A 55,465-nucleotide genomic window follows, 5' to 3' on the forward strand; every position below is an offset into this window, starting at 1 on the left:
AGCGCGGTATTGTCTATATCGATGAAATCGACAAGATTTCCCGTAAATCCGACAATCCTTCCATCACCCGTGATGTGTCAGGCGAAGGTGTGCAGCAAGCACTGCTCAAACTGATCGAAGGTACGGTTGCTTCTGTTCCTCCACAAGGCGGTCGCAAGCATCCCAATCAGGAATTTGTGCAGCTGGATACCACTAACATCCTGTTCATTTGCGGTGGTGCGTTTGATGGTCTGGACAAGATCATTCGCCGTCGCTCTGAAAAGGGCGGTATCGGCTTCGGCGCTGAAGTGAAGAGCAAGGATGATCTGCGCGAAGTCGGCGAAGTATTGCGTGAAGTTGAGCCGGAAGATCTGATCAAGTTTGGTCTGATTCCTGAATTCGTTGGTCGCTTGCCCGCCATTGCCACCTTGGAATCGCTGGATGAGGATGCTTTGATGAAGATTCTGGTTGAGCCCAAGAATGCATTGACCAAGCAGTATGCCAAGCTGTTCAAGATGGAGGGCGTAGAACTTGAGTTCCGCGAGTCTGCTTTGCGGCTGATCTCCAAGAAAGCATTGGAGCGCAAAACAGGTGCACGTGGCCTACGTTCCATCATGGAGCACGCCTTGCTTGAGATCATGTTTGACCTGCCTTCGATTTCCAACCTCAGCAAAGTGGTTGTCGATGAAGGTGTCGTTCGAGGCAATAACCCTCCCATCATGATTTACTCCGAGGAAGCTCGGACTGCAGAATCCGCCAGCTAACTGGCCGGTATGGTAGCGGGAATCCGAAACTTCGGACTCCCGCACCTCATGTTCTTTCGCATCATGCTTTTTTCGTACTGGCTCTTGAAGCGCCGGTGTTCGCCCCCAATTGACTAACATACGCGCACGGTATGTTGCTGTGCGCGGCCAACACTGAAGGTTTCCTCAATGACTGATCAAGAATTGCCAGTTTTCTCCGCTGATTCCGGTTTGATGCCGCTTCTGCCGCTGCGCGATGTGGTGGTCTATCCTCATCTGGTTATCCCCCTGTTTGTCGGTCGGGCCAAGTCTGTCAGAGCGCTCGAACTCGCCTCCGAAAACAACAAAGAAATTTTGCTGGTTGCCCAGAAATCTCCCAATAAAGATGAGCCTGATGCGGCTGATCTTTATGAGGTCGGAACCATTGCCACTGTTCTGCAGATGCTGAAGCTGCCTGACGGCACTGTAAAGGTGCTGGTTGAAGGGGTGGATCGTGCTCGCGTTACCGAGTTTGTTGAAACGCAGGATTGCTTTGCGGCAAAGGCTGTGCGCATCGAAAATGATGCCGAAGATGACAGCGAAACCCAGGCCTTGATGCGGACTGTATTTACTCAGTTTGATCAGTACGTAAAACTGAACAAGAAGATTCCTCCCGAAATTCTGACTTCACTGGCAACCATTGATGATGCTGGTCGTTTGGCAGATACCATTACTGCCCATCTCACGCTCAAGCTTGAAGAGAAGCAGCGCATTCTCGAAATGTTCAGCGTATCTGCACGTCTGGAACATTTGCTGAGTCTGCTCGAATCTGAAATTGATATTCTTCAGGTTGAGAAGCGTATCCGTGGCCGCGTGAAACGCCAGATGGAAAAAAGCCAGCGTGAGTATTATCTGAATGAGCAGGTAAAAGCGATTCAGAAAGAGCTGGGCGAGCAAGATGAGAGCGTTGAGCTGGATGAGCTCGAGGTCCGTATCAAAGCAGCCAAAATGACCAAGGAAGCTACCGCTAAAGCCAATGCTGAGCTGAAGAAGCTCAAAATGATGTCGCCCATGTCGGCAGAGGCTACTGTGGTTCGTAACTACATCGAAACCTTGGTGAATCTGCCATGGAAGAAAAAGACCAAGATCAGCCAAAACCTCGGTACAGCTGAAGATATTCTGGATGCTGATCATTATGGACTGGACAAGGTCAAAGAGCGCATCGTCGAGTATCTCGCCGTGCAGCAGCGCGTGGATAAGCTCAAGGCGCCTATTCTCTGCCTAGTAGGGCCTCCTGGTGTAGGTAAGACTTCGCTGGGCCAAAGCATCGCCAAGGCAGTAAATCGCAAGTTTGTGCGCATGGCCTTGGGCGGTGTGCGTGATGAATCTGAGATTCGTGGTCATCGTCGTACTTATATCGGTTCTATGCCAGGCAAGGTTTTGCAGAGCATGGCGAAGGTTGGCGTCAAGAACCCTTTATTCCTGCTGGATGAAGTGGACAAGATGGGCCAGGATTTCCGCGGAGACCCATCCTCAGCCTTGCTTGAGGTGCTTGACCCTGAGCAGAACCATACGTTTGTGGATCACTATGTCGAGGTCGAATATGACCTGTCGGATGTGATGTTTGTCGCCACGGCCAATTCGCTCAATATTCCTGCACCGTTGCTGGACCGCATGGAAGTCATTCGTCTGGCTGGCTATACCGAAGATGAAAAAGTAAATATCGCCATGCGTTATTTGCTGCCAAAGCAGATCAAGACGCACGGTTTGCAAGACAGCGAGATCAGTGTTCCTGAAGCGGTGATCCGCGATGTTGTGCGTTATTACACGCGTGAAGCTGGCGTTCGTAGTCTGGATAGAGAAATCTCCAAAATCTGCCGCAAGGTAGTGAAGGAGTTACTGACAGCCAAGTCGCGTAAGCTCAAAACGCCTCGCAAGATTGTGGTCAGCACCAAAAACCTCGACAAATATCTTGGGGTTCAGCGCTATGACTATGGTGTTGCTGCCAAGGATAACCAGGTGGGGCAGGTAACAGGTCTGGCCTGGACGGAAGTTGGTGGCGAGTTGCTGACGATTGAGTCTGTATTACTGCCAGGCAAGGGCAAGGTGACCACCACCGGCAAACTGGGTGAGGTCATGCAAGAGTCTATTCAGGCCGCCATGAGTGTTGTTCGTAGTCGAGCTAAACAACTGGGAGTATCGGAAGATTTCTACGAGAAGAATGATATCCATATTCACTTGCCTGAAGGTGCAACCCCCAAGGATGGCCCAAGCGCGGGGATTGCCATTACCACGGCGCTGGTTTCTATCCTGGCTGGCATTCCAGTGCGCGCTGATGTGGCCATGACAGGTGAAATCACGCTGCGAGGCGAGGTGTTGCCCATTGGTGGTCTCAAAGAGAAATTGCTGGCGGCACATCGTGGTGGCATCAAGACGGTGCTTATACCAGATCAGAATGTAAAAGATCTGGTGGAAATACCTGAAAACATCAAGAGTTGCCTCGAAATTCATCCGGTAAAATGGATTGAGCAAGTGCTTGAGCTTGCGCTTGAGCGTGTGCCTCACCCAAAGCAGGAAGCTGAGGCCTTGCCTGATACCAAGGGGGAGTTGCCTGCCAAGGATGTTTCTGCTATCACCACCCACTAAAGCAATTGCCGTAAAAGCTTGACACAAGCTTTTACGGCTTGCTATAAAGCATTTCACAGGGGGATTCGGTCCTGTATTCAATAATCGTCGAAAGGGGTTATACGTGAACAAGTCTGAACTGATTGATGAAATCGCCAAGGCTGCAGGCATCTCCAAAGCTGCGGCAGGTCGCTCGCTGGATGCAACTACTGCCGCTGTTACCAAGGCCTTGAAAAAAGGGGACATCGTGACCCTGATCGGCTTCGGTAGTTTCTATGTAGGTAAACGCGCGGCGCGCAATGGCCGCAACCCTCGTACTGGTACCACCATCAAGATCAAGGCCGCCAATTCCCCCAAATTTAGAGCTGGCAAAGCCCTCAAGGATGCTGTAAACTAGCGTTCTTTGCTGATGAGCAAAATGGGTGCTTAGCTCAGTTGGTAGAGCGTCGCCCTTACAAGGCGAATGTCGGCGGTTCGACCCCGTCAGCACCCACCATATAATCATCAGCGATCGCGATAGCAAGCTCACAGGCATGCTCCTGCGCAAGTTTTAGGAGTGGTAGTTCAGTTGGTTAGAATACCGGCCTGTCACGCCGGGGGTCGCGGGTTCGAGCCCCGTCCACTCCGCCAGAGAATCCAAAGCCCGCGTTTTTAAAAACGCGGGCTTCTCTGTTTATGCGCCCTGCATTTCTTATTTATTCTTCCTTCTAATCTACTGTTTCTATGCTGGCAACTGCCGCCATTGCTATGCCGAGTATGGTATATTCTCCGATTAAGCTATTGGCTGACGGACCTAGGTCTTGCAGCTGTTTAAGGTCATTGAAGAATAAGGCGTATCGTTATGTTGGAAGCAATTCGTGAGCGTTCTAAAAGTTGGCTAGCAAAACTTATCCTGGCTGCAGTTACTATCCCATTTGCCATTGTCGGTATTGATACGTATCTGAGAGATGCCGGTTCCAGTGTGTCGATTGCCAAGGTGGATGGCGAGTCGATTTCCGTTCAGGAATATAATAACTCCATGCAGCGTCTGCGCAATCAGTTGCAGGCCGAGGGAAAAACCGATCCATCCGTTCTGGAACAGCCTGACGTCAAGCAATCTATTCTTGATCGCCTGATTATCAACCGTCTCCTGAATACGGCAGTGACCAAGAGTCATTTTGCTATTGGTGATACTGCGTTGAGCGATCACATTATTACGCTTCCCGAGTTTCAGGAAAACGGCAAGTTTTCACAGGAAACTTATGACCGCTTGCTGACCAGCAACCGCCTGACACCATCTCAATTCGAATCCACCATGCGTACCGATCTGCTTGTTCAGCAAGCTAGAGAGGGCTTGGCCGCACTGGCTTACCTGCCAGAGCCGATCAGCAAGCAAACGCTGGCAACTGAGCACCAGCAACGTGAAGTCACCGTTGCTGAAATAAAGACTGCCGACTTTATTGATCAGGTGAAAGTTGATGAGGCCCAGATCAAAGCTTACTACGATAAGCATAAAGACAAATTCAAGGTGCCTGAGCAAGTCAAGCTGGAATTTGTCCTGTTTTCATCCAATGCATTGATCCCCAAGGTGCAAATATCGGATGAGGAAGTCAAAAAATACTATGATGAAAACGCTGCCAAATTCCAAGGTGACGAACAGCGTCGTGCCAGCCACATTCTGATCAGCTTCGGTGTGAGTGCAACCGCTGAAGCCAAGCAACAGGCGAAAAAGCAAGCGGAAGAGGTGTTGGCACAAGTACGTCAACATCCTGACCAGTTTGCCGAGCTTGCTACGAAATATTCCAAGGATCCAGGTTCAGCACAAAAGGGCGGAGATTTGGGAAGCTTTGGGCGTGGAATGATGGTAAAGCCATTTGAGGATGCCGTATTTTCGATGAAGCCCGGCGAGATCAGCAATCTGGTGGAATCTGAGTTCGGTTATCACATCATCAAGCTGACCGAAATTACAGGTCAATCGCAAGGGTTTGATGCTGCCAAGCCGCAAATCAAAGCTGAATTGCTTTATCAGAAAGCAATCGCGCTGTTTGCTGAACAAGCGGAAAGCTTCAATAACACGGTATATGAACAGTCGACCAGCCTGAAACCAGTGGCTGACTCGTTTGGTTTGCAAGTGCAACATACCGACTGGATCAGCCATGAAGAGGGTGCCAAGTATTTCAAGAGCGACAAACTGATGAATATGGTATTCAGTGAAGAAGTCTTGAAGGACAAGCGCAATACCGAGGCGGTTGAAGTATCTCCCAACAACCTGATTTCGGCCCGTGTGGTGGATTACAAGCCAGCCGCTCCCCGGACCTATGAAGAGGTGAAATCGGGTATTGAGGGCGTGCTGAAAGCAGAGCAGGCGGCGAAGCTGGCGATCAAAAAGGGCGAAGCCGCTCTGGCAGATCTGCGTCAGGGTAAATCGCCGCAGCTGGACTGGATTCCTCCTGTGACGATTGACCGTAGCAATGCGCAAGGCCTGACGGATGTGGCCATGAACAATGCCTTCAAGATTGATGTGAGCAAGCTGCCGGCCTATGCCGGTGTGGCGGATAACAACAAGGGCTACCTGCTGATCAAAGTAAATGGCGTGAACACTCCTAAGGCTAATGACGATGCAGATAAGGCATCAGCACGTGAGTTGCAAGCTGCTCTGGCCGCAGAGTATGTTGCCGCTTACGTGAAGTCATTGAAAGAGAAGAGCAAGATTACGGTGAATAGCCGTTTGCTGCTGAGTAGCGGAGCTGGTGACCAGTAATCATGGTCTTGTAGTAGGCATAAAAAAGGCGGTGTAAAAACCGCCTTTTTTATTGGCTGCATGTTGTTGAGCCCAGAATATCTCAGTTGATAGACGATAAAAAACGCTCGGCTTGCCGGGCGTTTTCTTAGCACTATGGTCTTTGCGCTTTGTAGCTAGCGCAAGGATTTAGTCCATTGTGCCTGCTGCCGTAATATTCATACCACCATCGACGTAGGTGATTTCGCCAGTGATGCCAGAAGCGAGATCGCTGCAAAGGAACGCGGATGCGTTGCCGACTTCTTCAATAGTGACATTGCGGCGCAGTGGAGCGTGCTTCTCGTTAAAGCCCATCATTTTGTCAAAACCGGCAATACCCGAGGCTGCCAGCGTTTTGATCGGGCCGGCAGAAACGGCATTAACGCGTATGCCTTTAGGCCCCAGGCTCTGTGCCATGTAGCGTACATTGGCTTCAAGGCTGGCTTTTGCTACGCCCATGACGTTGTAATTAGGCAGGGTGCGTTCAGCGCCGAGGTAGCTGATTGTCAGCAGGCTGGCATTGCGACCTTCCATCATGGGCATGGCAGCCTTGGCAAGTGCTGCAAAGCTGTATGAGCTGATATCGTGTGCAATACGGAAGTATTCGCGGGTTACCGAGTCCAGATAGTCGCCATCCAGCGCGACTTTGGGTACGAACGCTACAGAGTGCACAATGATATCCACACCATCCCAGTGTTTTGCCAGCGCAGGGAATAAAGCATCAATTTGAGCGTCATCCGCCACATCACAGGGCAGCACGATTTTCGAGTCAAAGTCTGCGGCCAATTTGCCAACGCGCTCTTCAAATTTTTCGGTCTGGTAAGTGAAGGCGAGTTCAGCGCCTTCCCGTTTCATTGCTTCAGCAATGCCATAGGCAATGGAGCGATTGCTGAGTAAGCCAACGATCAAGGCACGTTTTCCGGCTAGAAATCCCATGTGTCATCCTTAGAAATAAACTGAATTGACTGATCGCGGCAGGCATCATGCCAAACGGTGTCGGGTATCTCGGGGATAAGCCGTCACCATGCGGATCAGATTTTTTTATCGAGTGTTGTTTGCGCGAGGGTCCAGCACGTCGCGCAGGCCTTCGCCGAGCAGATTATACCCTAACACGGTGAGCAGGATGGCAACCCCGGGAAACAGCGAGAGCCACCATGCGAACTGAATATATTCCTTGCCGTCAGTCAGGATATTGCCCCATGAGGCTTGCGGTGCCTGAACACCCAGTCCCAGAAAACTGAGCCCGGACTCAACCAGGACTGCACTGGCAACGCCTAGTACAAAGCTCACCATGATAGGTGTCAGGCTGTTGGGAAGCATATGGATGAAAATCATGCGAAAGTCACGTGCCCCCAGGGTTTCCGAAGCCATGACAAATTCACGCCCACGCAAGCTAAGAAACTCTGCGCGCACCAGACGGGTAACACCCATCCAGGAGGTGAGACCGATGACGATCATGATGTTCCAGATGGATGGGGTCAAAAACGCGATGACGGCCAGAATGAGGAAAAACGTGGGAATGGACAGCATCACATCGACCAGGCGCATGATCACTACGTCGACCCAGCCACGGTAATATCCCGAGATAGCCCCCAGGAAAATACCGATGCTGGTCGCAATGCCAACAGCCACGATACCCACCAGCAGGGAAATGCGTGCGCCGAATAGCATGCGTGAAAACACATCGCGCCCGAGGCCGTCGGTCCCCATGGGGTGTTGCAGCGAGGGGGGGAGGAGGATCGCCTTGACGTCGATGGCATTGGCGTCATATGGCGCGATGAAGGGCGCCAGTATTGCCAGCAGTAGAATGCCGAAAATGATGATGAAGCCACTTAAAGCCAATGGGTTGCGCAAGGCTTGGCGCCATTTGTTAGGCATGGTTACATGACTCCACGTCGTACGCGAGGATCTGCCCAGGCATAGGCGATATCCGCGATCAGATTACCCAAGAGGGTCAATGCCGAACCGATGGTCAGGATGCCCATGATTACCGGAAAGTCACGCATGAGAACGGCATCGTAAAACAACTTGCCCATCCCGGGGATAGCGAAAATGGATTCGGCAATGACGGATCCGCCTATCAGCCCCGGAATCGCCAGTCCCAGAATGGTAATGAGCGGCAGCATGGCGTTGCGTAGTGCATGGCGATACACCACTGTGTTTTCAGAAAGGCCCTTGGCGCGCGCCGTGGTGATGTAATCCTGATGCAGCACATCCAGCATGCCATTGCGGATAAACAGGGAAATACCTGCCAGCCCGCTCAGGCCTGAAATAAATACGGGAAGCGCCAAGTGGGTGAGCGTATCCCATAATTGGCCCCAAGCACTCATCTTGTCGTGATTGAGGCTATGTATGCCGGAGATAGGCAGCCAGTCATGCACCACGCCAGTCCAATACATCAACATCAACGCCAGCCAGAAACCTGGGATAGCAAAGCCAATAAACACAAACAGGGTAATGGCACGATCCGGCGGCCGGTTCTGGGTAATGGCCGAAACCACTCCTAAAGGCACGGCGGCAAAAATAATCAGCCCCAGGCTCAAAACATTGATCAACAAGGTGATCGGCAGTGCTTCCTGAATCATTCCCTTGATCACATTGCCTTCGGCATCCTTGGTTTGCCAGAACACCGGTTTCTGGTGCGAGGCGAACGAAGTGCCGAAATCCAGTTTGACCATGCGCTTTAGCCAAAGCCCGTATTGCACGATGATGGGTTTGTCCAGATTGTAGAGTTCCCGCAGCTTCTGCCGCGACTCTTCACTGGCCTTGGGGTTGAAGCTGGCCTCCGAATTGGTGATATCGCCTGGCGCCAGATGCATGATCAGAAAGGAAATCAGGCTGATACCTACCAGCAGCGGCACCATCCAGAACAAGCGTTTCAAGAGATAGCGGATCATGCATTCACCTTATTGGCTGATTTCATTGCGCCGCAGCGGAGGAGGGATATACCAGTCATAGGAGTTATAACCAATCCCGGCAGGCGGGGCCGGGTTGTCTATGCCTTTGACACGCTTGTGGATGGCGGGCAATCCATAGCCGGCATACAAATACACGATAGGACTATCGGCGAGCAGGATGCTGGCAAACTCATGGTAGATTTTCATCCGCTTGTCCGGATTAAGCTCCAGCCTGCCTTGCTCCAGTAATTTATCCACACGTGGGTTGTTATAACCGATGAAATTGAATTGTCCAGGTGCCTGCTGGGATGAATGCCAGATGCTGTATTGGTCAGGGTCCAGGGAAAGGCCCCAGCCCAGCAAGACCACATCAAAATCGCCAGTCTTGATAAACCGGCCAATAAAACTTGCCCACTCCATGACGCGGATATTGGCGTCTATGCCGATTTCCTTCAATCGTCGTTGTACAAGCACCGCGCTCATTTCACGCTGTTTATTCTGGTTGGTGAGAATATCAAAGCTCAGGCGTTTGCCATTGCGCAGCAGGTAGCCTTCTTTGTCGCGCCCGGTGTAGCCTGCCTCTTTCATGAGCGCAATCGCCTTGTTGGGGTCGTAAGGGTAGGGCGATAGGTCAGGGTTGGTCCAGCGCGTACCAGGTTTGTAAGGCGAAGACACCGGTTCACCCAGCCCCAGCAGTACGCCATCAATCAGCTCCTGCTTATCGATGGCGTAATTGATGGCCTGCCTGACGCGAATATCATCAAAAGGCTTGTGCTTGAGGTTAAATCCTAGGTAGGTGTAGTTATTCCCCAGCTCTTTGTAGAGGGCGAGCTTTTTCTGCAAATCCTCACGCGAAGGCACGATGCGTGAGTACTGAATCGGGTTGAGGGTCATCGAGTCGATATTGTCGGCCAGCAATTCCAGAAACTGAGCGGCAGGATCCGGAATAAAGCGCGATACCAGGCGATCAATGCGAGGAGGCCCCTGGGTGGAGTTGGGGTTGCGGACCAGTGAGATGCGCTCACCAGGCTTCCATTCTTCCAGCTTGTAGTAATGGCTACCTACTGGCTTGAAGCGAAACGAGGTCGTATTGATATCCTGCCCCTTGAGCAGATGTTCTGGCAATATTTGCAGGCCAGCCCAGGAATCCAGCGCAGGCGCATAAGGGTTGGCATAGCTCACTCTGAAAGTCGCTACGTCCGGGGTTTCGGCGCGTATTACCAACTTGTAATCAGAGCCATAAGGCGTACGCGTATTGTCATCAGTCACCAGTTTCCAGGTGAACAGGACATCTGCACTGGTCAGCGGCTTGCCATCGGCCCATTTGAGTCCTGGCTTGAGCTTGAAGGTAATGGTTTTTTGATCAGGCGATACGCTCCAGCTTTGCGCCAGCTCGCCCTGCAACTCGAGGTTCTTATCGTATTTAAGCAGGCTGTTAAAGATGTTGCTGGCTACCGCGGAAGCTGCGGCTTCACCTGCAATCATCGGAATAAGTCCACTGGGTTCTCCAGCTGTCGCATCAATCAGGGTACCGCCGGAAGATGGGGGGTAAGATTGGTCAAAGTCGGCAGCATTGCCGCCGGGTTCTTTACTGCATGCGGTCAGCAGGAGGCCAAGCGATAAAAGTGTGCCCATGCGCAAGGACAGGTATTTAAGCAAAAGCGGCCTTTCCATTAACGAGGGGCTTGCAAAGAGATCAGGCTTGATCCGGCTTGGCAATAGTAAGTATTGCACCCGGCACAATACGCGAGCCGCTTATCTTGTTCCAGCGTTGCAACTCATCACGGGCGACATCGAATTTTCTGGCGATGCTTTCAAGGGTGTCGCCACGTTGTACGATGTAGCGCTGCTTCTTTTTGCTCGACACAAGCTTGGTCTTGCTAATCTCTGCCTTGCGGTTTGCCGAGCTGGCAACAACGGTTTTGTTGATAGACGCGGGGCCAGAAGCTACGTTCAGTATCTGGCCGGGTTTCAGTTTAGAGGACTTTAACTGATTTTGCGCCATCAGCTGCTGTGTGGATAATTTGTAGCGTTTTGCAATGCTTAGCAGGGTGTCATTGCCGCTTACCTTGTGGCGAATAATCTGCGTGGGTTCAGCTTTTGCAATGGCGGGTTCTGCGACATCCACATGTTCCGCCAGCACAATGTTGGCATCGGCTTTGCCGCCGTTATCCATTGGCACCAGCAACGGTCTTGCCATGATCAGGTTGTCGCGCGAAGGCAGATCATTCACATTGCGCAACTCAGCCAGAGGGATACCGAATTTGCGGGCGATATTGGCCATGCGTTCGCCACGCTTGGCATGATAGGTCTGCCAGCTGACCAGCGGCTTGTCGTATGCCTCAAGATTGGTCTTGAACGTTTCTGCAGCACCTATGGGCAACAGGATTTCGTGCGCGCTTCCGCTAGCGGTCAATACCGGGCGGTTGTATTCGGGGTTCAGGGAAGAAAACTCTTCAAATGAGATTTCTGCCAGTTTGGCCGCTAAGTGAGCATCAATTTGCTGGGGTGCGGTGACCTTGGTGAAATAAGGCCGGTTAGGGATGCTCTGGATATTCAAGCCGTAGAGTTCGGGATTGGTCATGATATTTTTGACCGCTTGCAGCTTGGGAACGTAATTTCGGGTTTCGGGAGGAAGGGGCAAACTATTGTAATCGGTCGGCAGGCCTTGCTGTCGGTTACGGGCAATCGCTCGACTGACGGTTCCTTCGCCGGCGTTGTAGGCGGCCAAGGCCAAATCCCACGTACCAAACATCAGGTGCAGCTTTTGCAGGTAAGTCAGCGCGGCATCGGTAGCTGCTGTCACATCCCGACGACTATCCACCCACCAGTCCTGCTTCAGGCCAAAATTCTTGCCCGTAGACGGAATGAATTGCCAGATACCGGAGGCATGGCTCTTGGAATATGCCTGAGGGTTGAACGCGCTCTCTACCATTGGCAGCAGGGCAATCTCGGTAGGCATGCCACGTTTTTCCACCTCAACCACCACGTGGTAAAGATAGCGCTGGCTGCGCTCCACCATGCGTCTTACATAATCAGGGCGGGCTGCGTACCAGGCTTCGTGCGTTGCGGTATAAGGCGAATCAACTTCCGGCATGGCATAGCCATTGCGGATACGTTGCCACAGATTATCGGTGGAGACTTGCGCCAGCTCGGCGGCTGAGTGCCCAGGCTGACCGCTTGCCAGCTCAGGCACGTAATTCAGTACCGGATCATTCTGCAGGCGTGAGGAAAATTGTAATGAGGTATCAATGCTGCTGTCGCGGATGGGTTCACTGAGAACAATGATTTCATCACCAGCAAGGTTGCGATCTGCGTATACGGGGAAGGAAAACGGAAATGCCAGGATAACCAGCTTCAGTATGCGTTGCATAGTCATGAGGCGATGTCTTAAATAGCTGAAATTCATGCAATAGTAGCCAATGGGCACCTCTCAAGTCAAGGCAAAGTTCAGCTTTAACATGTTCGATTATGTTAATGATTAAAAATGATTTCTCATTTCCCGGATAGCCGTAAAAACTGCTAGAGGATTTGCTTCATGTATGCCAGCGGCATGTTGTATGGCCGGGCTTCCGCAGCGCAGGAAAGGATTGCTGTCACGCTCGATGGCCAATGTGCTGGGAAGGCTGGGCAAGCCTTTCTGCCGCAACTTGGCTACTTGAGCCTGTCTAGCCAGCAGGGCGGTGTTGGTCGGGTCCAGCCGTCTGGCAAATTTCAAATTGTGTTCGGTGTATTCATGCGTGCAATAGACCGAGGTTTCTGCCGGCAGATGTGCCAGCTTATTCAGCGAATCCAGCATCTGTGCGGGTGTACCCTCAAACAGGCGCCCGCAGCCAGCGCTAAAGAGGGTATCGCCACAGAATAGAAGCTTTGCGCCATAATAGGCCACATGTCCGAGCGTATGGCCAGGGACCTCAAGCACTGTCAGCTTCAAGGGTAAGAAGTCGAGCTCTATCTGATCGCCCTCATGCACCGGCTGATGTGTAAAGGCATAGTTCTCGCGTGCCGGGGCATATACCCGAGCCCCGGTTTCATATTGAAGTCGTTCTACGCCGCCAATATGGTCGTTATGATGGTGGGTGATGAGAATAGTGTGCAGCTGGAGCCCGGATGTGGCTAATTGCCGCAGCACTGGTTCGGCATCGCCCGGATCAACCACCGCTGCCTGACCGTGGGCATGGAGCAACCAGATGTAATTATCTGAAAAAGCCGGAATAGGGATGATGTCATGCATAGTGCGATACTTCGATGTTGAGGAATAAATGTCAATAGACGATCAGGAGTCATGGCTGGCAAAGCCTATTGGCGCGTATCTGCTGGAACGAGAGCAATGCCTGTTCGACCAGGCGGTGGCGGATGTGTTCGGCTTTAATGCCTTGCAACTGGGGTTGCCCCAGGCCAATTTGCTGCAGCAATGCCGTATGCCTTTTATGTTCCATACCGACCATGAGCACGGCGAAGTGCTCAGCGACTCCACCCAACTGCCTTTTTCTGCCAATACCATCGATCTGTTGCTTATGCCGCACACCCTCGATTTCAGCGAGGACCCACATCAGACCTTGCGCGAAGCCGAGCGGGTGCTGGTTGCCGAAGGGCATCTCATGATCAGTGGCTTTAATCCACTCAGCAGTTGGGGGATAAAGCGCATGCTGGGCAAGCGCCAAGGATATCCCTGGCATGGCAACTTTTTACCTTTGCTGCGCATTAAGGATTGGCTAGCCTTGCTGGGTTTTGAGATAATCAGCACCGGCATGACCTGTTATGCGCCACCTTGGGTCAGCGCGCGCTGGCTGGAACGCAGCCGTTTTCTGGACAGGGCCGGTGGGCGCTGGTGGCCAATGCGAGGTGGCGTCTATTTCGTGGTCGCCCGCAAACGCGTGCTGGGCATGCGAGTGATCCGTCCCAACTGGAATGCTGCCAGACTCAAACCCCGGCTGGTGGCATCGCCCAGCCAGAAAATCAAACGAAATCGAGACAAGTGAATATGGCAGTTGAAGAAGGTAGCGTCATCATTTACGCCGATGGCGCATGTAAAGGTAATCCTGGCCCCGGCGGCTGGGGAGCATGGCTGGCGATGGGCGGCCATGAAAAGGAAATGTGTGGCGGAGAGTTGCTCACTACAAACAATCGCATGGAGCTGACTGCCGTTATTCGTGCATTGCAGGCATTGAAACGTCCTTGCCAGGTCAAAATCTACACCGATTCAGTTTACGTTCAAAAAGGCATCACTGAGTGGATGAAAGGCTGGAAGGCCCGCAACTGGCGCACCAGCGATAAAAAACCCGTCAAGAACGAAGATCTCTGGCGTGAGCTGGATCAAACCGTACAGCCACATGATATTGAGTGGCTGTGGGTGAAGGGACACGCGGGCAATGTGGGCAATGAGCGCGCCGATGCATTGGCCAATCAGGGCGTATTACTGGCACTGGAGGCTAAGGAGCAAGCATGAGACAGATATTTCTGGATACGGAAACCACCGGCCTTTATCCCGCGCAGGGCCATCGCATCATTGAAATTGCCGCGGTGGAGGTGATCAATCGTCGTATTACCAGCCAGCATTACCATGTCTACCTCAATCCCGATCGCGAGATTGATGCTGGAGCACAGGAAGTCCACGGTATTACCCTGGAGTTTCTGCAGGATAAACCGCGCTTTGCCGATGTCGTCGGCGAGTTTCTGGACTTTGTGCAGAATTCTGAGCTGATTATTCATAATGCCCCGTTCGATGTGGGCTTCCTGAATGCCGAGTTGGGTCGCATCGAGAAACCCGGTATTGAATCCGTCGCCAGTGGCATTATCGATACCCTGAAAATGGCCAAGGAAATGCGACCCGGGCAGCGCAATAATCTGGACGCACTGTGCCGCCATTTTGGCATTGATAACTCCAAGCGTACCTTGCACGGCGCCTTGCTGGATGCCGAGCTGCTGGCGGATGTGTATCTGGCGATGACTCGCGGCCAGGAGAGTTTGATCATCGATATGCTGGATAGTCCCGTGCATAACGATGATAATGACACCCTTCATATACAAACCATCTCGAAAAAAGTGCTGCTGGCGGATGAGACGGAAGCGGCGGCCCATCAGCAATATCTGCAAGGCCTTGCCAAGGGTGGTACTTGCATCTGGCAAGAGCTGCAACAAGCTGAATAATCGAAAGATAACACCTTGAATAACACGATTATAGTGACCGGAGGCGCTGGATTTATCGGCGCCAATTTTGTACTGGACTGGCTGGCAGCCGATCTGGGGCGTGTGGTAAATCTGGACAAACTCACCTATGCGGGCAACCTGCAGAATCTGGAGGCCGTGCAGCAGCATCCAGACCATATTTTTGTCCATGGTGATATTGGCGACCGGGCATTGGTGGCAAAGTTGCTGGTCGAGCACAAACCCCGTGCCATTCTCAATTTCGCCGCTGAAAGCCATGTTGATCGCTCCATCCATGGGCCGGAAGACTTTATCCAGACCAATGTCGTCGGCACTTTTCACCTGCTGGAGGAAACCCGCCAGTACTGGAGCAGTCTGGATACTGCGGAGCAGGCTGCATTCCGCTTTCTGCATGTATCGACAGATGAGGTTTATGGCACTCTGGCGGCGCATGATCCGGCCTTTACCGAGACTACGCCTTATGCGCCGAATAGCCCTTACTCGGCATCCAAGGCCGCTTCTGACCATCTGGTACGCGCATATCAGCATACTTACGGCCTGCCTACCTTAACTACCAACTGTTCCAACAATTACGGCCCGTATCATTTTCCTGAAAAACTCATTCCGCTTTGCCTGCTGAATGCCCTGGCGGGCAAGCCATTGCCTATCTATGGCGACGGTCAGCAGATTCGCGACTGGCTTTATGTGAAAGACCATTGCAGTGCCATTCGCCGTGTGCTGGAAGCCGGGCGGGTAGGTGAAACCTATAACGTCGGTGGCTGGAATGAAAAGGCCAATCTGGACGTGGTGCAGTTGCTGTGTGAGATGTTGGACAGGCTGCAGCCACGTGAGGATGGTCGCAGTTACCGCGATCAGATTACCTTTGTTAAAGACAGGCCAGGGCATGACCGTCGTTATGCCATTGACGCCAGCAAGCTATACAGCGAGCTGGGCTGGAAGCCACAGGAAAGTTTTGAAACCGGTATCCGTAAAACGGTGGCCTGGTATCTGGAGCATCAGGATTGGGTCAATAACGTCAACTCTGGTGAATATCGTCGCTGGCTGGATCAGCATTATGCGGAGACCGCAGCATGAGAAAAGGCATTATCCTCGCCGGAGGCTCCGGCACGCGGCTCTACCCTGTGACGCAGGCAGTATCCAAACAGCTGTTGCCGGTCTACGACAAGCCCATGGTGTACTACCCGCTATCGACGCTCATGCTGTCGGGTATCCGCGATATCCTGCTGATTTCCACTCCGCAGGACACGCCGCGTTTCCAGCAGCTGCTGGGCGATGGCAGCCAGTGGGGCATTCATATTCAGTATGCCGTCCAGGCATCGCCAGACGGGCTGGCCCAAGCGTTTCTGATTGGTCGTGAATTTTTGGGCAATGCACCCAGCACGCTGGTCCTGGGGGACAATATTTTCTATGGGCATGATCTGGGCAGCGACCTGCATGCCGCAGCGCATCGCACCAGTGGTGCCACGGTATTTGCTTATCCGGTGAATGATCCTGAACGCTACGGCGTGGTGGAATTCAATGACCAAGGCCAGGCGGTCAGCCTGGAAGAAAAGCCAGTGAAGCCTAAATCCCGTTACGCGGTCACCGGGCTTTATTTCTACGATAACCAGGTAAGCGATATCGCAGCGTCGCTCAAGCCATCGCCACGTGGTGAGCTTGAAATCACCGACATCAACAGCCATTACCTGACTGCGGGCCAGCTAAAAGTGGAAGTGATGGGGCGTGGTCATGCCTGGCTCGATACCGGCACGCACGAGTCCTTGCTGGAAGCTTCCCTGTTTATTGAAACCATTGAAAAACGGCAAGGCCTGAAAGTGGCTTGCCCGGAAGAAATTGCCTATCGCATGGGCTATATCGATGCCGCCAAGGTGGAAGAGATTGCCGCTTTGTATAGCAAGAATGGCTACGGCCAATATCTGACGCGCATGCTGAAAGAAAGGGTGTTTTGATGCAAGTCGTTGCAACTGATTTACCAGATGTACTGATTTTTGAACCCAAGGTGTTTGGCGATGCACGTGGGTTCTTTTTTGAGAGCTACAACCAGAATACATTTGAAGCCTTGACGGGCCTGAAACGCAATTTTGTGCAGGATAATCATTCTGCTTCGGCCAAGGGCGTTTTGCGTGGACTGCATTATCAGATTCGCCAGCCACAGGGCAAGCTGGTGCGGGTGGTGGCGGGTGAAGTGCTGGATGTGGCTGTGGATATGCGTAAAAACTCCCCCAGCTTTGGACGCTGGACCAGTGCCATCCTCTCGGCAGAAAATCGCCGGCAGATGTGGGTGCCAGAAGGCTTTGCACATGGATTTGTCGTGTTATCCGAGTTTGCCGAGTTTCTGTACAAAACCACCGATTTTTACGCCCCCGAGCATGAGTGCTGCATACGCTGGGATGATCCTACGCTGAATGTGGACTGGCAGTTGACCGCGCCGCCTGCGCTTTCTGCCAAAGACAGCCGCGGACTGAATTTTCTGTCAGCGCCTTGTTTTGATTAGTTTTTCCGTGAATATCCTCCATTGAGTCCTCCTCGTATCTTTCTTACCGGCATTCATGGTCAGGTTGGCCATGCATTGCAGCCCATACTATCTACCTGGGGCACAGTAACTGCCCTGGATCGCGCGGCGCTGGACTTGTCTGATGAGGCCGCCATCCGTAAAACTGTACGGGCGTTGCGGCCGGAGGTGATTGTGAATCCGGCGGCCTATACCGCGGTGGACAAGGCCGAATCCGAGCCCGACCTGGCATATGCCATTAATGCCGAAGCGCCGCGCATCCTGGCGGAAGAGGCTGCAGCGCTGGGCGCGCGCATGGTGCATTACTCAACCGATTATGTATTTGATGGCCGGGCCAATAAGCCTTATCGCGAAACGGACATGACCAATCCTCTTGGCGTCTATGGCGCGAGCAAGCTGGCGGGAGAAAAGGCCGTGCAACAGGCCGGTGCGCAACATCTGATCCTGCGTACCAGCTGGGTATATGGCGCCTATGGCAAGAATTTCTTGCATACCATCATACGGCTCGCCCGCGAGCGCGATAGCCTGGGCATCGTCTCCGATCAAATCGGCGCGCCAACTAGCAGTCATGATATCGCTACCACAACGCTCACCCTGCTGAAAACCTGGCAACAGCAGCGCAGTGGCATTTATCACCTTACCAACAGCGGATACACCAGCTGGCATGGTTTTGCCGTTGCCATCCTGCAAGCATACGAAGTCTTGCAGACCGAGCGCGGCTGGCAACCATTGCGCGTGTCTTCCGAGGCGGTGAGGGCGATTGCGACGGCTGAATATCCCACCCCGGCTGCCAGGCCTACCAATTCAAGGCTGGATGGCGATTTGCTGGAGCAGGATTGGGGTCTTAGGTTGCCAGATTGGCGACAGGCACTGATGCAGGTGATGGAAACACCCGCACTGTTAGGCTAAAGCTTGGTGGGCAAGATAGCTTGATTACAAGCCAGTGCTAAGCTTGCCTATGAAAATTGCCTGAGGGATGTGGGTTTTTAAAGCTCAGGAGAAGGCATCGGCCCAGCTGTTAGGCGTTTCATACAAACGTACGCGCTCCAGCTTGAGGTGATTGCCATACACATCCTGATAGCGGCTATTGAGGATACGAAACGCTTCAGCCGCCATATTCTCAGCGGTCGGCACGCTATCCATCACCACAGTCTTGTGATTGAGCAGACTGTTGAGGAAGTTCAGCACATCCGTATCGCCTTTGTAGACCAGAAACGCATGATCCCATACGTCCACCACACTGTCGCGGGCAATCGCTTTTACGTCGGAGAAGTCCATCACCATGCCATTGTCGGAGCTGCCATCCTGCTGGATGATATCGCCTGACAGGGTAATTTCCATGGCATAACGATGGCCGTGCAGATTGCGGCATTGGCTTTTGTGGCAGGGGATGCGGTGACCGGCATCAAATTCAAGGCGGGTAGTGATTTGCATGCCGCGATTATAGCAGGTGTCGCCTCGTGGCTGTCTCCACCCCGGCGCGAATTTCTATGAAAAACAGAGCGCTTGTCAGGATATCTTGCCCATGTTCAGAGCAGGCCTTGCACATGCGCGACGGCACTTTCTGCCAAAGCGGGCAGGGCATAACCCCCTTCCAGCACCGAGACGATGCGTCCTTGCGCATGCTGATCGGCTATCTTTCTGGCAAAGGCCGTTACCCAGCTGTAATCTTCGATTTCCAATTTCAATCCAGCTAGCGGGTCATCCCGATGCGCATCAAACCCGGCGGAGATCATGATCAATTGTGGTTTGAAGCGAGCAAGCGCCGGGGCGATTTCGCTTTCCAGTGCTTCCCGGAATGCTTGTCCAGTCGTACCCGCAGGCAGCGGAACATTAATCATGGTGGCGCTGCGCGTATCGGCCCCGCGGTGCGGATAAAAGGGATGCTGAAACGTGGAGCACAGCATGACATGGGGGTTGGCGCGAAAAATCTCCTCGGTACCATCGCCATGGTGGACATCGAAATCCAGAATAGCCACACGGTCCAGTTTGTGCTGACTCAAGGCATGCGCTGTGGCGACCGCCACATGATTGAAGATGCAGAAGCCCGCAGCGTGGCCACGCCCAGCATGATGCCCAGGCGGCCGTGTGCAGCAGAAGGCGCGCTGCGCCTTGCCTGACATTACCAAGTCTACTCCAAGGATGGCAGCACCACTGGCATGCAGGCAAGCTGACAGCGTCATCGGCCCCATGGCCGTATCCGCATCCAGCTGCACCAGCCCCGCTGGAGGCGAAAGCTGGCGTATGCGGGTAACGTAATCCGGGCTGTGTACGCGTGTCAGTTGCGTATCAGTGGCGGCAGGGGCCTCATACAAGCTCAGTTGCTTGATAAGGCCGCTGGCCGCGAGGGCTTCATGGATCGCCGTGATGCGGGCGGGGGATTCCGGGTGTTTGCCATCCATCACATGCAACAGGCTGTCCGGATGGCTGATCATGGCAGTGGTCATGGGGACGACTCCAGTCTGAATGATGAAGAGGTGTCATCGACTGGGACAGTTCAACTGAATTGGCTGTTCCCGTCCAATCCTCAGCTTTCCATATATTGCCTGTCCATCTCAATGGCCTATCAGAAAAACCTGAGGCAGCTAGCGCAACAGCTCTTGTGCCATGGATTGGTAATATTGCAGGCGGTCGGGGTGAATTTCATGCCGCTCCGCCGCCTCTCTTAGCGCGCAATCTGGCTCCTGCAGGTGGCGGCAATTATTGAACCGGCATTTGCCGAGGTAAGGACGGAATTCGATGAACGCGCGCTCCAGGGCTTCAATGTCGAGATGATGCAGGCCAAATTCCTGCAGGCCGGGGGAGTCGATCAAATGGCTATCGACATCCAAGTGATAGAGGTGGGCGGCAGTGGTGGTGTGTTTGCCGCTATCCAGCACTTGCGAGACTTCCTGCGTGCGTACCTGCTGGCCTGGCAGCAGGGCGTTGACGATCGTCGATTTCCCCATGCCGGATTGGCCTACCAGTACGCTGGTGTGTCCCTGCAATAAAGGCCGCAATGGACTGATGTCCTCATGCGCTGACATATGCAGCACACGGTACCCCAAAGCTTCATAACGCTGCAGCTTGGCCATGGCCTCCTGCTTGTCACCCAGGTCGCATTTGTTGAGCACAATCACGACTTCGATGCCCGCTGCTTCCGCCGCCAGCAGGCAACGGTTAAGCAACTCTTCGTAAAAGCTGGGCGTGGTAGCCAGCACGATAATGATCTGGGTAACATTGGCGGCCAGCAGTTTGCTGCGGAAGGCATTGCTGCGATAGAGCAGGCTGGTGCGAGGATCATTGCTCTCAATCACGCCCTCGGCGGTGTCGGTGAGCTTGATATTGACGCAATCACCGCAGGCCAGATCGGTTTTCTTGCCGCGTGTGACGCAGCTGATTTCGCGACCATCATTTAACTCTACGCCATAGCGCTTGCCATAAGCGGCGACGACTAGGCCATGTTGCAATTCTTGATTTTTCAAAGGGGCATTTCAGTCAGTGGCGATAGGGCATGATACCCGGCTGAGGGTTATTGATCGAATTTGTAGTAGGTCTGGTTGAGGTAGCGGGCCACATGCAGCTCTTCATCCTCAAACCATTTCATGCCGAGCATGGTGTTGCAATTGCGGATCTGCGCCAATAAACCACGGGAAGTTTTTACCAGACGATGTTCGCGCGTGTAGATGGCGGAACCATCACCCCCGTATTTGCTGGCATGGCACTGTATGCAGTTTTTCTCCACCATGGTTTTGCCGATGGCAGCATCGCCTTCGGCAAAAGGCTCGGCATGCGCGCTCATTGTCAGGCTGAGCAGCAAAAGCAGGAACGATGTGCGCATGACGAGCTCTCCGATCTTATTTGACCGCCAGCTTGGCAATACGGATGCTAGCCGGTGGGTGTGAGTCATAAAACGCCGAGTGCAATGGATCAGGCGTCAGGGTGGAAGCATTATCGCGGTACAGCTTGACCAGTGCCTCAATCAGATGGCGCGCATTGGCGTGCTTGGCCGCGTAGTTATCGGCTTCAAACTCGTTTTTACGCGAGTAGCTTGCCATCAGCGGACGTAGCAGGAAGAGGAACACCGGGCTTACCAGCAAGAATAGCAGCAACGCCATGTAATCGCTGGTCTCGCTTACCCCCAGGCCGGTATAAAACCACGCCTGTTGCTTGAGCCAGCCCAGCAGGGCAAGGCCGACAAAGGTGACAAAGAACATGAGCAGAATGCGTTTGATCACATGGTGATGCTTGAAGTGGCCAAGCTCATGTGCCAGCACCGCTTCAATCTCGTCCTCATCCAGCCGGTCGAGCAGGGTATCAAAAAACACCACGCGTTTGCTGGAGCCAAAGCCTGTGAAATACGCATTCCCATGGCTACTGCGTGTAGAGCCATCCATCACGAACAAGCCTTGCGACTTGAAGCCGCATTTGGTGAGCAGGGTTTCAATGCGTGACTTCAGTGAAACATCGGCCAGCGGAGTAAACTTGTTGAACAGTGGGGCAATAAAGGTCGGGTACACCGCCAACATCAGCAGGTTGAATACACTCCAGACCACCCAGAGATAAAGCCACCAGTAATCCCCCGCGCCCTGCATCAGCCAGAGCGCTGCAAACAGCAGCGGAGCGCCGAGCAGCAAGCCTACTACCGCATGCTTGACCATGTCGGTGAAAAACATGGCAGGCGTCATTTTGTTGAAGCCAAAGCGTTGATCGACAACAAAGGCCTTGTAGTAGTCAAACGGCAACTCCACCAGACTGCTGACGATCATGGCAGACAAAATGACGGCAGCACCGCGCAAAATCTCATGATTGGCCAATGCATTGCGCCACAGGCTGTCAATCAGCTCCAGGCCGCCGCCCAAGGTTAACGCTGCAAGCAAGATGGCTTGCGCCACACTTTCACTGAGCATCAGCCGGGTTTTGGCCGCTGAATAGTCGGCGGCCTTCTGGTGCGCTTCAATACTGATGGTTTGGCTGAAGGCAGCAGGTACGGCAATACGGTGCGCAATGATGTGGCGTATATGTCGACGGCCCAGCCAGAGCTTGATAGCGGTGGTCAGGATCAACAGGGCGGAGAAGATGAGGGTAAGAGTCGAGGCCATAGTGTCGTGGTTTTTCAGTTAAACTTATAGGGTACTGCCGTATGAAACATCGTCCCGGCGAAGGTTCAGCGAATTCGCTGCATTAGCCTATTTTAATGGAAATCATTATGTCACAAGATCAAAATAACCTCATCTGGCTGGATATGGAAATGAGCGGCCTGCTGCCTGATAGCGACCGCATTCTCGAGCTGGCTGCCGTCGTCACTGACGCCGATTTGAATATATTGGGGGAGTCACCCGTGCTGGTGGTGCACCAGTCCGATGCCGTGCTGGATGGCATGGATGCCTGGAACAAGGGAACTCATGGGAAATCGGGGCTGATTGACAAGGTCAAGGCATCGACGCTGGATGAAGTATCTGCTTCGCAACAGATGATTGAATTTTTGAAACAGTATGTCCCTGCAGGCAAGTCGCCTATGTGTGGCAATTCCATCTGTCAGGATAGACGGTTCATGGCGCGTTACATGCCGGAACTGGAATCGTATTTCCATTACCGCAATCTGGATGTGAGCGTGTTCAAGGAATTGGCACGTCGCTGGAAACCCAGTATTCACGGCGGTTTCAAGAAGGCCAGCAAGCATGAAGCGCTGGCGGATATCTATGAGTCTATTGATGAGCTTAAGTACTATCGCGAGCATTTCTTGAAGCTGGATTGATAGCTGACCTATACAGCCTCAAAAAAATAGGGTGCCCGCAAGCACCCTTTAAGTGAGGAGAAGTCAAGCTTTGGAAGAAGCTCACTCACCACCAAGCATGTTGTATGCCATGGATTTCCATTCGTGAGTGAGCTTGTGAAACTGAAGCTCGGCGTCACTATAGGTGGTCAATATGACAGCCAAATGAAAAAGCCTGATGGCTCCCATCAGGCTTTTTCATTTTAATGTAATAAATTATTAATATCAGGCAATGCTTTGATATACATTAATATATGCCTTCGCACTTTGCTTCCATCCCAAATCTCGGCGCATGCCGTTTTGCTGTATTTTTCTCCAGTTTTCTTGGTCATGAAAGTAGTTGATTGCGCGTCGCAGCGTGTTGTACAGCTCGGTGGTGTCGGCAGCATCCATGATGAATCCTGTGGCGGTTTGTGCTTGCAGGCTGGCTGGAGTGGTGTCGATGATGGAGTCAGCCAGGCCGCCGGTACGATTCACCACTGGCGGTGTGCCATAGCGCATGCCGTACATCTGATTGAGCCCACATGGCTCAAAGCGTGACGGCATGACGAAAATATCGGCGCCTGCCATGATGTGATGCGAGAGGGCTTCGTTGTAACCAATGCTCACGCTGACCGAGCCAGGATGACGCTGCGCAAGCGCACGAAAACCTTGCTCCAATGCAGCTTCTCCGCCGCCCAGCAGCACCAGCTGGCATTGCTGCTCGGTAATCAGCGCATCGGCAATCGGCAACAGCATGTCGAGCCCCTTTTGGTGTGTCAGGCGGCTGACAACACCCAGCAATGGTCGCTGTGCTGCTGGTTCCAGGCCTTGCTGCTGTTGCAATGCCAGTTTCACAGCCTGCTTCTTTGGCAGCGTGCTTTGATCATAGGCTTGCGCCAGATGCACGTCGGCGGCGGGGTTCCATTCGTCCACATCGATGCCATTCAGAATCCCGCGTATCTCGGTGCCCCGTTCCGCCAGCAAACCCTGCATGCCGAAACCGAATTCCGGCGTCTGGATTTCCCGCGCGTAAGTCGGGCTCACTGTCACCAGCGCATCGGCGTAAAACACACCGGCTTTGAGGAAGGACATTTGCCCGTAATATTCCAGCCCCTGCATCTGGTAGCTGTCCGCTGGCAAGCCCAGACGGGCTACCCATTCCTGACCAAAGCAACCTTGAAATGCCAGGTTGTGGATGCCGAATACGCAGCGCGCCCGGCGCACGCTGGGCTGGGCGCGGATATGAAATTGCATGTAAGCCGGGGTAAGGCCGGTTTGCCAGTCGTTGCATTGCACAATATCGGGAATCCAGTCCTGAAGGGGGCTGTCGCTACAGCCCAGCCTCGCTGCAATCATGGACAGTACGCCGAAGCGCACCGGATTATCTTCCCAGTCGCGGCCCGTGGTATCCAGATAGGGGTTGCCTGCACGCTGGTAGAGGCTGGGGCAGTCAATGGCAAGCACCTCGACGCCGGTATCCGGCATTTTCCCCAGCACCAGACTGGCACGGCCAACATAAGGCAGGTCTTGCAGTTCCAGTACCTTGGTCTGGTCTTGCAGTTTTTTCATGACAGAGGGGTAGCCAGGGATCAGTAACCTGACATCTTCGCCTTGATCCCGCAATGCTGCAGGAAGCGAGCCACTGACATCGGCCAGGCCGCCAGTTTTAATGAGGGGGTGGGCTTCTGAGCTAACAAAAAGAATACGCAATCGAGCGACTTTCATCGTAATAAATACAGAAATGCCAAGATCGAATTTCCTGACGAGCAGGGGAGTGGCAAATCATCATACTGACCCGTCCCTTGCACGGCAAGTTGGACTTAAGCAGCCAAAAAACGCACCGATCATGGCGGGTTTGCACTCGTTTAGAGCATGAAAAAACACACAATCGCCACCAGCGTCGGCGGCAAGGCGCCGAGCAACAGTTGCCCTGCGCCTATGGAGGCATCCTGAAAGCCATTTTTCAGCAAGGCGACCCCGGCTGGGTTGGGTGCGTTGGCAATCACGGTGAGGCCGCCACCTGCCACAGCACCAGCGACCAGCATGTATTTCGATTCGTCTGAAATGCCCATGATCAGCGATCCCAGATAAGTGAGGGCGGCGTTATCTGTGACGGCAGTCAATGCAACGGCGCCAAAGAATAGCGCGACAGGTTCAAGGCTCGCCACGATGGGTTGCAGCCACCATTGCTGCATGCCGCCCAGCACGACCAGACCGGCCAGAAAGAAGCCGACCAGCAGGCCTTCCTTCAGGATCAATGGGTTCTGGTAACGTTCGTAAGCCTGGGTGAAGCCCAGGAACAGCAGGAACAAGCCCATGAAAATGACCGGGTGATGGGCAAACATGACCACGCCCGCCAGAAACAGGAAATGGATGCCGGATACCAGCACCGGCGTTTTTTGGCCTGGGCTGGCTGCCCCGGCAGGTGCCTGGCCAAGATGCTTGCGCAGCATGATGGTGATGATGGTGGCATTGAATAACACGGCTATGGCTGCTTTCCAGCCAAAATGGGCCAGCATGAAGGCGCTATCCCATTGCCAGGTGGCGGCGACCATCAGCACAGGCGGTGCCGCGAACGATGTCAGCGTGCCGCCGATGGAAATGTTGACGAACAGCACGCCAAGCGCTGCGTATTTCAACCACTCAGGGATGCCATGGCGAAAAACCTGTGGCGCCAGCATCAGTGCTGCCAACGTCATGGCGGCAGGCTCGGTGATAAAGGAACCCACCAGCGGCACAATGGCCAGGCTAAGCCAGGCCTGAGCCACGGCAGTATTCATAGGCAATAGCCGTGCGATCACTGCAATGATTTGCTGCACGGCCTGCAGAACGGGTTTGGATGCCGCCACGACCATGACGACGAAGACAAACAGCGGCTCGGTGTAATGCCGGGATTCGGCGTACTCAATGGCTTGCTCGCCGCCTGCCATGACCCCCATTAGCCCAATCAATATAAAAGCCCAGAAACCGAATACGACCTCTACTTCGCCCAGTAAATGTAGGAGCCCGGCATGGCGTGGGTGGCGATGAGCCAGGCTCTCGAAGAATTTGGCGCTAAAGGTATGAAGCAGGGCAATGCCAAAAATGATGGCGGCGGTGATTTGAATCGACGTCGGGCTCAAACGGTAATCTCCGTTACAGGTGGGCGTGGTTTTATTATAGAGGGAATTCTGTTGCAATTAGACGAGACTGGTCGCCGTTGCTAAATTTGGATCGTTTATTGCTTCATCAGGGTAAGCCACAAAAGGTATGAATAAAGTGTTGATGGTTATTGGGGAGCATGGAATGACAAGCCGGATTTATAGCCATAACGAAAAACTGCTGCGTGAAAACATACGCTACCTCGGTCGAGTGCTGGGGGAAGTGATTAAAAGCAAAGAGGGTGAAGCGACATTCGACCGTATTGAGGCAATACGAACAGCCGCGGTCAATTTTCATCGGCATGGCAATGCCAAGGCGGCCAAGAGCCTGGAAAAGCTGCTCAAGACATTGACGGTGGAGCAGGCGATCCCAGTGATACGGGCTTTCAGTTACTTCAAGCATCTGGTCAATATTGCCGAGGATTTGCATGCGCATCAGCAAAGCCGTCTGGTGGAAGATCAGGCCGTGCCGGGCATGCTGACGCATTCGTTGCAGAAACTGGCGGCCAGTGATCTGGGCGCGGCGGAAATTGGCGATTTTTTTGCCAATGCGCTGATTTCGCCGGTGCTGACGGCGCACCCCACCGAAGTGCAGCGGAAAAGCATACTGGATACCGAGCGGGCGCTTTCCCTGCTGCTGGTTGAAAAGAGCAATGTGGTGTCCATCCGCGAGGCAGAGCGCAACGAGCGCATGATTGTGGGCGCGATTACGACATTGTGGCAGACCCGGATTCTGCGCTTCAGCAAGCTCACTGTGGCCAATGAAATCGAAAACGCGCTCAGCTATTACCGCATGACTTTCCTGCAAGTGATTCCGGAGCTGATGCAGGATTTTGAAAATGACCTGCGCTATGTATTTGCCGATAAGTTGAGCCCGGAATACAAGCTGCCATCGTTTTTGCAGATGGGCAGCTGGATAGGCGGCGATCGTGATGGCAATCCATTCGTCAATGGCGCCACGTTGGAGCAGGCCATTATTCAGCAGTCGGCTACGGCTTTTTCCTATTATCTCGAGCAGGTGGAGGCTTTGCGCTCGGAGCTTTCGCTGTCCACCCGTCTCGTGGACGTGACTCCTGCGCTGGTCAGGCTGGCAGAGGCATCCGGGGAGCAATCCCTGCATCGGCAGGATGAAACCTATCGACTGGCACTCAACGGCATACACGCACGCCTGGCACAAACGGCCAAGCTGCTGGTGAACGAGCGGGGCGATGTGCGGCGTGAGATCAGCGCCATCCCGTATACAAGTGCCGAGGCCTTACTGGCCGACATGAATGTGATTGCGGAGTCGCTGCAAAGCCAGCAGGGCGAGGCGCTGATTTATCCGCGACTGGGCAAGCTGATCAAGGCCATCGAAACCTTCGGGTTTCACCTTGCCACGGTGGATTTGCGGCAAAGCTCTGATGTACATGAGCTGGTGATCAAGGAGCTTTTTCTCAAGGCCGGGCAGGACTTCAACTACGCTACGCTGGATGAAGATGAAAAAGTGGAAGTGTTGCTGGAGGAGCTCAAGCAGCCACGCTTGCTGTTTTCGCCGTTTCAGCAGTATTCGGAGCTGGTGCAGTCTGAAATGGAGGTGCTGCAAAAGGCACGCGGTATACGCGCCGGATACGGCAAGCGCGCCATACGTCAGTACATCATTTCCCATACCGAGACCTTGTCTGACCTGCTCGAAGTAGCTCTGCTGCAGAAAGAAACCGGCATGTTGCGCGGGGTTTGGGGCTCGGCCAAGGTGCAGATGGACCTCAATATCGTCCCGTTGTTTGAAACCATCGCCGACTTGCGGCATGCGCCCATGATCATGGGGCAATGGCTTAGCCTGCTGGGAATTCGCCATCTGCTGCGGCATCAGGGCAATGAGCAGGAAATCATGCTGGGCTATTCGGACAGTAACAAGGATGGTGGATTCCTGACCTCCAACTGGGAGCTGTACAAAGCCGAAATCTCGCTGGTGGAGTTGTTCCGTCAGGCCAATGTGCGGCTACGGTTGTTCCATGGTCGCGGCGGCACGGTGGGTCGCGGCGGCGGCCCCACCTATCAGGCCATTATGGCGCAGCCGCAAGGCACGGTGGATGGGCAAATCCGCCTGACAGAGCAGGGCGAGATCATTGCCAATAAATACTCGGAACCGCGTGTCGGCCGTCAGCACCTGGAAACGCTGGTGGCGGCAACCATTGATGGCTCGCTGTTTCCGCCTGACCCTTTGCTGGCAAAAAAGCGGCGCTCTTTCGAGATCATCATGGAAGGTTTGTCGGCGACGGCCATGACCGCATACCGAACCCTAGTGTATGAAACAGCCGGGTTTGCCGAGTATTTCTTTAATGCCACGCCTATCTCGGAAATCGCCGAGCTCAACATAGGCAGCCGTCCCGCCTCGCGCAAGGCAACGCAGCGCATCGAAGATCTGCGCGCCATCCCCTGGGGATTTTCCTGGGGCCAATGTCGCCTGCTGCTGCCGGGCTGGTTTGGCGTAGGTAGCGCCATCCATGAGTATCTGTTCATTGAGGACAAGCTGCAGCCTGCGCGGCTCAAAACCCTGCATGACATGCTGGAGCAATGGCCACTGTTCCGCAGCCTGATTTCCAATGTGGACATGGTGCTGGCCAAGACCGATCTTGCCGTGGCGCAGCGTTATTCCATGCTGGTGCCGGACAAGAAACTGCGTGAAGGCATTTTTGCCGCCATTGAGCGTGAATATCAGTTGACGACTGAAGCGCTCAATTTGCTGCTGAATAGCACAGAGCGCCTGAGCAGCAATCCGGCCTTGGCCAACTCCATTCAAAATCGCCTGCCATACCTCGATCCGCTCAATCACTTGCAGGTCGAGCTCATCAGGCAATACCGTCAGGGCGCGACCAATGACCGGGTCAAGCTGGCGATACATCTCACCATCAATGGCATTGCCGCCGGGCTGCGCAATACCGGATAATACCGTGCTGATGGGGCTGTCCTTGCAATAAAGCCGCAAAAACATTGCCTTGGGGGTGGAAGCTCGCTATAATCGCGGGCTTTCCACCTTGCCTTACCGTTGTCGCAAACGGGAGGCTGCTAACCCAAAAGGAGTGTTTATGCGACATTATGAAGTAGTGTTCATCGTCCATCCGGACCAGAGCGAACAAGTGCCAGCCATGATCGAGCGTTACCGTACCCTGGTAACTTCCAACGGCGGCGCTATCCACCGTCTGGAAGACTGGGGCCGTCGTCAACTGGCTTACCCTATCCAGAAAATTCACAAGGCACACTACGTGCTGATGAATATCGAATGCAATCAAACCGTGCTGGAAGAGCTTGAGCATGCATTCAAGTTCAATGACGCCGTTCTGCGTCATCTGACCATTGCGACCAAAGAAGCCGTTGTTGCTCCATCCCCCATGATGAAGGAAGAAAAATCCAAGTCATTGCTGGGCAAGGATGAAGCCGCTCCTGCTGAGGAAGCTGCTGCTTAATTGAGTTCTACCACGCTGGAGGCTAATCAGTTAGTCATCGCGGGCGAAGTGGTGCAGATTGCAGAGCTTCGTTACACGCCAGCAGGAATACCGTTGTTGAGTTTTACCCTGCAGCATATCTCGGAAAAAACCGAGGCAGGCATGCAGCGCAGAGTCGAGTGTGCAGTGCCCGTAATTGCGATGGGCTCCATCGCAGAGCAGCACAAGCACCTCAAGGAAGGAACCAAGGCCCGTGCGGCCGGATTCCTCGCCAAGCGCAGCATGAAAAGCACACAGCTGGTATTGCACATTACTACATTAGAGATAATCTGAATTTAGAAAGAGGTTCATCATGGCACGTGATATGTTCAAACGCCGCCGCTACTGCCGTTTCTCGGCAGAGGGCATTAAAGAAGTAGACTACAAGGATGTAGATCTGCTGAAAGATTTCATCAACGAAAACGGCAAGATCATCCCTGCACGCATTACCGGCACCAAGGCCCGTTATCAGCGTCAGCTGACCACCGCCGTCAAGCGCGCCCGTTTCCTGGCGCTGCTGCCATACACCGATAAGCACTAAGGGGATACGTCATGCAAGTTATTCTGTTGGAAAAAGTCGTTAACCTGGGTAACCTCGGTGACATCGTTAAGGTAAAAGACGGTTACGGCCGTAACTTTCTGATTCCTCAAGGCAAGGCAAAGCGCGCTACGGAAGCCAACAAGGCTGAATTCGCTGCACGCCGCGCTGAACTGGAAAAGCAACAGGCTGAACTGCTGGTTGCTGCCCAGAAGCGTGCTGAAGCACTGGTTGAGTACGTATTGGCTGTGAGCCAGAAGGCTGGCGTTGATGGCCGTCTGTTTGGTTCCGTTACCAACGGCGACATCGCTGAAGCGCTGACTGCCAAGGGTGTACAAGTGGCCAAGGCTGAAGTGCGTATGCCTAACGGTCCTCTGAAGACCATTGGCGATCACTCTGTCAGCATCGCGCTGCATCACGATGTTGTTGTAGATATCACCGTTTCAGTGGCTGGCGAAGCTTAATTCTTCGTTTTGCACTGAATAAAAAAAGGCTGCCTGCGGGTGGCCTTTTTTTATGGCTGATAAAGCCATTGGGTTAAACTTGCCCGCTTAGTGTCTTTAATCACGAGTATCTGCATGTCAAACAAACCTTCCAGCTGGACTGCCTTAATTCAGCCCGATGAACTGGCGCAGTCCGACAATTGCACCTCACATTTCTCCAGCCTGGTAGGCAGCATGGAGCGGGCTTCGACCGTGGTCTTTCCCGATGTGAAAAGCATGCGCGAGCGTGACTGGCGCAATAAATCGCAATACAGCTATGGCCTGCTGGGGACGCCAACAACGCGCCGGCTGGAGCGCAAGCTTGCGCTTATTGATAATGTAAAACATGCGTTGTTGCTACCTTCAGGGCTGGCTGCTGTCAGCCTGATTTTTCTGGCACTGCTTAAAACCGGCGAGCGCGTGCTGTTACCGCGCAATGCCTACCAGCCAGGGGCTGATCTTGCCCGTATGCTGGCCGGGCGTTTTGGCATAGAGGTGGATTTTTACGATCCCTTGCAGCCGGAAGCCTTGCCCTTGACCGCCAATACGCGTTTGCTATGGGTGGAAACGCCGGGGTCGGTGACCATGGAAGTGGCTGATCTCAAGCGGCTGGCGGAGCTGGCGCATGCGCGCGGTGTGCTGGTGGCAGCGGATGCCACCTGGTCTGCCGGGATTGCCCAGAATGTATTTGCCCTGGGCGCCGATATCGGCATGCAGGCGCTGACCAAATATCAGTCCGGCGGCAGTGATGTCATGATGGGCAGCGTCAGCACCGATGATGATGCCTTGCATGAGCTGTTGCTTAAAACCCATATGCAGCTTGGGCTGGGGGTAAGCCCCGAAGATTGCCAGCTGGTGTTGCGCAGCTTGCCGCATTACCGTTTGCGGTATCTCGCGCAAGATGCATCCGCCCGTAAGCTCGCCCATTGGCTGGCCGCGCAACCGTGCATAGAGCTGGTGTTGCATCCCGCTTTGCCCAGTTGCCCTGGACATGTCGTTTGGCAACGTGATTTCACTGCCGCGGCCAGTCTGTTTTCGGTGCTGTTCAAACCGGAGATTTCGCAGGCAGGCATAGATGCTTTTGTCGAAGCGCTGGCGCTGTTTCATATTGGCTACAGCTGGGGAGGGGCCGTCAGCCTGGCTATCCCTTACGATGTGCATGATCGTTACCCGCAAAGTGGCGGCCTGGTGCGTTTTTATGTCGGGCTGGAAGAGGTGGACGACCTCATTGCCGATGTGCAGCAGGCATTGGCAAAGACGATAGATATGTAAAAAAACAGTGGATATCTGACAAGCGTGATTTTCCCAAGGCCGCGCTTGTTATAATGCGGCATGGCTGACGATATCCTTGAATCACTGAAACTCCCCCCTCATTCGGTTGAAGCCGAGCAGTCCGTGCTGGGCGGTTTGCTGCTGGAAAATGAGGCGATAGACCGCATAGCTGACCTGCTGGGGCCAGCCGATTTTTACCGGCATGATCATCGCCTTATTTTTGAACATATTGCACGGCTGATTGAGCGCAACAAACCCGCAGACATCGTCACCGTTGCCGAATCGCTGGAAAACTCTGCCGAGTTATCCGGTGTGGGTGGTATCGCCTATCTGGGTGCTCTGGCCCAAAATACCCCGACAGCCGCCAACATCCGCCGCTATGCAGAAATCGTGCATGAGCGTGCCGTCATGCGCAAGCTGGTTGAAGTGGGGTCCGGCATTGCCGAGAGTGCTTACAACCCGCAGGGGCGCGATGCCCAGCAATTGCTGGACGAAGCCGAAGCCAAGATATTCCAGATCGCAGAAGGCGGCCGTAAAACCTCGCAAGGCTTCTTGGACATGAAGACTATTCTACCCAAGGTGGCAGACCGTATTGATTACCTCTACCAGCGCGAGAATCAGGGTGGCGTGACGGGTGTGCCCACCGGATTCAGCGATCTGGACGAACGTACTTCCGGCTTCCAGCCTGGCGACCTGATTATTGTCGCAGGTCGCCCATCCATGGGTAAAACAGCCTTCTCGCTGAATATTGCCGAAAACGTGGCGCTGGAAACCAAGCTGCCAGTCGCCGTATTTTCGATGGAAATGGCGGCCACCCAACTGGCAGCCCGTATGATTGGTTCAGTGGGACGCCTGGATCAGCATCGCATGCGTAACGGTAACTTGGAGGACGAGGATTGGGTGCGCCTGACCACGGCGCTCGGCAAGTTGAATGATGCCCCGGTATTCATTGACGAAGGCGCGGGCCTTAGCTCGTTTGAAGTCCGCGCGCGCGCGCGGCGTCTGCATCGCCAGACCGGCAAGCTGGGCTTGATAGTGGTCGACTATTTGCAGCTGATGACCGGAGCCACTGGCCGCCAGAATGAAAACAGGGCCACGGAAATCTCGGAAATATCCCGCTCGCTCAAGGCCTTGGCGAAGGAGCTTGATGTTCCAGTTGTAGCATTGTCCCAGCTCAACCGCGGCCTGGAGCAGCGGACTGATAAACGTCCGGTCATGTCCGACTTGCGTGAATCCGGCGCTATTGAGCAGGATGCCGACTTGATTCTGTTCATCTATCGCGATGAAGTCTATAACCCTGATTCACAGGATAAAGGCACGGCGGAAATCATTATCGCCAAGCAACGTAACGGCCCGATTGGTCGCGTACGTCTGACTTTTATGGGCCAATTCACGCGATTCGAGAATCACGTCTCTGGCAGTTCCTTCCAGGACGAATATTAATTTCCATCGGTTTTCATGCGCCCTATTACCGCCACTATTCATCTCGCTGCATTGCAGCATAATCTGCGCCGCGTTCGGCACTATGCCCCTAAGACGCGGACCATGGCTGTGGTCAAGGCCAATGGCTACGGCCATGGCCTGTTGCATGTGGCGCGCGGCCTGGCTGAGGCGGATGGTTTTGCCGTCTTGCGTTTGCAGGAGGCGCTGGAGTTGCGCGCGGCCGGTTACCGGCAAACCCTGCTGCTGCTGGAGGGGGTGTTTGAGTCTACCGAGCTGAATGCCGCTGCCGATGCCGGGATATCCATCGTCGTGCACGCTGATCACCAGATTGCCATGCTGGAGCAGGCAAGCTTGCCTGTTCCCATTGCCGTGTTTGTTAAAATGAATACCGGTATGAACCGCCTTGGTTTTATGCCGCAGGCATTTGCATCCGCTGTTGCACGGTTGGCCACTTGCGCACAGGTGGGCAGTATTACCCTGATGACCCATTTTGCCACGGCCGATGAAGCCCCCGGTATTGCCACGGCCTTGCAGCGATTTGAAGCTGGTGCCCAAGGGCTGGATTATCCGAAATCCCTTGCTAACTCGGCTGCCATTTTGCGCCATCCTGAAAGTCATGCCGACTGGGTGCGCCCTGGCATCATGCTTTATGGCGCGACACCAGTGCAAGCGGTCGCGGCTGCAAACTATGGCTTGCAGGCGGTGATGCATCTGCAATCGGAATTGATTGCCGTGCAGACCTTGCCCCCCGGAGAGAGCCTCGGCTACGGCGCCACGTTTGTGGCCGAGCGCGAAACCAAGGTTGGGATAGTGGCTTGTGGCTATGCCGATGGCTACCCGCGCCACGCCCCTGGCGGTACGCCCATTGCAGTGGCCGGGCAGGTGAGCAAGACTCTGGGGCGGGTTTCCATGGATATGCTGTTTGTCGATATCACGGATATTCCAGCGGCTGATATCGGCAGCCCCGTTGAACTATGGGGCGCAACCATCCCCGTGGATGCCGTAGCGGAAGCTTGCGGAACGGTGGGCTACGAGCTGCTTTGCGCGGTGACTTCACGTGTTAATTTCAAGGTCGTGCATGGCTAAGGCAAAAACCGTTTATACCTGTACCGAGTGCGGGGCTTCATCTCCAAAATGGCAAGGCCAGTGCCCGAGCTGCATGGCATGGAACACCCTGGTCGAGAGCATTGCGGAAGCGCCGACAGCCAATCGCTATGCGGCATTGGCGCAGACCGCCGGCTTGCAAAAGCTCGCTGAGGTAGAGGCGGCCGAAGTGCCGCGCCAGCCTTCTGGCATCGGCGAGTTTGACCGCGTGCTGGGCGGTGGCCTGGTCGCGGGCGGCGTAGTGCTGATCGGGGGCGACCCCGGCATAGGCAAGTCCACCTTGCTGTTGCAGACACTTTGCCACGTTGGCCATCTGCGTAAAGCCATTTACGTTAGCGGCGAGGAGTCTGCGCAGCAGATTGCCATGCGTGCCCGCCGTCTGGGGCTGGATGCTGGCCCGATTGATCTGTTGGCCGAAATTCAGCTGGAAAAAATTCTGGCGACCCTGCAGACCCACAAGCCGGATATTGCGGTCATCGATTCCATTCAGACCATTTATTCCGAGGCGCTGCAGTCGGCCCCTGGCTCGGTAGCGCAAGTGCGGGAATGTTCGGCCCAATTGACCCGTGCCGCCAAGCAACTGGGGATCACGGTGATTTTGGTAGGCCATGTGACCAAGGAGGGCTCACTCGCCGGACCACGTGTGCTGGAGCATATTGTCGATACTGTGCTGTACTTCGAGGGCGACCCCAACTCCAGTTTCCGCCTGATTCGCGCGTTCAAAAACCGCTTTGGTGCGGTCAATGAGCTGGGTGTATTCGCCATGACAGAGAAGGGCTTGCGCGAGGTAAGCAATCCATCGGCGCTGTTTCTTTCACACCACGCTGAGCAAGTAGCTGGCTCTTGCATTACCGTCACTCAAGAAGGCTCACGGCCGCTCTTGGTCGAGATACAGGCGCTGGTCGATGAAGCGCATGCGCCCAATCCCAAGCGCCTTTGCGTAGGGCTGGAGCAGAATCGGTTGGCTATGCTGCTGGCCGTGCTGCATCGCCACGCGGGTGTTGCCTGCTTTGATCAGGATGTGTTTATCAATGCGGTGGGTGGCGTGCGGATCAGTGAGCCGGCAGTCGATTTGGCTGTATTACTTGCCATTGTTTCTTCGTTAAAAAACAAACCACTGCATAATAAACTGATTGTATTTGGTGAAGTTGGACTGGCGGGCGAGGTGCGTCCGGTGCAGCGTGGTCAGGAGCGCCTGAAGGAAGCTGCCAAACTCGGATTTACCCATGCCATCGTGCCCAAAGCAAATGCACCCAAGCAAGCCATTCCGGATTTGACGGTGATCGCCGTCGAGCGCCTCGACCAAGCCTTGCAGAAAATTAAAGAAATTTAATGAAGTGATCAATGTAACGCCATGAAAAATATAATTTTTGATCTTGACGGTACATTGATCGATTCGTCGAGCAGCATACTTGGCAGTTTTGCTGAGGCTTTTCGCCAACACGGCATAACGCCTGCCCGACCACTGACGCCGGAGCTGATCGGCCCTCCCTTGATGCAGACCCTGTCGCTGATTGCCGGACACGATGACGCCGATACACTGGCCGCACTGGCGCAGGCTTTCAAACAGCATTACGACAGTGAAGGTTACAAGCAGACCACGGTATTCCCCGACATTGAACCCATGCTGGCGTTACTTGCCCGTGATCACAATCTCTACATTGGTACCAATAAGCGTATTTATCCCACCCGCCGCATTCTGGAACATCTGGGCTGGGGAGCATATTTCCAGGAAGTGTATGCGCTCGATTATTTTCATCCCGCCGTGCCGAGCAAAGCGGCAATGGTGGGCAATATTGTTGCAGCCCATGACATGAATAAAGCCGAGACCATGTATATCGGCGATCGTGTGGAAGACGGGATGGCGGCAGAGGCCAATCAACTGGCCTTTGCCATGGTGACGTGGGGCTATCTGGACCCTTCGTCGGGCGATATGCAAGCGCATTGGCTGACGTTTGAGCAGCCGCAGGCCCTGGCGCAAGCGATCGCCAAGCAGTAAGCAGACTTCATCGCAACGCTCTTGTGCCTTTAGTGCTTGTCTTGGCGGTTGATTTCCAGTGACTGCATCTGCCGGTCATGCCACTTGGACAAGACCAGTAGTGCTACGATGGCGCCTATCATGGCGCAGAACATATCTGATTGTGTGTCCCACACATCGCCTTGCGTCCCCAGAAACTCATCAGCCCCTTGCCCCATGGCAACGGCAGCTGCCCATTCAATCAACTCATAAACCGAGCTGATGGCGAGCGCAATCGCCACGCACAGAAATGCCGTCATGCGGCGGCTGGTGAGATAGCGCATGCGCAGCAGTATCTCACGGGCGATCAATGCTGGCACAAAGCCTTGCATCAGATGGCCCAGTTTGTCGTACGGGTTGCGATCAAGCCCAAACCAATCCTGCACGTAAAAACCGATGGGCACACGGGCGTAGGTATAAGTGCCGCCGACAATGAGTACCCAGGCATGCAAGCCAATCAGCACGTAAAGCAGATTGGTGAGCCTGAATTGACGATAAGTGGCCGTCAGCAAGGGCAGGGCAATCATGACTGGCAGCGTTTCCATCAGCCATGTGAGGCGGTCATAGGGAGTGATGCCGGATACCAGCAAGGCGAGCAATACGCCAAAGGCAAAGGTAAGGGGAAGTTTGGTAGTTTGCATGATCACGCTCTTGTTGGCAGGTGGTGCATCATAGCCAGCCTGGCGCGCTGCGACAATGCTGCTTTGTGCGCTGGATCATGGGCTACCCACAGCTGGCAGCTTGCGGTATATTTCATACAAGGCCGCTAACAAGCGGCTTTTCTCAAGCTGGCCTTTTCATTTGAATCACCTAATTGGGAGCGCAATGCCATCGCTTTACAAAAATCGTGACGAACGTGTGCAGGATGTGATGCTGGCCTATCTGAATGTCGAGCAGTCCCGGCGATTTTCACTCACCCATGGTAATCGCTATCTGCCATTTACCGATCTGGAAAAAGAGATGTTGCTGGAAGATAAAGCCTGGGCCATGGCACGGCTGGTGATCGACAAGATCATGCGCTTGCCGCCACCCATAAAGGCCAGCGATTATCCTGCCCCCAGCCTTTGACTACTGTATTTTTAGTCTAGAGACACGCCAATAAGTTTTTACGCAGTCTGCGCCTGAACAATCTGGCCGCTGACGCCAGCGCTGTCTTTCCCCATCAAATAGAGATACACCGACATCAGACTCTCGGCTAACGGTAAGGAGTCATGGACTTCACCAGGATGGCTTTTCTTGCGTTGAGGTGATTGCGCCGGCCCGGGTATCACGGCATTCAGGCGCACATTCGGTGTACTTTCCAGCTCAAGTGCCCAGGTTTTTACCAAGTGCTCAACCGCTTGTTTGCTGATGCCATGGCTGCCCCAATAGGCACCTGCCTGATGTCCGGCAGTCGACGATGTGAAAATAACCGAGGTATCTGCGCCACGTTTCAGCAATGGCAAACAGGCTTTGGTCAAGGCAAACGGCGCAATCACATTCACCTTGAACATGCTTTCAAACTGCTCCATTGTCTGAATCTCCAGCGGGCTCAGGTTAACGTAATGGGCGGCATTATGCAGAATGCCGTCCAGGCGACCTAGTTGCTGGTATATGCCTTCTGCCATCGCCGTAAAAGACGGCTCATCGGTTTTACTCAAGTCCAGTGGAAAAATCACCGCCTGCGGATAGCCTGCGGCTTCGATGGCGTCGTAAACCGCCTCCAGCTTTTTCAGCGTACGACCACACAAAATGACAGTGGCACCATGGCGCGCAAACGCCAATGAGGCCTCCCGGCCTATGCCCTGGCCTGCACCAGTGACAAGAATGACGCGGTCTGCTAACAGTTGGGCAGGGGCTTGGTAGTTGTGCATGAAACTTCAATCTAGATAGAGATGGTGTTGGCGTTTTGAATGATGATGGCGCCCTGGCTGGGCAGCATCCATTCAATGATCAGCGTAAAGATAGCAATGAAAATACTGGCGAAAAATGCTGTCCAGAAGCCGGAAAGCTGAAAGCCTTTCACCAGTTTTGCCACCAGCATAATCATCAAGGCATTGATGACCAGGACAAAGAAGCCCAGCGTCACCAGGGTGATCGGCAGGGTCAGGAAAAACAGGATAGGGCGGATGATGGCGTTGGCAAAGCCCAACACCAATGCAGACACGAGTAGCGATGGCACCCCGCTGAACTTGATGCCGCTAAACAGGTAGCTGGCCACCCAGAGCGACAGGCTCATGATGGCCCAATGGAGGAGGAAGTTCGAGAGATCTGCGTTCATCGATGGCTTTCTGTGTCAGGAGGTGAGGGATAGTGTGATGTGCTGGGCGCATTGTACGCCGCTGCGGATGGCGCCTTCAATGGTGGCGGGATAATCTCCCGCCACATAATCGCCTGCCAGATAGAGATTACTTAGGTCGGTTCGCATGGTCGGGCGAGATAATCCGGCGGTGCAGCTGAATGTGGCGCGTTTTTCGGCGATGACTTTATACCAGTAGATGGGCGCCTTGAGCGCCGGGTAGTGATCGCGCAGTTCGGCCAGCACGATCTCGGCCAAGGCATCCTGTCGCAAGGACTGGTGTGCGCCCTCGGCACTGATGACAACGGCAATCAGGCCGTGTTGCCCATCCAGTTGACCACGATCAAATACCCACTGACTGATGCCAGCATTGAGGCCCAGCATGGGAAAGTCGAGCGCTACGCTGGTATCAAACTGGAAGTAAACCGTATAGATGGGCTGATATTGCAGGCTTGCCAGTGACTGTTGCAATGCCTCGGTACCGGGCAGCCCGGCAAGCAATGGGCCCGCCCGGAAAGGTTGGCAGGCCAGCACGACATGCGTATAAAGCGCGCTATTCTGATCTTCGGTATGGAGCCAGTACATGCTGTCTTCGGCTTCTATCTTGTGCACTCCTTTGCGCAAGTGCACTTCCCCTGCATGTTGCTTGATATCTTCAATGAGCGGTGCGATCAGCAGCGTGGATAAATCCTGCTTGGGGAGTAGTAGGTGGCTATCCTGTTTGCGGCGGGCAAAACTATCGCGCAGAACGTTGACGAATACCTGTGCGCTTGCCTGATCAATCGGCGTGTTGAGCGCACCGAGGCACAGGGGCTCCCACAGGCAGCGTATCAGTGTCGGTGTTTGTTTGCGGTCATGGAGCAACGCCAGCACGGAAATGTCGCGTCCCAGTTTGAATCGGCGCAGCTGTAGCCAGCTCATGAAGCGGATGGCGGAGAAGCGCTCGCTCCAACTCAAGCCTTTGGCGCGCAATAAACCTACCAGCAAATGCAGCGGCGCTGGCCAGGCATCTGCCGCCTGCAGTTCAAACCCTTCCGCCAGGCGCAAATCCAATGGCAAGCGCATCAGGGCCTGCGCTTCATCCACGCCCGCTTGCGACAGCAGCGCCAGGGTTTGTTGATATGCACCCAGCAGGATATGTTGACCATTATCCAACCGGGCACCTTTCCAGCTCAGGCTGCGCGCGCGCCCTCCAGCCTGCGGGGCGGACTCCAGTACAGTGACATTGACGCCTTGTCTCGCCAGGCTGGCGCCAGCGGCCAAGCCCGCACAGCCTGCCCCAATAATGCCGACATGCGCGTTAGCTAGAGACAATGATGGCGTCGACATGGTGTTTATGCGTAAAGCAAAGCAGGAGGGAAATGCATCGCGCGGATGCTCTAGTTGCGCAGCCAGGTGCTGAACGCCAGCCACATTTTGCGCAGACCACCAAGCGACGTACGTGAATTGAGCACTTTTTCGGCGCCGTCGGCCTTGATTTCACGTAGCAGCGTGCGGTAAATGGCCGACATCATGAGGCCTGTACGTTGCGTTTTACGGTCTTCCTGTGGCAACTCGCCCAGGGCGCGCTCATAGTAGGACTCGGCCCGGGAAATCTGAAAATCAAGCAACTCCCGGACTTGCGGTGTTTCATGCCCATGCAGGATATCGATTTCGGTGACGCAGAAGCGGGCCAATTCATCCTGCGGCAGGTAAATGCGGTCGCGCCGTGCATCCTCCCCCACATCGCGAATGATATTGGTAAGCTGAAATGCCATGCCAAGATCCAGCGCATATTGCTCGGTAGCTGGATTACGGTAGCCAAAAATGGCGGCGGATAATAGGCCAACCACGCTGGCGACGCGGTAGCAATAGAGCTCAAGTGCGGCAAAGTTGGCATAGCGATTCTGCTCGCAATCCATCTCCATGCCAGCGATGATCTCAATAAAGTGTTGTTCTTGCAGTTGGTAGGTGTTGATCGGCCCTTGTAATGCCTTGCTGACCGGATGTTGCGGATTGCCCGCATACAAGCCGTGAATCTCTTCGCGCCACCAGGCTAGCTTGGTGCGGGCAATGCCGATATCGGTGCATTCGTCGGCAATATCATCGACCTCACGACAGAAGGCATAAAGCGCGGTAATGGCATCGCGCTGCGGCTTGGGCAGGAAGCGAAAGCTGGCGTAAAAACTGGAGCCGCTGGCAGCGGCTTTGTTCTCGCAATATTCTTGTGGGGACAAGGGATGCTCCGGGTAATTATTTAGCGCGTACAGCCTTGTACAGCATCAGCGCCCAGTCATAGGGCTTGAGCACAGGCCGCTGGGTGAACATGTCACCGCGTGATTTATGCAGCTTTTGCAGGATGCGCTCGCCGCCTGCAATGATAGTGCGCATTTCGAGCCCGGTGCGGCCGGGCAGGGCCTTGCCGAGCGGCGCGCCTGATTGCAGCAGCCGACGGGCGCGGTTGATCTGGAATTCCATGAACAGGCCCCAGGTGCCGCTGCTGTCAGAATTGGCAATCTGCTTTTCTTCAATGCGGTATTTGCGCATTTCATCAAGGGGGAAGTAGATGCGGTCTTTCTTGTAGTCTATCTCCACATCCTGCAAAAAGTTGATGAGTTGCAGGGAGGAGCAGATGGCATCGGAGAGCCCGGTATTGCGTGGGGTGGCCGCCTGGTAGAGATGCAGCAGCAGACGTCCGACCGGGTTGGCGGAACGTCGACAGTAATCCATGACTTCACCGAAATTTTCGTAGCGGCTTTTCACCACATCCTGGCTGAAGGCATCCAGCAGGTCGTAAAAAGGCTGCAAGGGTAAGCTGTGACGTTTAATGGTGTCGGCCAGGGTGATGAAAAATGCGGTTGTGGGCGTATTGCCCTGAGCAATCAGGTGCAGCTCCTGCCGAAATCCATCCAGCAGCGCCAGACGCTGCTCGGGAGTATGATCACCTTCATCCGCAAAGTCATCGGCTTGCCGCGCAAACGAATAGATCACGCCGATAGGGCGTCTAAGCCGCATGGGCAGCAGCACTGAGGCAACAGGGAAGTTTTCGTAGTGCGCACTGGCGTGGGCCAGGCTTTCGGCAGTAACGGCTTGGGATGTATTCATGGCTGGGTGAAGTATGCCACAAAATGCCGTGCTTAAAGCTTGCGGAGAGGGCGCATCTGCAGAATTTACCGCGGCCGCTTTGCGTTACAATCGCGGATACTTTTTTGATAAACCGAACGCTAGGAATTTTTTAATGCTGGGAATCATAGGCGGTACCGGGCTTACGCAGTTGGCCAACCTCAAGATCACAAGACGGCAGCTTATTCGCACCCCTTATGGCGAGCCATCAGGGCCATTAACCTTTGGTGAGCTGGGTGGCAAGTCGGTGGTCTTTCTGGCGCGCCATGGCAGCGGGCATACCATTCCTCCGCATGGTGTCAATTACCGGGCCAACATGTGGGCGCTGCATTCTGAGGGCGTGCGTGACATTGTTGCCGTCGCCACTGTCGGCGGTATTCATGCCGATTTGGGGCCGGGCACCATCGCCTTGCCAGACCAGATTATTGATTACACCCATGGCCGTAAAAACACCTACTACGATGACGTGGACAAGCCGGTGATCCACATTGACTTCACCGAGCCTTATTGTCCGCGCTTGCGCGGCCTTTGCCTGCAGGCTTCGCGCCAGTCTGGCGAACCGCTGGTTGATGGTGGCGTCTATGCCGCCATGCAGGGGCCGAGGCTGGAAACGGCGGCCGAGATCAACAAGCTGGAACGCGACGGCGCCACCATGGTCGGAATGACAGGCATGCCGGAAGCCGTGCTGGCGCGTGAGCTGGAGATCAGCTACGCCGCCATTTGTCCGGTGGTTAACCATGCGGCTGGTCGTGGCAGTAGCGTGCATGGTATTCGTTATGAAGACATAGGCGCCGTGCTGGATCAAACTATGGAGCGTGTGCGCCATTTGATAGAACAGGTGGTGATGAGTCATGCCGATTAGGCCTGTATTGCGGATGGGTGATCCGCTGCTGTTGCAAAAAGCCGCGCCGGTGACGGCGTTTGATACTCCCGAGCTGCAGGCCTTGATCCAAGACATGGAAGACACCATGGCGCACATGAACGGGGCTGGCATCGCGGCGCCCCAGATTGGAGTCAGCCTGCGCGTGGTGATTTTTGGAGTGGGTAAAAATCCACGCTATCCCGATGCCGAGCAAGTGCCCTATACCGTGCTGATCAACCCAACCCTGCAACCCGTGAATGATGAGCAGGAAGATGGCTGGGAAGGCTGCCTTTCCGTGCCGGGCATGCGCGGCATCGTGCCACGGTATACCCGCCTGCATTACACCGGGTTTGACCAGTATGGCAACCCGATAGATCGCCTGGTGAGCGACTTTCATGCCCGTGTTGTGCAGCATGAATGTGATCATCTGGATGGCATCCTTTACCCCATGCGCATCCGCGATCTGGCGAATTTCGGCTTTCAGGATGTGTTGTTTCCGAATGCCGATCTGGCGGATGACTGAATACGCTGGTATAATTTTGCGATTGTTTGCAGCGCGGTTAGTCATACGCAGCGTGAAGCAAGCGTTTCCGGAAGAGTGGCAGAGCGGTTTAATGCAACAGTCTTGAAAACTGTCGTGGGTTCACGCCCACCGTGAGTTCGAATCTCACCTCTTCCGCCAGAACACCATTCGCTGATGTTCGTCAGCGTTCCAAAATACCCCACGAAATAACACAAATCCTTTATTAGCAGGTACTATAGCCCCGTTTGGGGTTCGCGCTTGTTCGCGTTCGTTCGTCTACAGCCGGGGCAAAAGTGTGGTAACTTTTTGACGAGTTACCACATGGTGCAAAAAAGTTACCACATGGCAAAAAGTCTGACAGAGATTCAATGTCGCAATGCGACCAGTGAGGGAAAGAAGATCCGCAAGCTTAGTGATGGCGCTGGGCTGTATTTGTGGGTTTACGACTCGGGTGAAAAGTATTGGCGCTATCGATATGTGATCGATGGCAAAGAAAAATCGCTCAGCTTAGGGGTATACCCCAAGGTGACTTTGCAATCGGCTCGAAAATTGGCGGTTGAGAAGGGATGTTTGCTCGCAAACGGTAAAGATCCCTCCCAGGAGCGCAAGCTGGCCAAGATCGAGCGAAAGATCGCAGCTGATAATTCTTTTGAGTCGGTTGCGCGGGAGTGGTACGGGAAATATCTGCGTACGTGGGTGGATTCGCACGCGGCAGACGTCATGCGGCGCCTGGAATACAACATATTTCCCAAGATTGGAAAACGGCCGATCTCCCAAATCACTGGTCCTGAGCTGTTGGACGTTATACAGGACATTGAGCGCCGAGGTGCTTTTGATGCGGCTCATAAGACATTGGGTATGGTTGGCCAGGTGTTTCGGTATGGCATTGCCACTGGCCGCTGCGCGTATGATCTGGCTGCAGCCCTACGTGGCGCCCTGACTCCAGTGAATCGAAAGCACCAACCGGCAGTCAGGCCGGAGAAATTTCCGCAGCTGATGCGAGATATCGCTAAATACCACCAGACCGGTGGCCTGGATACGCAATACGGGATCCAGTTGCTGGCGCATACGTTTCTTCGTACAGGTGAATTGATCGGAAGCCGATGGAGTGAGGTCAATTTTGAAGAGCGGATCTGGGAAATTCCAGCCGAGCGAATGAAGATGAACAATGCTCACCTGGTGCCATTGTCTGACCAGGTGATTGCAATTTTAAATGCCCTTAAGCCTCTCTCCAGGGGGAGTGATTTTATTCTTCCTGGTCGTAACCACATGGTGAGCATCAGCAACAACACGATACTGAGCGCTTTATACAAGCTGGGTTACAAAGGGAAAATGACAGGGCATGGTTTCAGATCGGTGGCGTCGACCATACTGAACGAGACTGGATTTAACCCTGATGTGATCGAGCGCCAGCTTGCCCATTCAGAGCGCAATGAGGTGCGTGGGGCTTATAACCGTGCGGAGTACATCAAGGACCGGCGCTACATGATGCAATGGTGGTCTGATTACATCGATGCGGTGACAGAAGGCCGGAAGCCTGAGCCTCCGGTCCTATGACGCAGTTTTTGAATTGCGGGATTTTTGAAGTAGCCAAGCGTCGACTTCATGCTCTAGCCAACCAGATTTGCGCCCCAACTTTATAGGCTGGGGGAATCCCTCGGTATTGATCAGTCGATAAAGCGAGGTTTTCTTTAGGCTGATTTTTGCAAGGAGGGTCTCGATCGATAACACTTGAAGGCCGCTGATGGTTGGGTCAATTAGATTCATGATGCTCTCCATTACCAATGAATCACGACGCCATTGATCGGGCGCAGGCCGTATTGGCTGTAGATGAATTCGTACATCTTGAGATAGGTTTCAAAGCCCTCTGCCTTTGAGAATGCTTCACGGCCTGACCTGGTGAGTGGATGGCCGTCGACGTAAATAGGATCGCGCTCTCCGAAATCAATATGCAGGTGCTGGACCATGATGATGGTTTCATTGAGGATCAACTCTGCAGAGTTGTTGTTGTGCTCAACCCAACCCACGATGCTCTCTCCATGCTGCGGAAAATGCTCGCCACGGTTCACGCGGCGAAAGGTCTGGCGTTTGGTTTTATTCATTACCTGGTCGCGGAATTGGGCGGCGAATGGGAAGCCGTTGGTGAAAGGTTGGGTCGGGTAGGCGCTAAACCTGCGAGTGGTGGGTGTTGGGTCGGGATTAGTCGGTTCCACTAAAATGAACACGGTTGTTTCCTTTCTTGTCGGGGCGGCGGTCGTTGATAAGCAGGATTGAGACGGCATGGCTGGTTTACGCAGCCGCTGCAGCGGCTGTGCCATTCGATTCGTCGGCCTTGGCCGACTCCTTTTTATGAATCTTGGCCAGTTTCTTTGCCTTGATTTCCTCGAATTTGTTTTTCGGCGCTTGCGCAGCGGATGTTTCATCAGCCTGCGCAGCGGGCTCGATCAGCGCAGCCTCTTCAGGGGAAAGATCACCGGCCAGCTCGGCGACGAGGGCTTCCTGATTCTCGGGCGCCTTTGATTCTTGCGCTTGCGCAGCAGAGCGAGGGGTAGGGCGGGGTAAGTTGGTTTTTTTACGTGACTTTTCTTCCCAAATCCTCAAATCCACCGCGTCTTTAATATGGTCGATATCGATTTCGTAATGCTTGATAAAAGCAAGTAACCGTTCAGGAGGGTAGCGATCAAAATTGTATGAGTCACAGCGAAGCTCCGAGACTAAGGCGCAATCGATCAGCAGAAGCTCAAGGTCGTCTAAGGAAAAGTCAGGTATCGAGCGACTGAAGTCACTAACCGCATCATGCATAGTTCCTGTAGCGCGCTCGGGCCACCAAACTTTGATAACACTTTTACGGTCTTCAAAATCTAGTCGATTGAAAAACACGGTCGCAATCATGCGAGTTTCAAAGTAACTGAAGCCGTTACCGTTCTTTGTATCAAATTCCGCTCTGACAGCTTCTAAATATCCGGCACGATATGCTCTGTCCAGTTTTGCATCCGCTTCCCTCTGCTTTTCTGCAGATGATTTTCCTGAAGCTAACACGGTATCAATCAATCCTTTGGCTGCCAGCTTCTGCATGGCTTCGTTTTCTTTGTAAACCCTCACGATGTCACCTGAGACTGGGTGAATGACAGTCAGCAATTCGGGTGGGTCGTCTGCTAATAATTCATCCAGTCGATTACCCGAACATTTCCCACGGTGCATATTCTGGTCGTACTCGATATAACCGCCGTCGATGTAATTGCTGCTGTAGGGCAGAATTTTCTTTGCCGCTTCACCTTCAATGATTCGAGCCCCTTCTTTCTTTAAATGAAGAACATGGTTTCCACGTTTATTTGAATGACAGTCAGGGTCTGTGCAGACGTCTGCACTCTCGATATCGGGGTACGCTTCACGACAATTTCCTGTGCGTTTTGGACATTCAGTACAGGTTCCTGCGGATTTGACCAGGTTGGGATCATTGATATCAAAAGGTGCTTTGCTGAGTTGAAGGGTAAAGCGTGTTTTGAGAAGGTCTTGGGCGCGACGATAGCTTAAGGCCTCACCAGGCCTGATATCTTTTTTAAGCTCGGAGATGGCTTTCTTCTGCAACAACTCACCAGGAATTCGAGCGATCAAAAGCGCCGTACTGGCGCTGAGAAACCCCTCATAAAATACCTTTTTTGCGGCATCACAAAGGTTACATAGCTGCATGCTTGCAAAAATAGTGCGAGGTGATTTTCCTATTTCTTTTGCCAATTCTTGTACGGTATAGGGAACAAGGTCCTGGCTTTTATCCAGGAGCAACTTGAAGCCTTCTGCCTCCTCAAGTGGGTGCAGGTCTGTTCTCTGCAGGTTTTCGATCACCTGGATCTTGATTACTTGCTGGTCGGTCAGCTCGCGGACGATCACCGGCACCTGGTCGAGCCCGGCGACCGTGGCTGCACGCCAGCGTGTCTCACCGGCGACGATTTCATATTTGCCCTTTTTGCCTTTGAAGTTGCGCACGACCAGCGGCTGCAGGACGCCGACCGTGGCCATGGTGTCGGCCATGCCTTGAATCTTTTCCTCGTCAAAGCGCTTGCGTGGGTTGGTAGGCGAGGCCAGCAGGCTGCTGGTCGGTACGAAAATGGACGTGACTTGGTCTTGATGTGTCATGGCTTGCTCCGGTTATGGGTGCGTAGGTTGAGGTTCGGCCTTGGGGCGGCCGCGTCTGCGAAGCTCGGGGGTGGCGGACTGATTGGGCCGTAGCGCGTAGGTGCAGATGGACTTTTCCCAGGTGGGTTGAATGATCCGCCTGGTTCTTCGCTCGACAATGTCAGAATCAAGCATGGCCCTAAGTGCGGCGCTCACCTGGTCGCCGGTGATATGCAGGGTTACACCATGGAATATCTCACTGCGGCTTAGGCCTTCGGGGTGCTGCTGTAACAGCTCGACAATGGCTTCAGGCAAGTTGGGTTGGCGAATCATGATCTGAGACATGAATATCTGGTTAAACATGCTCAATCCTTAATGATCTCGACAGCCTGGGCACCGTGAATGCGGTAGGCCTTGCTGTGGTATCCCCTTGGAGATTTATCCCATTTCAGCTTGAGAACGCCGTCCTTATCACGCTCCAGCCAGAGGGTGACTATCTGCCCCTCATCGTCAGGCAGGAACCGGACTAGTTCATTGACCAAGGTCGATATCTCTTTGTTGTCGATGAACGCAGCAATTTCCGCGACCAGGTATATGCGATCTGCCACCACTCCAATCAACGCGAACAGCAGGGGGTAGATAAGCGGGCGCATCATGCGGCTGCCGTTAAAGCATCTGCAGTGCGTTTGCTGGCTGGGTCAATTAACACCTTCCATCCTGGTGGAACAATCGGGGAGAGTGCAGAGCGAGTGCCATTGCTGATGAGGTAGAGATGGTCGGCCTTCGCCTGGATTGCGATTTCCAGCACAAGAGCATTGTCCGGAACAGTGATTACAGTTGCCATTGCTGTCTCCTACTTGTCCGGCTGCTTGGGTGCCGGATTGCCCGCCGCCTTTTTGTAGGCGATTTCGGCCAAGTGGGTTAAAGCCATGCGGAACATTGGAGACTCTATGGCCTGAAGAAAGGTAACGCCATACTTGCGCAGCTTGGTGCTGCGGTAGGCCATTCTCAGGTCTTCCATGGTCACTTGCATCGCAAAACCCTGTTGACGTTTTGCGAATACTGAACAATAGTTCCTGATGTGTCAAGAACAATTGTTCATGCAAGATGTAATATTTAGTAATTTTTGAGCATTTCAGTTCAAAAATTAATAAAAAAACCCGATTTTTTCGGGCTACGTTACGATTTTTAAAAAAGGTTTACTACATTCTTGGGCCTTTACGGCTCTCATTTTGCTCAGCAGATTTCACTGCTGGTACTGCTCCGTGCTCTGCAACATGAAGTAAATAAGCTTGGGTTGTCTTGTCGCATTTGCTGAAGTTGGTGACCAACTTATCCAGATCACCAGACCTGGCTGCATCCAAATTCAAATAATCAAGAAGTAAGTGCCAAGCGTTTAGCCCATGAGAATCGGCTATTTTTTCGAGCGTATTTAAAGAAGCGCCTCGCGATCCTTCCATTATGTAATCGATCATCCTCTTGCTAATACCGCTTTTTTTAGCGATTTCACCAGTGGAATTCACCATTAACTTTTGAAGGTTATCAATCAGCTTCTTTGTAGCGTTAAATTTCATTTTGAAATTGTCTGTTATTGGTCACGAACTTTGGTTCCGCTTTTGAACAATTGTTCTTGACATGAACGAGAACAATAGTTCATGATCCCGGCCATGGATGACTTACACAAAACCACACTTGATCTGCTGAATGTCTCAGAGATCCCCTTGCCTGAAATTGCAAAAGGTGCCGAGGTTGGGTATCGGTGGCTTTGTGACTTAAAAAACGGTCGATTTACGGATCCTGGCATTAAGAAGATCCAGCGCATTTATTCGTTCCTATGTAGTAAGCAAGCGCCGGGCCATGAATTGCAGACGTCTGCACATCCTGATGTGCAGGTGCATCATGAATAGCAGGGTAGAGCAGCTGGTAGCTCGCAAGGCTCATAACCTTGAGGTCGCTGGTTCGAGTCCAGCCCCTGCAACCACGACATCGTCGGCCGATATGGCTGGCCTTGTATCCTCTTTGGCAGGGATGGTTTCAGCTGCCAAATATTCCGGAGAACCGGAGTTCCACGCATTATCTCCCTCTTGTGTTGCCGCCAACTTTCCCCCGTTGGCGGCATTTTTTTTGTGCATGAGGGCAGAGGGTGCCATGGCCCGTAAATAGCTGCTTTGCACATAGGCAATAAACGTGCGATCAGGCTTGAAGGGGGTGCCGCAGTTGGTGCAGGTATTAACGAATATGAATGGTGTTGGATTAAGGGCCGGGTTAACAGGCTCAAGCCGCTTTAGCTGACATGAATCGCAGCTGTATTGGAATTGCTGGCCATCGTTGGTTAGCGAAGTTTTAAACACAAGAAGCGTCCTGGAAGTAATGGGGCGATTAAATCAGGAGTCGGGAGCCATATCATGCGAGAAAAATCGCAAACCACGATCGCGATCGTGCGGCATTACATTCAAATATGGCGTAAGCGCGAGGGGTGGACCCGCGAAGCCGTTGCCCAGGAGATTGTAAAGTCCTACGAAAGTATGGACGGGGAGAGTATCACAGGGCTCAGGTTTGACCCGCCATCACGCGACATTTTTGAGCGGGCGAAGGTTAATGCGGACCGCATTTTTCGTTGGCTTGATGACGACTCTAAAGACTCGAATTTACTCTCGGCCAATATCCTCCCTTTTCTTGTGGGGGCGCTGCCGATGGATCTCCGCATTGAGTGCGTGAATCAGATCCTGGGACCCACCAATTTGAGCGTTATGGTGCTGGCCAGTGACCAGGCAGCCAGCTTGGTCGACATATTTCAGACGATCGCTAAAGAGGGCGGTGAGGCGATTGCTTCCATGGCCGGGCTGCTGGACGGTGGATCGCCAGAAGAAATCCAGAGCGCCAAAAAGGAATTGACCGAGGCCATGGCTGCCATTCAAGCGGGCCTGACCATCATTGAAAATATCGAGAGCGCGACTTAATGGCGGGGCGCGGTAAATTCCCTTTCAAACAGATTGCCGACCAGGCTCTGTTGTCTGCAGAGGCTTTACTGAATCAGTGGCTGAGCGACGGCCGTCGAAACGGGCATGAGTATTCAGCAACAAATCCCCTCCGTGCCGATAAGAAGCGCGGATCCTTCAGCATCAATCTCAACACCGGCGCCTGGGGCGACTTTGCCACAGATGACAAGGGTGGCGACTTAATCAGCCTTTATGCCTACTTGAACGGGCTGGAGCAACTGGACGCTGCTGTTGAGCTGGCTGACTTGATCGGCTACCGGCTTGAGGATAGCCAGCGACCGAAGGAAAAGGGGGAACGAAAAGCCCCTGTCATAGATCCGGAGAGCGTTAAGCACAAAGCCCCCGCCGAACCATCGCCATGGTCACCTGTATTACCTGTTCCATACGATGCTACGGAGCCGCCAAAGGCTCACGTAAAGCGCGGCTTGCCTGAGCGCGTTTGGGAGTATCGGGATGAGAAAAGGCGGCTACTGGGGTATATCTACCGATTTGCGACATCTGATGGCGGCAAAGAAACATTGCCCCTGACCTGGTGCCACAACGCCAAGACCAAAGCTGAAGAGTGGCGGTTCATGCAGTTCCCGGAACCACGTCCGCTATATGGCTTGGATAGATTGGCCGCTAAGCCCGACGCATGGGTTTTGTTGGTTGAAGGTGAAAAGTGTGCCGATGCTCCTGTCGATGATTTGCCTCATGGTGTGATTGTGACTTGGCCAGGTGGCAGCAAGGCAGTTGATAAAGTCGACTGGGCGCCATTGGCGGGAAAAAATATTTATGCCTGGGCAGACTGCGATGCCAAAAGGAAAAAGCTTACCCAAGCTGATAAGGACGCGGGGTTAGATCCAGAGGCAATGCCGTTGCTGCCCGAGAACGAACAGCCGGGCATGAAAGCGATGCTGGCCATTCAGGCAAAGCTTGTAGCGCTTGATCCCTCCACGAAATTCAAACTGGTTGATATTCCTGCACCTGGTGCCAAGCCGGATGGCTGGGATGTTGCTGATGCCTTGCAGGAAGGCATGAACGCTGCCGCGCTCACTGCCTTCATCATGAACACGCGCCCACATCTTTATGTGGTCGATGGAAGTGCTAAGCCTGCCGCTGAAAAACAGCCTTCTACCCCAAATTCAGCTACCGCAGAGGAAAAGAAAGAGCGGGCCAGCTGGGAAGATTACCTGTTAAGAAAAAACGGGACTCTCGTCCCATGCCTGGCAAATGTGTATGACATCTTGCTCCATGACTCCCACTGGAAGGGTGTGCTGGCGTATGACGAATTTAGTCAGCGGGTAATGAAACTGAAAAAACCCCCTTATTGGGAAAAGAATGGCGAGTTGGGGGAGTGGGACGCGCAAGACGATGCCAGGACGGCCATGTGGATCACCAGAGCTTGGAGATTCAGCATTACACCTGCGCTAGCTGCTGAAGCGGTAGAGAACCTGGCACGAACAAATATTGTTAACCCTCCCAGGGATTGGATGAATTCCCTTAAATGGGATGGTGAAAAGCGAGTCGACACGTGGATGCTGGATTACATGGGCGTCCCGCTTACCCCTTACACAAGGCGCGTAGCCCGGTGGTTTTTAATGGGGATGGTCAAGCGTGTGTTTGAGCCTGGCTGCAAGTTCGACTACTGCCTGGTGCTTGAAGGTCCGCAAGGCCGGAAGAAGTCATCTGCACTCGCTGCATTAGGCGGTGAATGGTACGGCGACACCGATCTGGATCTGCATAACAAAGACTCCATGAGCGCTTTGCGCGGCAAGATGCTTTACGAGTTTTCCGAATTGGGCTCAGTCGCTCGGGCTGAAGCTACGAAGCAAAAATCCTTCTTATCTCGTCAAGTTGATGAGTATCGCCCTGTTTATGGCCGTAGAGAAATACGTGCACCACGCCAGTTGGTATTCAGCGGCAGTACCAATGAATGGGAGTGGAACAAAGATCCAACCGGAGGCAGGCGTTTCTGGCCAGTCTCGATCGAGAGTGAGATTGATGTTGAAGGGCTAAAAACGATTCGAGACCAGCTCTTTGCTGAGGCAGTTGTCATGGTGAATGAAGGGCTACGTTATTGGCCAACGCCTGACGAACAGCGCGAACTGTTTGATCCTGAGCAGCTTAAGCGTGCCATACAGGAGACCTTTATTGATGCCCTACATGACAAGGTCATGGAGCATGTTGGTGAGTTCTCCCTGCATTACGCAGCCGTTGAGTGGCTCAAGCTTGATGCTGGGAAACTGACCAGAGATATACAGACCCGGATTGGTACTGCATTGCGCCAGCTGGGTTGTACGAAGTTTGAAAAACGAGGAAACGCGATCACGCGATTTTGGTACAAGCCTCCCGAGAGAAAGGAAGCAACGTCGACAAATCGTGCATCGGAGGACGATGAAGATGCGATCCCATTTTAACCAGGTGTGGAAGGTATGGTGTAGGTATGGAGGCTTGAAAGCCGCGCCTGTGCTGGCTTTTCCATACCTTCCATACCTACCACACCTTTACATTCCCCCGCGTATACATGCGCACACACATACGCGCACGCACGCATGTGTGTGTCTGTGTCTTTTTTTGGTATGGAAGGTATGGAAGGTATGGAAAACACAACAGCAACGGGGGTTCTGGCCTCCACACCTTACAAGAAAGGTCTGGTAGGTATGGAAAATCCAAAGCATGAAGAGTTTGAGTCGATATCGCAGGCCAATGAAAAAACGGCAATGGAGGTTAGGGCCGCATTCCCAGAGGCTGCAAAGATTCGCGAGCAATTTGCTGAAGTGTTTGGTGAGGGCCTTCGAGTGGTTGCTGTTGATGAAGCCGGGATGGAGATTAGAACGAACAACTATCGGGCAGACGATAGTTATCACGGCTGCCTTAACGCCAGCGAGTTTATTCTCCTTGGTGAGATCAGTCGCAAGCTTGATGCAGATATCAAGCAACGGGAGCAACGCCATGGAAAGAAGTAGTGCGCTGCCGTTGAATTTTTACCGTGATCCAGCCGAGGTAGTTGAGCGGCATGAGTTGGTGCAGTTGGGCTGCCGTGCTTGTGTCAGCTGCGAGCTGGTATTGAATCGTCCAATGTGCCAGGACGAACGGAATCAAGCACAGAAGGGCGTGCCTAGGATTGGGTTCCGCTGCAAATTTTTCAGGGAGGTTACATGAAGATTAACGATATACCTTCAGAGATACTGGAGCTTGGCGGAACTGATCCTGTCACACGTGAGCGGATGCGTAACTGGCGCAACTGGTGCCGCTCATATAACCGGTCGCACCTCTACTTTCCACCGGCGTCACCGATTGTCCGCTTGATGACGCCTGATAAAGAGACAAGACGGCAGCCACGTATTCAGCTGGATGAGATTGATTCATGGAAGGTTGAATGTGCTATTACGGCTCTTGGTGTGCCTCATCCTTTGGATCGCCGGATACTGATCGTGCAATACTTCCTGGAACACCTGCCGAAAGAAACGCGCAGACGGGCCTTTGCAAGTGAGGGCGGGGTAGTCGGGCAAACAAAATATTACGAGTTGCTACAGGTTGCGCATGGTCGATTAAAAAAAATATTGACATGCGCGGACTAAATCGCGAAAATTGCTCAAATTTCATATAACCTGACCTTATTACGTTCTGGTTATTCACAAAGCCCGCGAAGCTAACAAGCCTCGCGGGCTTTTGCATTTCTGGGACAGCATGCCATCAACTCCGCCACATCCCTGCAAGCATCCTGGATGCCGAGAGCTGGTCCGCGACGGGGCGTACTGCAGCAAGCACGCGAAGGCGAAACGGCAGGAATACGAAGAGAAGCGCGAAACATCAACCCAGCGTGGTTATGGATACCGTTGGCAACAAACAAGCAAGGGCTTCTTGCGCCAGCATCCTCTTTGCCAATGCCCTGACTGTATGGAAGGCGCCAAACGATTAACCCCGGCGACAGTGGTCGACCACATAAAACCTCATCGAGGCGATATGGCCTTGTTTTGGGATCGCAACAACTGGCAAGCCATGGCGAAAGAATGCCATGACCGCAAAACCGCTCGTGAAGATGGCGGCTTTCGTGGCGCATACCAGGGGGGTGGTCAAAAGTCTGGGGCCTAATCGCTCTAGACCGTTTGGTTAGTCGAATTTTTACTTCCGCAGGTTAGAGGGGGAGGGGGGGTAGCAAGCGGGGTGGGTGCAGACGTCTGCACTTCAAAAGGGAAATTTTATGGCTGGCCCAAAACCAAAACCTACGAATCTGAAGCTGCTGCAGAGCAACCCAGGCAAGCGGCGCCTGAACTTTGATGAGTTCCGGCCACTGACATCGATTCCGAAATGCCCGAAGCACCTGAAGGGTGAGGCGAGCCGAGAGTGGAAGCGAATCACGGAAGAGCTGGCGAAATATGGCCTGGTCTCTGAAGTGGATCGCAACGCCCTGGCGATGATATGCACGCTGTGGGCTCGATACGTTGAGGCCGAGGTGGCCATTGAGAAAGCTGCAAAAGCGGATCCCGCTTCGCAAGGATTGTTTGTCAAGACGCCGAATGGGTTTCCAGTCCAGTCCCCCTGGGTTGCAATCTCAAACAAAGCGATGGAGCAATACCGGCTTTACCTCACGGAGTTTGGCCTGTCGCCCGCTTCGCGGACTAAGGTTACTCCCAGCGACCCTTACACACCGGACCTCTTTGATGTAAATGCGCAGAAAACAGACGCTGCGCCAGAAAAGCCACAAGGCGGGCTATCGAGTATATGAGTAAAGACTTCGGGGCGATTGC

Annotated in this window: 61 protein-coding genes and 4 tRNA genes (2 of these 65 only partly in view); 38 read left to right on the forward strand and 27 right to left on the reverse strand. The window is 53.6% G+C overall.

From position 1 onward, the window contains the following. The 6 genes from clpX to LG204_RS09885 all read left to right on the forward strand — a co-directional run. On the forward strand, positions 1-743 hold the 3' portion of the coding sequence (gene clpX, locus LG204_RS09860; protein WP_230337107.1) for an ATP-dependent Clp protease ATP-binding subunit ClpX. The gene continues 529 nt to the left of window position 1, outside the view; only the last 743 of its 1,272 coding nucleotides appear in the window; the start codon falls outside the window, past its left edge; the stop codon is at positions 741-743. 168 nt (positions 744-911) lie between these two features. Beyond that, complete coding sequence (gene lon, locus LG204_RS09865) at positions 912-3,347, forward strand: endopeptidase La (RefSeq protein ID WP_230337108.1); 2,436 nt, start codon at positions 912-914, stop codon at positions 3,345-3,347. Between the two features lie 103 nt (positions 3,348-3,450). Next, positions 3,451-3,723 (forward strand): HU family DNA-binding protein, encoded by a 273-nt coding sequence (locus tag LG204_RS09870; protein ID WP_013442314.1) that lies wholly within the window; start codon positions 3,451-3,453, stop codon positions 3,721-3,723. A 23-nt stretch (positions 3,724-3,746) separates the two neighbouring features. Continuing rightward, positions 3,747-3,822 (forward strand) — tRNA-Val (locus tag LG204_RS09875). A gap of 57 nt (positions 3,823-3,879) precedes the next feature. Then, positions 3,880-3,956: transfer RNA gene (locus LG204_RS09880), tRNA-Asp, on the forward strand. 211 nt (positions 3,957-4,167) lie between these two features. After that, positions 4,168-6,066, forward strand: coding sequence for a SurA N-terminal domain-containing protein (locus LG204_RS09885; RefSeq protein WP_230337109.1), 1,899 nt, complete (start codon positions 4,168-4,170; stop codon positions 6,064-6,066). A gap of 168 nt (positions 6,067-6,234) precedes the next feature. Here the strand turns inward: LG204_RS09885 and fabI are convergent, their stop codons facing one another. The 6 genes from fabI to gloB all read right to left on the reverse strand — a co-directional run bounded on the left by fabI (position 6,235) and on the right by gloB (position 13,215). Then, positions 6,235-7,020, reverse strand: coding sequence for an enoyl-ACP reductase FabI (gene fabI / locus LG204_RS09890; RefSeq protein WP_230337110.1), 786 nt, complete (start codon positions 7,018-7,020; stop codon positions 6,235-6,237). Positions 7,021-7,125: 105 nt separating this feature from the next. Further along, the gene (locus tag LG204_RS09895) at positions 7,126-7,962 is read right to left on the reverse strand and encodes an ABC transporter permease (protein ID WP_230337111.1); all 837 of its coding nucleotides are present in this window, start codon (positions 7,960-7,962) and stop codon (positions 7,126-7,128) included. Between the two features lie 2 nt (positions 7,963-7,964). Continuing rightward, positions 7,965-8,981 (reverse strand): ABC transporter permease, encoded by a 1,017-nt coding sequence (locus LG204_RS09900; RefSeq protein ID WP_230337112.1) that lies wholly within the window; start codon positions 8,979-8,981, stop codon positions 7,965-7,967. 9 nt (positions 8,982-8,990) lie between these two features. Beyond that, positions 8,991-10,616 carry a peptide-binding protein gene (locus tag LG204_RS09905; protein ID WP_407664214.1) on the reverse strand — a complete coding sequence of 542 codons (1,626 nt, stop codon included), beginning with the start codon at positions 10,614-10,616 and terminating at the stop codon, positions 8,991-8,993. A gap of 61 nt (positions 10,617-10,677) precedes the next feature. Further along, positions 10,678-12,360 (reverse strand): lytic transglycosylase, encoded by a 1,683-nt coding sequence (locus LG204_RS09910; protein WP_230337114.1) that lies wholly within the window; start codon positions 12,358-12,360, stop codon positions 10,678-10,680. Positions 12,361-12,462: 102 nt separating this feature from the next. Further along, positions 12,463-13,215 carry a hydroxyacylglutathione hydrolase gene (gene gloB / locus LG204_RS09915; RefSeq protein ID WP_230337115.1) on the reverse strand — a complete coding sequence of 251 codons (753 nt, stop codon included), beginning with the start codon at positions 13,213-13,215 and terminating at the stop codon, positions 12,463-12,465. A gap of 28 nt (positions 13,216-13,243) precedes the next feature. Between gloB and LG204_RS09920 the strand changes: the two genes are divergently transcribed. Genes LG204_RS09920 through rfbD form a run of 7 tightly spaced genes read left to right on the forward strand, consistent with a single transcriptional unit; the run spans position 13,244 to position 18,570 of the window. Further along, complete coding sequence (locus LG204_RS09920; RefSeq protein WP_230337116.1) at positions 13,244-13,963, forward strand: class I SAM-dependent methyltransferase; 720 nt, start codon at positions 13,244-13,246, stop codon at positions 13,961-13,963. A 2-nt stretch (positions 13,964-13,965) separates the two neighbouring features. After that, a complete protein-coding gene (gene rnhA / locus LG204_RS09925) occupies positions 13,966-14,430 on the forward strand; it encodes a ribonuclease HI (protein WP_230337117.1) in 465 nt (154 codons plus the stop codon). Continuing rightward, positions 14,427-15,131, forward strand: coding sequence for a DNA polymerase III subunit epsilon (gene dnaQ, locus LG204_RS09930; RefSeq protein ID WP_230337118.1), 705 nt, complete (start codon positions 14,427-14,429; stop codon positions 15,129-15,131). Before rnhA ends, dnaQ begins: the two co-directional genes overlap by 4 nt. 15 nt (positions 15,132-15,146) lie before the next feature. Continuing rightward, complete coding sequence (gene rfbB / locus LG204_RS09935) at positions 15,147-16,223, forward strand: dTDP-glucose 4,6-dehydratase (protein ID WP_230337119.1); 1,077 nt, start codon at positions 15,147-15,149, stop codon at positions 16,221-16,223. Further along, positions 16,220-17,098 carry a glucose-1-phosphate thymidylyltransferase RfbA gene (rfbA, locus tag LG204_RS09940; protein ID WP_230337120.1) on the forward strand — a complete coding sequence of 293 codons (879 nt, stop codon included), beginning with the start codon at positions 16,220-16,222 and terminating at the stop codon, positions 17,096-17,098. The genes rfbB and rfbA overlap by 4 nt, the downstream gene beginning before the upstream one ends. Beyond that, positions 17,098-17,643 carry a dTDP-4-dehydrorhamnose 3,5-epimerase gene (gene rfbC / locus LG204_RS09945; protein ID WP_230337121.1) on the forward strand — a complete coding sequence of 182 codons (546 nt, stop codon included), beginning with the start codon at positions 17,098-17,100 and terminating at the stop codon, positions 17,641-17,643. Before rfbA ends, rfbC begins: the two co-directional genes overlap by 1 nt. A gap of 21 nt (positions 17,644-17,664) precedes the next feature. Beyond that, on the forward strand, positions 17,665-18,570 hold the full coding sequence (gene rfbD / locus LG204_RS09950; protein ID WP_230337122.1) for a dTDP-4-dehydrorhamnose reductase: 906 nt from the start codon (positions 17,665-17,667) through the stop codon (positions 18,568-18,570). Positions 18,571-18,654: 84 nt separating this feature from the next. Here rfbD and queD read toward each other — a convergent pair whose 3' ends face one another. The 5 genes from queD to LG204_RS09975 form a co-directional block, all read right to left on the reverse strand. Further along, the gene (gene queD / locus LG204_RS09955; RefSeq protein ID WP_230337123.1) at positions 18,655-19,095 is read right to left on the reverse strand and encodes a 6-carboxytetrahydropterin synthase QueD; all 441 of its coding nucleotides are present in this window, start codon (positions 19,093-19,095) and stop codon (positions 18,655-18,657) included. Between the two features lie 95 nt (positions 19,096-19,190). Continuing rightward, positions 19,191-20,108 carry a histone deacetylase family protein gene (locus LG204_RS09960; RefSeq protein ID WP_230337124.1) on the reverse strand — a complete coding sequence of 306 codons (918 nt, stop codon included), beginning with the start codon at positions 20,106-20,108 and terminating at the stop codon, positions 19,191-19,193. Positions 20,109-20,246: 138 nt separating this feature from the next. After that, complete coding sequence (gene rsgA, locus LG204_RS09965; RefSeq protein ID WP_230337125.1) at positions 20,247-21,125, reverse strand: ribosome small subunit-dependent GTPase A; 879 nt, start codon at positions 21,123-21,125, stop codon at positions 20,247-20,249. A gap of 47 nt (positions 21,126-21,172) precedes the next feature. After that, positions 21,173-21,481, reverse strand: a complete 309-nt coding sequence (locus LG204_RS09970; protein WP_230337126.1) for a cytochrome c — start codon at positions 21,479-21,481, stop codon at positions 21,173-21,175. A gap of 16 nt (positions 21,482-21,497) precedes the next feature. Then, entirely contained in the window at positions 21,498-22,742 is a 1,245-nt protein-coding gene (locus tag LG204_RS09975; RefSeq protein WP_230337127.1) for a M48 family metallopeptidase, read from the reverse strand. Positions 22,743-22,849: 107 nt separating this feature from the next. Here LG204_RS09975 and orn point away from each other — a divergent pair, with 107 nt between their 5' ends. Then, on the forward strand, positions 22,850-23,398 hold the full coding sequence (gene orn / locus LG204_RS09980) for an oligoribonuclease (RefSeq protein WP_230337128.1): 549 nt from the start codon (positions 22,850-22,852) through the stop codon (positions 23,396-23,398). A 243-nt stretch (positions 23,399-23,641) separates the two neighbouring features. On the opposite strand, the gene glgA is transcribed toward orn, so the two are convergent. After that, positions 23,642-25,123 carry a glycogen synthase GlgA gene (gene glgA, locus LG204_RS09985; RefSeq protein ID WP_230337129.1) on the reverse strand — a complete coding sequence of 494 codons (1,482 nt, stop codon included), beginning with the start codon at positions 25,121-25,123 and terminating at the stop codon, positions 23,642-23,644. Positions 25,124-25,263: 140 nt separating this feature from the next. Continuing rightward, positions 25,264-26,520: a putative Na+/H+ antiporter gene (locus LG204_RS09990; RefSeq protein WP_230337130.1), complete on the reverse strand. Its 1,257-nt coding sequence runs from the start codon at positions 26,518-26,520 to the stop codon at positions 25,264-25,266. A gap of 163 nt (positions 26,521-26,683) precedes the next feature. Between LG204_RS09990 and ppc the strand changes: the two genes are divergently transcribed. The 10 genes from ppc to LG204_RS10040 all read left to right on the forward strand — a co-directional run bounded on the left by ppc (position 26,684) and on the right by LG204_RS10040 (position 36,837). Then, positions 26,684-29,464 carry a phosphoenolpyruvate carboxylase gene (gene ppc / locus LG204_RS09995; RefSeq protein WP_230337131.1) on the forward strand — a complete coding sequence of 927 codons (2,781 nt, stop codon included), beginning with the start codon at positions 26,684-26,686 and terminating at the stop codon, positions 29,462-29,464. Between the two features lie 139 nt (positions 29,465-29,603). Further along, entirely contained in the window at positions 29,604-29,981 is a 378-nt protein-coding gene (gene rpsF / locus LG204_RS10000; protein ID WP_013442289.1) for a 30S ribosomal protein S6, read from the forward strand. Next, positions 29,982-30,293, forward strand: coding sequence for a primosomal replication protein N (gene priB, locus LG204_RS10005; RefSeq protein ID WP_013442288.1), 312 nt, complete (start codon positions 29,982-29,984; stop codon positions 30,291-30,293). Positions 30,294-30,312: 19 nt separating this feature from the next. After that, positions 30,313-30,540: a 30S ribosomal protein S18 gene (gene rpsR / locus LG204_RS10010; RefSeq protein ID WP_013442287.1), complete on the forward strand. Its 228-nt coding sequence runs from the start codon at positions 30,313-30,315 to the stop codon at positions 30,538-30,540. Positions 30,541-30,551: 11 nt separating this feature from the next. After that, positions 30,552-31,001 (forward strand): 50S ribosomal protein L9, encoded by a 450-nt coding sequence (gene rplI / locus LG204_RS10015; RefSeq protein WP_230337132.1) that lies wholly within the window; start codon positions 30,552-30,554, stop codon positions 30,999-31,001. Positions 31,002-31,115: 114 nt separating this feature from the next. Then, entirely contained in the window at positions 31,116-32,291 is a 1,176-nt protein-coding gene (locus LG204_RS10020) for a cystathionine beta-lyase (RefSeq protein WP_230337133.1), read from the forward strand. 60 nt (positions 32,292-32,351) lie between these two features. Further along, a complete protein-coding gene (gene dnaB, locus LG204_RS10025; RefSeq protein ID WP_230337134.1) occupies positions 32,352-33,734 on the forward strand; it encodes a replicative DNA helicase in 1,383 nt (460 codons plus the stop codon). Positions 33,735-33,749: 15 nt separating this feature from the next. Continuing rightward, positions 33,750-34,820 (forward strand): alanine racemase, encoded by a 1,071-nt coding sequence (gene alr / locus LG204_RS10030; RefSeq protein WP_230337135.1) that lies wholly within the window; start codon positions 33,750-33,752, stop codon positions 34,818-34,820. Then, positions 34,813-36,171, forward strand: coding sequence for a DNA repair protein RadA (gene radA / locus LG204_RS10035; RefSeq protein WP_230337136.1), 1,359 nt, complete (start codon positions 34,813-34,815; stop codon positions 36,169-36,171). The genes alr and radA overlap by 8 nt, the downstream gene beginning before the upstream one ends. A 21-nt stretch (positions 36,172-36,192) precedes the next feature. Next, entirely contained in the window at positions 36,193-36,837 is a 645-nt protein-coding gene (locus LG204_RS10040) for an HAD family hydrolase (RefSeq protein ID WP_230337137.1), read from the forward strand. Positions 36,838-36,866: 29 nt separating this feature from the next. Here LG204_RS10040 and LG204_RS10045 read toward each other — a convergent pair whose 3' ends face one another. Beyond that, positions 36,867-37,496, reverse strand: a complete 630-nt coding sequence (locus LG204_RS10045; protein WP_230337138.1) for a DUF2238 domain-containing protein — start codon at positions 37,494-37,496, stop codon at positions 36,867-36,869. Positions 37,497-37,680: 184 nt separating this feature from the next. On the opposite strand from LG204_RS10045, the gene LG204_RS10050 reads away from it, so the two are divergent. Beyond that, entirely contained in the window at positions 37,681-37,923 is a 243-nt protein-coding gene (locus tag LG204_RS10050; RefSeq protein ID WP_230337139.1) for a hypothetical protein, read from the forward strand. A 38-nt stretch (positions 37,924-37,961) separates the two neighbouring features. Here the strand turns inward: LG204_RS10050 and LG204_RS10055 are convergent, their stop codons facing one another. From LG204_RS10055 to hpnC, 5 genes are read right to left on the reverse strand one after another with little or no spacing between them, the layout of a single operon-like run. Beyond that, positions 37,962-38,708 (reverse strand): YciK family oxidoreductase, encoded by a 747-nt coding sequence (locus LG204_RS10055; protein WP_230337140.1) that lies wholly within the window; start codon positions 38,706-38,708, stop codon positions 37,962-37,964. 11 nt (positions 38,709-38,719) lie between these two features. Continuing rightward, a complete protein-coding gene (locus LG204_RS10060) occupies positions 38,720-39,115 on the reverse strand; it encodes a phage holin family protein (protein ID WP_230337141.1) in 396 nt (131 codons plus the stop codon). Positions 39,116-39,130: 15 nt separating this feature from the next. Further along, positions 39,131-40,462 carry a hydroxysqualene dehydroxylase HpnE gene (gene hpnE / locus LG204_RS10065; RefSeq protein WP_230337142.1) on the reverse strand — a complete coding sequence of 444 codons (1,332 nt, stop codon included), beginning with the start codon at positions 40,460-40,462 and terminating at the stop codon, positions 39,131-39,133. A 50-nt stretch (positions 40,463-40,512) separates the two neighbouring features. Then, positions 40,513-41,349 carry a presqualene diphosphate synthase HpnD gene (gene hpnD / locus LG204_RS10070; protein WP_230337143.1) on the reverse strand — a complete coding sequence of 279 codons (837 nt, stop codon included), beginning with the start codon at positions 41,347-41,349 and terminating at the stop codon, positions 40,513-40,515. 16 nt (positions 41,350-41,365) lie between these two features. After that, positions 41,366-42,217, reverse strand: a complete 852-nt coding sequence (gene hpnC / locus LG204_RS10075) for a squalene synthase HpnC (protein ID WP_230337144.1) — start codon at positions 42,215-42,217, stop codon at positions 41,366-41,368. A 133-nt stretch (positions 42,218-42,350) separates the two neighbouring features. Between hpnC and LG204_RS10080 the strand changes: the two genes are divergently transcribed. From LG204_RS10080 to LG204_RS10095, 4 genes are all read left to right on the forward strand, one after another. Next, positions 42,351-43,097 carry an S-methyl-5'-thioinosine phosphorylase gene (locus LG204_RS10080; protein ID WP_230337145.1) on the forward strand — a complete coding sequence of 249 codons (747 nt, stop codon included), beginning with the start codon at positions 42,351-42,353 and terminating at the stop codon, positions 43,095-43,097. Next, a complete protein-coding gene (gene def, locus LG204_RS10085; RefSeq protein ID WP_230337146.1) occupies positions 43,087-43,620 on the forward strand; it encodes a peptide deformylase in 534 nt (177 codons plus the stop codon). The genes LG204_RS10080 and def overlap by 11 nt, the downstream gene beginning before the upstream one ends. A gap of 69 nt (positions 43,621-43,689) precedes the next feature. Continuing rightward, positions 43,690-43,779 (forward strand) — tRNA-Ser (locus LG204_RS10090). Between the two features lie 183 nt (positions 43,780-43,962). After that, positions 43,963-45,177: a tyrosine-type recombinase/integrase gene (locus LG204_RS10095; protein ID WP_230337147.1), complete on the forward strand. Its 1,215-nt coding sequence runs from the start codon at positions 43,963-43,965 to the stop codon at positions 45,175-45,177. Here the strand turns inward: LG204_RS10095 and LG204_RS10100 are convergent. The 8 genes from LG204_RS10100 to LG204_RS10135 all read right to left on the reverse strand — a co-directional run bounded on the left by LG204_RS10100 (position 45,172) and on the right by LG204_RS10135 (position 49,307). Continuing rightward, positions 45,172-45,387: a helix-turn-helix transcriptional regulator gene (locus tag LG204_RS10100; RefSeq protein WP_230337148.1), complete on the reverse strand. Its 216-nt coding sequence runs from the start codon at positions 45,385-45,387 to the stop codon at positions 45,172-45,174. The two genes, LG204_RS10095 and LG204_RS10100, sit on opposite strands and share 6 nt — an antisense overlap. A gap of 11 nt (positions 45,388-45,398) precedes the next feature. Continuing rightward, positions 45,399-45,938, reverse strand: coding sequence for a hypothetical protein (locus LG204_RS10105; RefSeq protein WP_230337149.1), 540 nt, complete (start codon positions 45,936-45,938; stop codon positions 45,399-45,401). Next, positions 45,910-47,754 (reverse strand): ParB/RepB/Spo0J family partition protein, encoded by a 1,845-nt coding sequence (locus tag LG204_RS10110; protein WP_230337150.1) that lies wholly within the window; start codon positions 47,752-47,754, stop codon positions 45,910-45,912. Before LG204_RS10110 ends, LG204_RS10105 begins: the two co-directional genes overlap by 29 nt. 12 nt (positions 47,755-47,766) lie before the next feature. After that, a complete protein-coding gene (locus LG204_RS10115) occupies positions 47,767-48,078 on the reverse strand; it encodes a hypothetical protein (protein ID WP_230337151.1) in 312 nt (103 codons plus the stop codon). 20 nt (positions 48,079-48,098) lie between these two features. Next, positions 48,099-48,389: a hypothetical protein gene (locus LG204_RS10120; protein WP_230337152.1), complete on the reverse strand. Its 291-nt coding sequence runs from the start codon at positions 48,387-48,389 to the stop codon at positions 48,099-48,101. Then, entirely contained in the window at positions 48,386-48,577 is a 192-nt protein-coding gene (locus tag LG204_RS10125) for a hypothetical protein (protein ID WP_230337153.1), read from the reverse strand. The genes LG204_RS10120 and LG204_RS10125 overlap by 4 nt, the downstream gene beginning before the upstream one ends. Positions 48,578-48,586: 9 nt before the next feature. Further along, the gene (locus LG204_RS10130; protein ID WP_230337154.1) at positions 48,587-48,754 is read right to left on the reverse strand and encodes a hypothetical protein; all 168 of its coding nucleotides are present in this window, start codon (positions 48,752-48,754) and stop codon (positions 48,587-48,589) included. Positions 48,755-48,935: 181 nt separating this feature from the next. Continuing rightward, positions 48,936-49,307 carry a helix-turn-helix domain-containing protein gene (locus LG204_RS10135; RefSeq protein WP_230337155.1) on the reverse strand — a complete coding sequence of 124 codons (372 nt, stop codon included), beginning with the start codon at positions 49,305-49,307 and terminating at the stop codon, positions 48,936-48,938. Positions 49,308-49,400: 93 nt separating this feature from the next. On the opposite strand from LG204_RS10135, the gene LG204_RS10140 reads away from it, so the two are divergent. From LG204_RS10140 to LG204_RS10180, 9 genes are all read left to right on the forward strand, one after another. Continuing rightward, positions 49,401-49,640 carry a hypothetical protein gene (locus tag LG204_RS10140; protein ID WP_230337156.1) on the forward strand — a complete coding sequence of 80 codons (240 nt, stop codon included), beginning with the start codon at positions 49,401-49,403 and terminating at the stop codon, positions 49,638-49,640. Further along, positions 49,639-49,714 (forward strand) — tRNA-Met (locus LG204_RS10145). Before LG204_RS10140 ends, LG204_RS10145 begins: the two co-directional genes overlap by 2 nt. Positions 49,715-50,138: 424 nt before the next feature. Further along, positions 50,139-50,693 carry a toxin YdaT family protein gene (locus tag LG204_RS10150; RefSeq protein ID WP_230337157.1) on the forward strand — a complete coding sequence of 185 codons (555 nt, stop codon included), beginning with the start codon at positions 50,139-50,141 and terminating at the stop codon, positions 50,691-50,693. Beyond that, positions 50,693-53,131 carry a VapE domain-containing protein gene (locus LG204_RS10155; protein WP_230337158.1) on the forward strand — a complete coding sequence of 813 codons (2,439 nt, stop codon included), beginning with the start codon at positions 50,693-50,695 and terminating at the stop codon, positions 53,129-53,131. The genes LG204_RS10150 and LG204_RS10155 overlap by 1 nt, the downstream gene beginning before the upstream one ends. Positions 53,132-53,311: 180 nt before the next feature. Beyond that, positions 53,312-53,680 carry a hypothetical protein gene (locus LG204_RS10160; RefSeq protein WP_230337159.1) on the forward strand — a complete coding sequence of 123 codons (369 nt, stop codon included), beginning with the start codon at positions 53,312-53,314 and terminating at the stop codon, positions 53,678-53,680. A 192-nt stretch (positions 53,681-53,872) separates the two neighbouring features. Then, complete coding sequence (locus LG204_RS10165; protein WP_230337160.1) at positions 53,873-54,295, forward strand: hypothetical protein; 423 nt, start codon at positions 53,873-53,875, stop codon at positions 54,293-54,295. A gap of 319 nt (positions 54,296-54,614) precedes the next feature. Beyond that, on the forward strand, positions 54,615-54,809 hold the full coding sequence (locus LG204_RS10170; RefSeq protein ID WP_230337161.1) for an HNH endonuclease signature motif containing protein: 195 nt from the start codon (positions 54,615-54,617) through the stop codon (positions 54,807-54,809). Positions 54,810-54,918: 109 nt separating this feature from the next. Then, positions 54,919-55,443 (forward strand): phage terminase small subunit P27 family, encoded by a 525-nt coding sequence (locus LG204_RS10175; RefSeq protein ID WP_230337162.1) that lies wholly within the window; start codon positions 54,919-54,921, stop codon positions 55,441-55,443. After that, on the forward strand, positions 55,440-55,465 hold the 5' end (the start) of the coding sequence (locus LG204_RS10180) for a terminase large subunit (protein ID WP_230337163.1). 1,681 nt of this gene lie beyond the right edge of the window; only the first 26 of its 1,707 coding nucleotides appear in the window; its start codon is at positions 55,440-55,442; its stop codon lies off the right edge, out of view. The genes LG204_RS10175 and LG204_RS10180 overlap by 4 nt, the downstream gene beginning before the upstream one ends.

It is taken from the genome of Methylovorus menthalis (genome assembly GCF_020523625.1).
Classification (GTDB): Bacteria; Pseudomonadota; Gammaproteobacteria; order Burkholderiales; family Methylophilaceae; genus Methylovorus; species Methylovorus menthalis.

Excerpts from the sequence above, each read along its gene's own strand:
- def (WP_230337146.1), top strand. The coding sequence starts at position 43,087 with ATGCCGATTAGGCCTGTATTGCGGATGGGTGATCCGCTGCTGTTGCAA.
- queD (WP_230337123.1), bottom strand. The coding sequence starts at position 19,095 with ATGCAAATCACTACCCGCCTTGAATTTGATGCCGGTCACCGCATCCCC.
- LG204_RS09910 (WP_230337114.1), bottom strand. The coding sequence starts at position 12,360 with ATGACTATGCAACGCATACTGAAGCTGGTTATCCTGGCATTTCCGTTT.
- orn (WP_230337128.1), top strand. The coding sequence starts at position 22,850 with ATGTCACAAGATCAAAATAACCTCATCTGGCTGGATATGGAAATGAGC.
- LG204_RS10140 (WP_230337156.1), top strand. The coding sequence starts at position 49,401 with ATGGATGACTTACACAAAACCACACTTGATCTGCTGAATGTCTCAGAG.
- LG204_RS10170 (WP_230337161.1), top strand. The coding sequence starts at position 54,615 with ATGGAAGGCGCCAAACGATTAACCCCGGCGACAGTGGTCGACCACATA.
- LG204_RS10080 (WP_230337145.1), top strand. The coding sequence starts at position 42,351 with ATGCTGGGAATCATAGGCGGTACCGGGCTTACGCAGTTGGCCAACCTC.
- LG204_RS10125 (WP_230337153.1), bottom strand. The coding sequence starts at position 48,577 with ATGGCAACTGTAATCACTGTTCCGGACAATGCTCTTGTGCTGGAAATC.
- LG204_RS10105 (WP_230337149.1), bottom strand. The coding sequence starts at position 45,938 with ATGGCACAGCCGCTGCAGCGGCTGCGTAAACCAGCCATGCCGTCTCAA.
- LG204_RS10110 (WP_230337150.1), bottom strand. The coding sequence starts at position 47,754 with ATGACACATCAAGACCAAGTCACGTCCATTTTCGTACCGACCAGCAGC.
- LG204_RS10050 (WP_230337139.1), top strand. The coding sequence starts at position 37,681 with ATGCCATCGCTTTACAAAAATCGTGACGAACGTGTGCAGGATGTGATG.
- LG204_RS10100 (WP_230337148.1), bottom strand. The coding sequence starts at position 45,387 with ATGAATCTAATTGACCCAACCATCAGCGGCCTTCAAGTGTTATCGATC.
- LG204_RS09975 (WP_230337127.1), bottom strand. The coding sequence starts at position 22,742 with ATGGCCTCGACTCTTACCCTCATCTTCTCCGCCCTGTTGATCCTGACC.
- LG204_RS10165 (WP_230337160.1), top strand. The coding sequence starts at position 53,873 with ATGAAGATTAACGATATACCTTCAGAGATACTGGAGCTTGGCGGAACT.
- LG204_RS10160 (WP_230337159.1), top strand. The coding sequence starts at position 53,312 with ATGGAAAACACAACAGCAACGGGGGTTCTGGCCTCCACACCTTACAAG.
- LG204_RS09900 (WP_230337112.1), bottom strand. The coding sequence starts at position 8,981 with ATGATCCGCTATCTCTTGAAACGCTTGTTCTGGATGGTGCCGCTGCTG.
- rfbC (WP_230337121.1), top strand. The coding sequence starts at position 17,098 with ATGCAAGTCGTTGCAACTGATTTACCAGATGTACTGATTTTTGAACCC.
- LG204_RS09960 (WP_230337124.1), bottom strand. The coding sequence starts at position 20,108 with ATGACCACTGCCATGATCAGCCATCCGGACAGCCTGTTGCATGTGATG.
- dnaB (WP_230337134.1), top strand. The coding sequence starts at position 32,352 with ATGGCTGACGATATCCTTGAATCACTGAAACTCCCCCCTCATTCGGTT.
- LG204_RS10060 (WP_230337141.1), bottom strand. The coding sequence starts at position 39,115 with ATGAACGCAGATCTCTCGAACTTCCTCCTCCATTGGGCCATCATGAGC.
- LG204_RS10020 (WP_230337133.1), top strand. The coding sequence starts at position 31,116 with ATGTCAAACAAACCTTCCAGCTGGACTGCCTTAATTCAGCCCGATGAA.
- hpnE (WP_230337142.1), bottom strand. The coding sequence starts at position 40,462 with ATGTCGACGCCATCATTGTCTCTAGCTAACGCGCATGTCGGCATTATT.
- fabI (WP_230337110.1), bottom strand. The coding sequence starts at position 7,020 with ATGGGATTTCTAGCCGGAAAACGTGCCTTGATCGTTGGCTTACTCAGC.
- rfbA (WP_230337120.1), top strand. The coding sequence starts at position 16,220 with ATGAGAAAAGGCATTATCCTCGCCGGAGGCTCCGGCACGCGGCTCTAC.
- lon (WP_230337108.1), top strand. The coding sequence starts at position 912 with ATGACTGATCAAGAATTGCCAGTTTTCTCCGCTGATTCCGGTTTGATG.
- LG204_RS10130 (WP_230337154.1), bottom strand. The coding sequence starts at position 48,754 with ATGGAAGACCTGAGAATGGCCTACCGCAGCACCAAGCTGCGCAAGTAT.
- LG204_RS10095 (WP_230337147.1), top strand. The coding sequence starts at position 43,963 with ATGGCAAAAAGTCTGACAGAGATTCAATGTCGCAATGCGACCAGTGAG.
- LG204_RS09970 (WP_230337126.1), bottom strand. The coding sequence starts at position 21,481 with ATGCGCACATCGTTCCTGCTTTTGCTGCTCAGCCTGACAATGAGCGCG.
- LG204_RS10155 (WP_230337158.1), top strand. The coding sequence starts at position 50,693 with ATGGCGGGGCGCGGTAAATTCCCTTTCAAACAGATTGCCGACCAGGCT.
- ppc (WP_230337131.1), top strand. The coding sequence starts at position 26,684 with ATGACAAGCCGGATTTATAGCCATAACGAAAAACTGCTGCGTGAAAAC.
- LG204_RS10175 (WP_230337162.1), top strand. The coding sequence starts at position 54,919 with ATGGCTGGCCCAAAACCAAAACCTACGAATCTGAAGCTGCTGCAGAGC.
- LG204_RS09905 (WP_407664214.1), bottom strand. The coding sequence starts at position 10,616 with ATGGGCACACTTTTATCGCTTGGCCTCCTGCTGACCGCATGCAGTAAA.
- LG204_RS09895 (WP_230337111.1), bottom strand. The coding sequence starts at position 7,962 with ATGCCTAACAAATGGCGCCAAGCCTTGCGCAACCCATTGGCTTTAAGT.
- LG204_RS10055 (WP_230337140.1), bottom strand. The coding sequence starts at position 38,708 with ATGCACAACTACCAAGCCCCTGCCCAACTGTTAGCAGACCGCGTCATT.
- rplI (WP_230337132.1), top strand. The coding sequence starts at position 30,552 with ATGCAAGTTATTCTGTTGGAAAAAGTCGTTAACCTGGGTAACCTCGGT.
- hpnC (WP_230337144.1), bottom strand. The coding sequence starts at position 42,217 with ATGAATACATCCCAAGCCGTTACTGCCGAAAGCCTGGCCCACGCCAGT.
- alr (WP_230337135.1), top strand. The coding sequence starts at position 33,750 with ATGCGCCCTATTACCGCCACTATTCATCTCGCTGCATTGCAGCATAAT.
- rpsF (WP_013442289.1), top strand. The coding sequence starts at position 29,604 with ATGCGACATTATGAAGTAGTGTTCATCGTCCATCCGGACCAGAGCGAA.
- rnhA (WP_230337117.1), top strand. The coding sequence starts at position 13,966 with ATGGCAGTTGAAGAAGGTAGCGTCATCATTTACGCCGATGGCGCATGT.
- glgA (WP_230337129.1), bottom strand. The coding sequence starts at position 25,123 with ATGAAAGTCGCTCGATTGCGTATTCTTTTTGTTAGCTCAGAAGCCCAC.
- gloB (WP_230337115.1), bottom strand. The coding sequence starts at position 13,215 with ATGCATGACATCATCCCTATTCCGGCTTTTTCAGATAATTACATCTGG.
- radA (WP_230337136.1), top strand. The coding sequence starts at position 34,813 with ATGGCTAAGGCAAAAACCGTTTATACCTGTACCGAGTGCGGGGCTTCA.
- LG204_RS09920 (WP_230337116.1), top strand. The coding sequence starts at position 13,244 with ATGTCAATAGACGATCAGGAGTCATGGCTGGCAAAGCCTATTGGCGCG.
- dnaQ (WP_230337118.1), top strand. The coding sequence starts at position 14,427 with ATGAGACAGATATTTCTGGATACGGAAACCACCGGCCTTTATCCCGCG.
- LG204_RS10135 (WP_230337155.1), bottom strand. The coding sequence starts at position 49,307 with ATGAAATTTAACGCTACAAAGAAGCTGATTGATAACCTTCAAAAGTTA.
- LG204_RS10040 (WP_230337137.1), top strand. The coding sequence starts at position 36,193 with ATGAAAAATATAATTTTTGATCTTGACGGTACATTGATCGATTCGTCG.
- LG204_RS10045 (WP_230337138.1), bottom strand. The coding sequence starts at position 37,496 with ATGCAAACTACCAAACTTCCCCTTACCTTTGCCTTTGGCGTATTGCTC.
- LG204_RS10150 (WP_230337157.1), top strand. The coding sequence starts at position 50,139 with ATGCGAGAAAAATCGCAAACCACGATCGCGATCGTGCGGCATTACATT.
- LG204_RS09885 (WP_230337109.1), top strand. The coding sequence starts at position 4,168 with ATGTTGGAAGCAATTCGTGAGCGTTCTAAAAGTTGGCTAGCAAAACTT.
- rpsR (WP_013442287.1), top strand. The coding sequence starts at position 30,313 with ATGGCACGTGATATGTTCAAACGCCGCCGCTACTGCCGTTTCTCGGCA.
- LG204_RS10120 (WP_230337152.1), bottom strand. The coding sequence starts at position 48,389 with ATGATGCGCCCGCTTATCTACCCCCTGCTGTTCGCGTTGATTGGAGTG.
- LG204_RS10115 (WP_230337151.1), bottom strand. The coding sequence starts at position 48,078 with ATGTCTCAGATCATGATTCGCCAACCCAACTTGCCTGAAGCCATTGTC.